Raw genomic sequence first — 46699 nt, 5'->3', positions numbered from 1 at the left:
CGGCGACCCAGGCGGCGATCGTGAGCACGCTGGCCCTGCTGCCCGCCGGGGCGCTCTGGCTGGGCTCCCACAACCGGCCCGAATTGCGGCTCTGGGATTCTCCCCTGCAGGCGATCGTCGGCGGGGTGATCCTGGCCGGCGCGCTGGGCGCCACCGTCACCCGCAACCGATTGGCCGCCGTGCTCATGGTGGGGGTCACCGGTTACGGCAGCGGCGCGTTTTTCGTCTTTCACGGAGCTCCCGATCTGGCACTGACGCAGTTCTTGATCGAGACGGTGATGCTCGTGATCTTCGTGCTGGTGCTGCGGATCTTGCCGGCCGAAGTCGATGCCAGCGACATCAAACGACACCGGTTGCCGCGGGCGCTGCTGGCGGTCCTGGTCGGTATCAGCGTGACCACGCTGGCGGCGTTCGCCATGGCTGCCCGCACTGGTGAGTCGATCTCGGCCCTATTGCCCGCCGCCGCCTACCATCGCGGCCACGGCGCCAACACCGTCAACGTGCTGCTGGTCGACATTAGGGCCTGGGACACCCTCGGTGAGGTCTCGGTGCTGCTGGTCGCGGCGACCGGGGTGGCCTCGCTGGTGTTCCGGCACCGCCGCCACGGGTCGGCGCCCCGGATGCCCGGCACCGGCACCGCCACCGGCACGGCCCTCGAGCCACCCACCGTTGGCGGTCAAACACCCATCAGCCCATACAGCCCCGCCGTCAGTGCCACCACCTGGTTACGGGGCAGTCAACATCGTGATCCACGTGCCCGGTCCCTCGTGATGGAAGTGACGACGCGGAGCATCTTTCCGCTGATCATGGTGGTCTCGCTGTTTTTCTTCTGCACCGGCCACAACGCCCCTGGCGGTGGATTTGCTGGCGGGTTGATGACCGGGCTGGCCTTAGCGTTGCGTTACCTGGCGGGTGGCCGCTATGAACTTGGCGAGGCCCTGCCGCTGGATGTCGGCAAGATCCTCGGGGCTGGCCTGAGCCTGTCGGCCGGTACGGCCGCGGCCTCGTTGTTGTTGGGGGCCCCGGCGCTGTCGTCGGCGGTGCTGGAGTTCGACATCCCGGTGCTGGGCCACGTCACGTTCGTCACGGCGCTGCTATTCGACCTGGGGGTGTATCTGATCGTGGTCGGTTTGGTGCTCGACGTGCTGCGCAGCCTGGGTGCCCGGGTTGACGAGGAAGGGGTGCCATGACCGCCTATCTGGTTCCGCTCATCGCGGTCGGCAGCCTGATCAGCTGCGGGGTGTACCTGCTGCTGGAACGCAGCCTCATCCGCATGTTGCTGGGGCTGTTGTTGATCAGCAACGGGATCAACTTGCTGATCATCGACGCCGGTGGGCCACCAGGCAATCCGCCGGTGCTCGGTCACGGTTCGGACGCCAGGCCGACGACCGCCGATCCGCTGGCCCAGGCCATGGTCTTGACGGCGATCGTCATCACGATGGGTATCGCGGCCTTTGTGTTGGCGCTGGCCTACCGCTCCTATCGGCTGCACACCGCAGAGCAGGTCGGTGACGACCCCGAGGACCTCCGCGTCTCACAACTCTCCGACCCGGAGGCGCGCGCCATCGATGCGGACGGGCCCGAACCGACCAGCGCTGACGACGCCGACCAGCCCGATGAGCTAGATGCACTCCCGCGGAGGCCGCAATGAGCGGGTTCGGGGCCGGCACCGTCCTGGCTCCGCTGCCGGTGCTGGTGCCGATCATCGGCGCCGCGGGGACGCTGATGGCTGGCCGCCGAGCGCGGGCCCAGCGGGTGATCGTCGTGGCGGCGCTGGTGGCGGTGGTTGCCATCTGCGCGGCACTGCTCTACCACGTCGACCGCAACGGCACCATCGCGCTCGCTGTCGGCGGCTGGGGCACGAGCGACGCCGCGATGGGCCCGTTGGGCATCACCTTGGTGGTGGACCGGCTGTCGGCCCTGATGCTGGTGGTGTCGTCGATCGTGCTGCTGGCGGTCGTCGTATACGCCATCGGCCAGGGAATCCGCGACGCCGACGAGCGGCAGCCGGTGTCGATCTTCATGCCCACGTATCTGGCGCTGGCGGCCGGCGTTTGCATGGCATTTCTGGCCGGCGACTTGTTCAACCTGTTCGTCGGATTCGAGGTGCTGCTCAGCGCCAGCTACGTGCTGCTGACCATCGGGGCATCCGCGGAACGAGTCCGCGCCGGCATCGGCTACGTGATGGTCTCGCTGCTGTCGTCGCTGATCTTCCTGTGCGGCATCGCCGTGGTCTACGCCGCCACCGGCACGCTGAACCTGGCCGCGCTGGCCGTACGACTCGAAACCCTCAGCACCGGCACCCGCACCGCGATTTTCGCGGTGCTGCTGGTCGCTTTCGGGATCAAAGCCGCCGTGTTCCCGCTCTCGGCCTGGCTACCGGACGCCTACCCCACCGCCCCGGCACCGGTCACCGCAGTGTTTGCCGGGATCCTGACCAAGGTCGGAATCTACGCGATCATCCGGTCGCACACCCTGCTCTTCCCGGACGCCGGGCTGGATCGGGTGCTGCTGGTGGCCGCGCTGCTGACCATGATCATTGGCATCCTCGGCGCGATCGCCCAGGGCGACACCAGAAGGCTGCTGTCGTTCACCCTGGTCAGCCACATCGGATTTATGGTGTTCGGGGTGGCGTTGTCCAATCTCGCGGGCATGTCCGGCGCCATCTACTACGTCGTCCACCACATCATCGTGCAGACCACGCTGTTTTTGGTGCTAGGACTCATCGAACGCCAGGGCGGCGCGTCCACGCTGCGCCGCCTCGGTGGGCTGGCCGCCAACCCGCTGCTCGCATTCGTGTATCTGGTGCCAGCGCTGAATCTGGGTGGTATTCCCCCGTTTTCCGGCTTCATCGGCAAGGTGGCGCTGCTGCAAGCCGGCGCGGTGGACGGGTCGGTGCTGGCCTGGGTCCTGGTAGCTGGTGGCGTTCTGACCAGTTTGCTGACGCTCTATGTGGTGGCTCGGGTGTGGACCCAGGCGTTTTGGCGGCCGCGCGCCGACGCACCCGAGGGCGAACTGGTTGCCGCCCACCCGCCGGCGCTGCTCGACGGTCCCGAGAATGCTCAGGATGCGGCTTTTGCCCGCCGCGACGACGTGGATCGCATGCCCGCCGGGATGGTAAGCCCGACCCTCGCGCTGGTGGGGGTGGGCATGGCGCTGACGGTGCTGGCCGGGCCGATTTTCGGCTACAGCCAACGGGCGGCGATCGACGTGCTCGATCGCCGCGAGTACATCGCCGCGGTGCTGTCGGGCCTCGACGCGGGTCGAAAGGTCCAGGTCCAGCCATGAGGTCCGGAAGATCCCGGCTGCGGGCGGTGCTGCGGCGCGTCACCGTACTGATCGCGCTGATGGCCGTCTGGCAACTGCTGTGGGGCGATTACTCGGTCGCCACCGCGATCAGCGGGCTGCTGGTCGCCGCGGCGATCACCACCTTGCTGTCGCTGCCAGCGGTGCCAGTGCAGGGCCGACTGCACCCGGTGTCGCTGGTTCGGCTGATCGCCCGGGTGGGCTGGTATCTGCTGGTATCCAGCGTGCAGGTGTCCTGGTTGGCCATCAGACCCAGCCCCCCTCCCCCGGCCGCGGTGTTGCGGGTCCAGCTATCGGTCAAGTCCGATCTGGTGCTGGTGTTGGCCGCCAACATTATGTCGCTGCTGCCGGGATCCATCTCGCTGGAGATCGACCAGGTGCGCCGGGTGATGTTCTGCCACGTGATCGACGCCGGTTCGCCGCGCGCCGTCGCAGCCTTCTATCGACAGGTCACCAACGTCGAGCGGCTGCTGGTGGCCGCTTTCGAGCGCGACGCCGAGTGGCTACCGGCCCCCACCGAGGAGCAACAATGACGACGATATGGGTGTTGACCGCGCTGCTGCTGGGAACCGCCGCGATCCTCACCACCGCCCGGCTGCTGGCGGGACCCAGCACCTTGGACCGACTGGTCGCGCTCGACGCCCTGGTCGCGGTCGTCATGTGCGCGACCTGTGCCTGGGCGGCCGCCAGTCGCGACACCACGGTGGTCTCCAGCCTGGCTGCGCTGGCGTTGATCGGCTTCACCGGCTCGGTCAGCGTCGCCCGGTTTCGGGTCCCCGACACCGACACCGGCACCGGCACCGGCACCGGCACCGGCACCGAGGAGACAAGTCAATGAGTGTGTTTTTGGACGTGGTTTCGGGCGTATTGCTGCTGGCCGGTTCAGCGCTGGCGCTGACCGCAGCGATCGGGGTTATCCGCTTCACCGACACGCTGGCACGAATGCACTCCGCCACCAAGCCCCAGGTCGCTGGGCTGCTGCTGGCCCTGGCCGGCGCGAGCCTCCAGCTCCGCGATAATTCCGACGTCGGAATGCTCATCGTGACGGGCGTGTTCGCCGTGATCACCGCGCCGGTGATCGCGCACCGCGTTGGGCGGTTGGCCTACCGCGAACAGGAGCTGGCGGACCGCCTGGTGACCGACGAGCTCGAAGCAGACGCCGCCGTTACTCAGCGTGGCTTGGGCGCGCGGGACGCTCAGGACAGCTGAAACTCCACCACCGCGGCCAGCGAGTCGACGGCCTCGCGGAGCGCGGCAAGCCGATCGGCCGCCGACGGCGCGGACAGCACCGCATAGCGGTCGGCCGAGCCGATCGGAATGCGAGAAGCCAACGCGTACAGACGCTTTCCGGCATCCAGTGCGGCGGATTGGTAGTCGCCCAGCACCTCCTCGCGGCTGGGCAGCCGCATCTCGTGAGCGGTCGCGATCCGCGCGAACAGGGCCATTACCCGATCGCCGACCTCAGCCAGCTGGGATTCGGTAACCGGCTTGCTCGGATCCCCTGGCTCGTCGGGCCAGATCTGCACGTTGGCTCGCGGATAGGGATCGTCAGTTAACCAATCGCAGACGCGGATCCGCTCGCCGGTTCGGCAGCGCAGCGTGTACAGGCCCGAGCCGTGATCGATGTGCTCGTTGATCCGGGCCAGCGTACCCACGTCACAGCGTGCGTCGCCGCCACCGACCTCGCGGCCCCGCGAGATCAATACCACGCCAAACGGATCGCCGCGGTTGATGCAGTGCCGCACCAGGGCGCCGTATCGGGGTTCGAAGATACGCAGCGGTAGCTCTTGGTTCGGCAGCAGCGCCGATTCCAGCGGAAACATCGGCAGTTCAACAGGTTTGGGAGCTGACATGGAGCCGCCTCAGTACCACCCGCGCGAAACCGCCGCGGCTGCAACCGCCGCCGGTACCATGGGCACCACGCTAGTGACCACTGAGGTAGTCGAGTAACTGCGGGTACCGCTCGGCGACGCCACGCCATTGCTCGACGTTATTGAGCCGATGCAAGTAAGCGGCGGTAGCAGGGTCCGCCGGAAAGAACGACTCCATGGCCAGGCTCTCCACGCAGACATCGAGCGGGCTGCCGAACGTCGCGATGGTGTTAATGAACCGCAATTTGGCGCCATCGACGCCGAGCAACTCAAAGGGCACGTAAAGCTGGTGTGGATGCTGGGCCGTTCCAACCCGCGGTGCCGGGTATTCCGACAACTCTTGATACAGCCGGCTGATGTCGGGTGCCGCGGTGGCCTCGGCGTGACGGCGGACTCGGCGCAGTATGGCGTCATGCACCTCGCCATGGTTGAGCAACCGCGAAGCCAACCCTCGCGGGTGCAGGCATAGCCTCATCACGTTGATCGGCTTGGACAACAGAGCGGCGTCAACTCCCTCAACAAGCACCAAGCAGCCAACGTTGGCGGCAACCAGATTCCAGCAGGCGTCGGTGACGATAGCCGGATACGGCGCGTGCCCGGCCAGCACCGCGTCGACGGCGGCCTTCACGGGTCTCATCTGGTCGGCGTCCAGCGTGTGCTCGCTGAACGCGGGCGCGTAGCCGCCAGCCAATAGCAGGCGGTTGCGGGCGCCTAGGGGAAGGTCGAGCGACTCGCCGATGCCGAGCAGCAGACTCCGGCTGGCGTTTGCGCGGCCGGTCTCCACGAAACTGATATGACGCGGTGACACCCCGACCCGATGAGCCAGCTCCATCTGGCTCAGGCGCCGGCGCGTGCGCCACTCCCGCACCGCTGCACCGACGGACACTTGTGCAATCTATCGTCGCAACGGCCAGGCAAACCATTACCTGTCAGGTAATCGACATGCTTACCGTAGGGCTCAACAATGCGGTCATGACGCCTCGATCCGCTTCTGGCCTTGCGCCCCAGCCAACCGTTCTGCGCCGGGCGTTCACCGCGGCGGCGGTCGGCCGGGTCGTGTTAGGCGGTGCCGCATTTGCTTCACCGCGGTCGCAAACCCGCATCAACGGCGTGCCGGACCACATGCTGTCGACCGAGCTGAAGTACCTGATTCGGGTCTTCGGGGCCCGCGCGATGGCGCTCGGCTTGGGCTATTTGTCCAGCGACGAGCCCAACCGGCGACGCTGGCAACGGATCGGACTCATGGTCGACACGCTGGACAACGTCAACGCGCTGATCGAGCTGAAAAGCCTCAAGCGCGGCGACCCCGGAGTCCGCACGCTCGTGAGCCTGCTGGCGGTCACCGGTCCCTACGCCGCGCTCGGTGTGGCGGGCGTCGTTCAGGCATGGCGGCTTCCGAAAGGCCAGGCAACCAGATCCGCTTAAATATCAAGCTCGGCGACCAATGCGTCAACGACCGCGCGCAGGTCACCATCGTGGTCCTCGGCCACCCGTCGCTGCCGCTGGTAGGAGGCGCCGATACGGGGGATGTCGGCCACGGCGGCCAGCTCATCGGAGCAATTTAGTGACTTGGCCACCGGCTCCAGCCGGGTCAGTACGTCCTCGAGGTGCTCGGTGACCAACTGCTCGTTGCTGTCGTCGTCCAAGATGATCACCGCGTCCAGGCCGTAGCGGGCGGCACGCCACTTGTTTTCCTGCACATGCCAGGGCGGCATGGTCGGCAGCGTCTCGCCGGCGTCGAGCCGGCGGTCCAGGTCGACCACCAGACAATGCATCAACGCGACCAACGCACCGAGCTCGCGCAGATTGGAAACCCCGTCGCACACCCGGATCTCGATGGTGCCGAGGTGCGGCGAAGGCCTTATGTCCCAACGGATTTCGTTCATGTGATCGATGATGCCGGTCTTCTTCTGGTCATAAACGAAGCTTTCGAACTCGGCCCACGTCTGAAACTGGAACGGCAACCCGGCAGTGGGGAGCTGCTGAAACATCATCGCCCGGTTGCTGGCATACCCGGTGTCTTCGCCGCCCCACCATGGCGAGGACGCCGACAGCGCCAACAGGTGCGGGTAGTAGTTCAGCAGTGACGAGATGATCGGCATCACCTTGTTTGTCGACGAGATCCCGACGTGGACGTGCACGCCCCAGATCAGCATCTGCCGGCCCCACCATTGCGTGCGCTTGATCAACTCGGCATAACGCGGCGCGTCGGTGAGCTTCTGGGTGGACCACTTCGCGAACGGATGGGTGCCGGCGCAGAACAGCTCCATGCCACGGTCCCGGACGATCCGCCGGGCAGGCCCAAGGGTATCGCGCAAATCCGCCATTGCCTCAGCGGCGCATTCGCAGATGCCGCTGACCACTTCCACGGTGTTACGCAGCAATTCCTGGTGCACACGCGGGTTTTCGCCGATCTCGGCGATAACTGCGGTGGCTTCGTTGCTCAGATCCCGGGTTTGGGCGTCGACGAGGGCGAACTCCCACTCCACGCCCACCGTCGGCCGCGGCGAACGAGCGAAGTCGATACGGGAATCACCTTTTGTGGGCGCCCTCCCGGCCGGCGAGCTAGCCGGAACCGATGACACCGCACGCCACCCGCTTACCAGCGTCACCGGTGGCCAACGTGGTCTGATCAGGACCCGGTGTCCCGTTGAGCTGGGTGTAGCGGTCCGCTGGGATGTTGGCGAAGTTGTCGGCGCCGGCGTGGATGATGATTGCGGTCTTTTCGCCGATCAACAGGTCTTCCATGGTGAATGCGTCGGTGGTGGTCACCAGCGTCCCGCTGCCGTCGCTGCGCACCTGCAGCGAAGTCAGGTCACCGCTGGATTGTCCGGCCTTGGCGCGCCCGGGCACCTGGAAGTGCCCGCCCGCGGACAGGAAGTCGCCGGGCGCGCCGCCGGCCGGGGCGACCGAATTGGGCTCACACTTTCCCGTCTGGTGGATGTGTACGCCGTGGAAACCCGGTGCCAGCCGGCCGGTACTGGATGTCGCGATCGTGACGGTCGCGTACCCGTTAGCGAACTCGAGCTTGGCGGTGGCAACCTCGGTGCCGTCGGGCGCCCGCAGTTGGGTAGTCAAGCTCTCGGCTGCGGGCTTCCCCTCTCGATGCCCCTCGGCGCCCGCCGGCGCGGGCGATCCGGTCCAGATTGAGGGCGTAGTACCCGGTGTCGTTGACGCATGTTGTGGCGACGAGCAGGCACTTACCACCGCGACGCACGCGGCCGCGGCGATGGCGGACAGGCTGATAACGGCGACATTGCGGTGACCGGCGGGTTGCGACATAGCGAGAGCCTAACCTGGCGACGTGGTACCCACCGAGCGGGTCGCGACGAACAGCGAAGGGGACCAGCTCAACCCATCACTAGGACGATGACGCCGGGCGCCTGCTCGGCAAGTTCGGCGATTCGCCGCTCCACCGGTGCTCCCAGCTTTTGACCCACCGCGTCCGCGGTGGCCCGCTCACCTTCCGCATCGCCGTAATAAACGGTGGTCGCTGAGACATCGGCCACCGAAAGATTAGTGACTTCAGTCACTTTGAAACCGGCCGCCTTGAGTTGATCTGCGACGCGGGCGGCAACGCCTTCTTTGCCGGAAATATTGTAGACGCGCACCTCGGCCTGGTTCACCGCTGGTTTGGCGCTCGTCGAGCTCGGCTCCGAACTCGTGGTCGTCATGCTGGCCACCGGCGCGGAGTCGTCGTCCGAATTCCCGGACGAACCCAAAGCCTGCCAGCCAAGCAGCAAGAAGATGACGCCCAGGAACAACAGCACCATCACCATGGCCCGTAGAGGAAGTCCCGAAGAGTCGGGTACACGCTCGTTCATCGAGCCAACTGTAGCCAGGATTAGGCCCAAACCTGCAACGGCAGGCACCGAGCCGGATGGGGGGTCAGGTCACCTCAAAGCCCAGGCGCCGTGCTGCGCGCGCCTTCTGACGGCTGGCCCGGAGCCGCCGCAAGCGCTTCACCAACATAGGGTCTGCAGCCAGCGCTTCGGGTCGATCAACCAGCGCATTGAGCACTTGGTAGTAGCGTGTCGCCGACATCGAGAACAACTCTTTGATGGCATCTTCCTTGACACCGGCGAACTTCCACCACTGACGTTCGAAAGCCAGGATGTCGTGCTCACGACGAGTCAAACCATGGGCGATTTCAGAGCCGTCCCCCGCTCGATTTGTCCGCGCCATAGCGCCGTCCATATCGCTTACCCTGGACCCTTCCGGCGAATGCTCAAAACTAGCTCGAATGACTTGACCTATAACGGGGCATGTTCCGGCGAATATTGAACCACGCCGGCAACTGTCCGCCGGGAACCCGACCCGCGAGTCGGCCGACTTACGCGGATTGGCTTGCATTTCCTCCGCCGAGCGGCCGACAGTCGAGTCGAGTGTGCGGAGAGCTTCCAGAGTGCGCACCCGGCGGCTATCTTGCCGCGAATCCGCCATAGGCGCACTTTCGAAGCCGCCACGGCACACTCGATCGCCCGCCGCAACACGGCCGGCTCGGAAAGGTTACGAGGCGGGCCCAGCCCAATTGCCCGCCTCCTCAACCCGCCGCAACACGGCGGGCTCGGAAAGGTTACGAGGCGGGCCTAAGCTAGCCGACCATGGCTGTCGTTCCCATTCGCATCGTCGGCGATCCGGTACTGCACACTCCGACGAATCCGATACCGGTCGCCGCCGACGGATCGCTACCGGCCGATCTGCCCACGCTGATCGCTGACATGTACGACACCATGGACGCCGCATACGGTGTGGGCCTGGCCGCCAACCAGATTGGGTACGGACTGCGGGTATTCGTCTATGACTGCGCCGAGGACCGCGGCAATAATCCGCGCCGTCGAGGTGTCGTCATCAACCCAGTACTGGAGACCTCCGCAATTCCGGAAACCATGCCCGACCCCGACCACGACGAGGAAGGTTGCCTGTCGGTGCCCGGCGAATCGTTTCCCACCGGGCGCGCCACGTGGGCACGAGTCACCGGACTCGACGCCGACGGCAAGCCGGTCGACATCGAAGGCACCGGCCTGTTCGCGCGGATGCTGCAACACGAGACCGGGCACCTGGATGGATACCTCTACCTGGACCGTCTCATCGGCCGTCATGCGCGCAGCGCGAAACGAGCTGTCAAGTCACACGGCTGGGGTGTTCCCGGCCTGTCGTGGCTGCCGGGCGAGGGGCCCGACCCGTTCGGTCACTGATGATGATCTCCTGGCCAAACTTTGGAACGCGAGTAACAGTGCGCTACCGCCGGCCGCTCGGATCGGTCCCGCCGCTGACCGACGCGGTGGGCCAGCTGTTGGCAGTCACACCGACGGTGCGGGTGCAGACGAAGACCGGCGCGACGGTCCAGATCGCGCCCAGTGACGTCGTAGCCGTGCGAGTGCTGACCGATGCGCCGGTACGCACCGCCGAGATCCGGGCTATCGAGTACGCCGCTGCCGCAGCCTGGCCCGGCCTGGAACACGCGTGGCTGGACGGCTGGCTGCTGCGGGCCGGCCGCGGAGCCCGCCTCGCAGCCAATTCCGCTGTCCCGCTGGACATCTCAGCCCATACCCGCACCATCCGCGCGATCGTCTCCTGGTACCGGCGACGCGATCTCGTGCCCCGACTGGCCGTCGCTGACCGACTACTGCCACCGGCGTCCGACCTGGTGGTGGAGTACATCGAACACGTGTGGGTGCGCGACACCGATGATGCGTCAACCCAGCAAACCGACCGGACAATCGCCGTGTCGGCCCGCCCGGACGACGCCTGGCTGCGGCTCTATCACCCCCAGGAACCCAACGACGTACTTACCGCAGTTATTGACGGCGAACTGGCATTCGGTACCCAGCCTGGCGTGGCGGTCGCTCGCGCAGCCGTAACGGACGCACCGGACGGCACCCGGTGGGTGGGACTGTCGGCAGTACCCGGCGACAAACAGTTCGGCGGCGCGCGGCTGTGCGCCGCGCTACTGGCTTGGGGCGCAGGTCGCGGCGCGACCCGTGCCTACCTGGCCCTGCCCGACGCCGCGACCGAACCGGCGACGTCGTGGGGCTTCCGGCTGCACCATCGGCGTAGGTACCTTCGCCCACCCGATAGCCTCTAGCCATGCCCGACGGCATCCTGCGCCTGGCCACCTGGAACGTCAATTCGATTCGGACCCGCCTGAACCGCGTCCTTGACTGGCTGGTTCGGGCAAATGTCGACGTGTTGGCAATGCAGGAGACCAAGTGCTCGGACGCCCAATTCCCGACCTTGCCATTATTCGAACTGGGCTACGAGGTCGCACACGTCGGCTTTAACCAGTGGAACGGCGTGGCAATCGCATCTCGCGTCGGCATCGACGACGTCCAGATCGGGTTCGATGGTCAACCCACCTGGAGCAACAAGCCCGAGGTAGCCGCCACCGCGGAAGCCCGCGCCTTAGGGGCGACCTGCGGCGGGGTGCGGGTCTGGAGTCTGTATGTCCCTAACGGCCGCGCACTAGACGATCCACACTACGCCTATAAGTTGGATTGGCTTGCTGCGCTTAAGGATACCGCCCAAGGTTGGCTACGAGCCGATCCTGGCGCACAGATTGCGCTGGTGGGCGACTGGAACATCGCCCCGACCGACGAGGACGTCTGGAGCACCGAGTTCTACACCGGAGCCACGCACGTCTCCGAGCCGGAGCGCAAGGCTTTCAACGCCATTGTCGATGCCCAATTCTCAGACCTAGTAAGGCCTTTCACCCCGGGCCCGGGCATCTACACTTACTGGGATTACACGCAGCTGAGGTTTCCGAAAAGGCAGGGCATGCGCATCGATTTCATCCTCGGGTCGCCGACATTGGCCGGCCGCGTCCTCGACGCGCAGATCGTCCGCGAGGAGCGCAAAGGCAAGGCACCGAGCGATCACGCGCCGCTCTTTGTCGATTTGCGTGACGGCTTAGTCACCCAACCGGTAGAGACTCTGTAGCAAATGTTCATTGTCTGCGCGTTTGTAACGTGGCAGGCTTTTAGGTGAAACACGAGGTGTGAAGTATGCGTCTCAGAGGTATACAAAAGGTTACGAGGCAGGGAGTCATTATGGGAGTCGTCGGCGGAGCGGTCCGCAGCGTTGGTCGAACGGTGAGCCAGGCCGCGACGGCGACTACGGCGGCCGCTGGCGCTGTAGGTGGAGCGGCAGTCAACGGAGTTGTAGGCGGCGTCAAGGGAGCCGCGGAAGGAATTCAGCGGGGGCTTAGCACCGGAAGCAAGTCGACACCAGCGGCCGCGCTGGCAATCGGCGCGTTAGGCGTCACCGGCATCGTCGAATGGCCGATCCTGTTGGCCGTTGGTGGCGGCGTCTTGTTGTTACGGCGGATGAACAAAAGGTTTGAGGATGCCGCGCCGCCGGTGAAGGCGAGACTGACGCCGGTGCCGACAGCCGAGGTTGAGCCGGAAAAAGCCCCGCCGCGCAAGGCAACTAAGACGGCGGCCAAGAAGACATCTGGGCGGCGGGCCGGTACCGGCGATCTGCGCAGCACCAACTGATGGGGGCGTTGAGCACCCGTTGAGCATTGCCACGTCCATAAGACGGTCGCTGCCGCTGCGCGCACTCGCCTCCGGCGTCCAAGTGACCACTGCCCTTACCGCCGCATCAGTTACTACCGCAGCAGTCGTTGCCGAAACGCTGGGCAAGACGGCGGGATCGGTTGCCAAAGCGTGTTTGGATGCCGGCGCCGCCCCGCTGCGCGAAGGGGCCAAGGCGGTTTCCGACGACTTCTCTCCCGAAACATTGCGCCGACACTGTTGCCGCGGCGCAGGCCGCGCGTGGATCGAGGTACGCGGCCTCGAGTACGACAGCGAGATCGGGCGCGTCGTGTTGGATTCGCTGCGGGCCCAACCCGGTGTCACAGCGGCCACCTTGAACTGCCCGCTATCGCGTGTCGTCGTCGACATTGACGAATCGGACACGTCGCTGCGCGACCTCTGCCGCGTCGTCGAAGACGTCGAGAATCGTTATCGCTTAAGGCAACACACTTACCAGCAGGCGCACCGGACCAGCCTGCCGGGCGACGGCGTAGTGCTGGCCACCAGAGCGCTAACCCTAGCCGCCAATGCTGCCGGGCTCGGACTGGCGGTCGGTGGCCGCGCCCTACGCTGGCCACGATTGCCAACCAGCGTGCTCGCCGGCGTGGTGGCAATGGACTACCAGCCGAGATTGCGCGGGCTGCTGGAGGATCGCATCGGCACTCCCGCAACAGACACCGTGCTAACCCTGGCTGTGGCCGCTATGGAAACCCTCACGCAGGCGCCGGCGTCGTTGTCGGTGGGCCTGGTGATGCAGACACTGAAGGCCGCCGAATGCCGGGCGGCGGCGAAAGCATGGCGCTATCACGAACCGCAGCTGGCCCGGCACGCCGACCAACCTCCGGTGAACACTTCGTCTCCGATCCCGCCGCCGGCGCCGGCGCGAGCTGTCGAACGCAATGCCGGTCGTTTCGCGCTCATCCAAGCCGTCAGCGCCGGGTTGATTGGCGTCGGCACCCGCAATGTGGACACGGCCGCCACTGCAGCACTGGTGGCGACCCCGAAGGCCAGTCGAACCACACCCGAGGCCTTCGCCGCTGCGCTTGGCCAGGGCCTAGCCGATCAGTATCAGGTATTGCCACTACGCCCGGAGGGCTTGCGCCGTCTCGCCGAGGTCGACGCGATCGTCATTGACCCTCGAGTGTTGTGCACCAACGACCTACGGGTGGGCCGCATTAGCGGCGCCCACGAGGACGAGCTGTCGGTGGCATGGAACCATGCCCAGCTTCTCCTGGAGCAGAACGGCCTGCGTCCGGGCTGGCATTCGGTGCCCGGAATACCCTCTCGAACAACGGATTCTGCTGTCAAAGCGCTTTTCCTTCCCGCGCATGATCCGTTTGCCTCGGCTGTGGTGGGTGAGGCACATCGCTCCGGAGCCGAGCTGGTGTCGGTCGATGTCGACTCCCTGGGTGAGTTGCGGCCGGCGTTCGACGATGTCCGGCCGCTACCGAACGGATCCGTCGACGACGCGTTGGCCGCCACGGTAGCCGATCTGCATAACAAAGGACGTACCGTTGTCCTGCTGTCATCGGTCGACGGACAGGCGACTTCGCTGGCTGACGTCGCGCTGGGCGTATTAACGCCCGCCGGCACCGACGCTCCGCCCTGGTGCGCCGACGTGTTGCTGCCCGACCTTGCGGCCGCCTGGCGGCTGATGCGTGCAATTCCGGCGGCCCGGTCAGCACGTCGACGTGGTGTCGAAATATCAGGCGGTGCATCGGCTTTGGGTGCTCTGCTGATGCTGCCAGGTGTTCGCGGCCTGGGCCCCGGGCCGGTCACCACCGGCGCGGCCGCCGGCATGCTTTCGGGCTACCTGCTGGCGCGCAAGATCGTCACTGCGCTCCCACCCCGACCGGCGGCTTTCCACGAGTGGCACGCCATGTCGCCCGAGCAAGTCCGCAAACTCCTGCCGTCGCCCCATAGCCAGACGCAGCCGGCAGCGCAGCCGTCGACGCTGGCCATCCGCGCCATTGCGGGTGGCATGCACACGGCACAGCGTGGCGCACAACTCACCGCGGCGCCGGTGCAAGCGATCGGACGGCTAGTGGGTGCGGTACGTGCCGAATTGTCCGATCCCCTGACCCCCATGTTGGCGCTGGGCGCTACCGCCAGCGCGGTGCTGGGTTCGCCGGTTGACGCGGTGATGGTTGGCTCGGTGCTCACCGGCAACTCCATACTTGCCGCGACTCAGCGGCTGCGGGCCGAGAGCAGGCTGAATCACCTTCTAGCACTACAGGTTCCGCCAGCTAGGAAGGTGCTGACCGACCTAGACGGACAACGCGGGTACACCGACGTCATCGCCGAGCGATTGCAGCCTGGCGATGTCATCGAAGTGCGTACCCATGAGGTAGTCCCAGCCGATGCCCGAATACTCGAGGAAGTCGACCTGGAAGTCGACGAATCTGCGCTTACCGGCGAATCGCTTTCGGTGACCAAACAGGTCGATGCGACACCGGGCGCCGATCTGGCTGAGCGTCGCTGCATGCTGTACGCGGGCACCACCGTCGTCGCGGGCACCGCGGTTGCGCTGGTGACCGCCGTCGGCGCCGACACCCAGGAACGGCGCGCCGCCGAACTCGTGTCCGGGGACCTGTCCAACGTCGGGCTGCAGCACCAGCTGAGCCAACTTACCAACCGGGCCTGGCCGATCAGCATGACCGGCGGTGCGATGGTCACCGGTCTCGGCCTGCTGCGCCGCCAAGGCCTGCGCCAGGCGGTTGCCAGTGGCATCGCCGTCACAGTGGCTGCGGTTCCGGAAGGCATGCCGCTGGTGGCGACACTGGCCCAACAAGCTTCGGCACGACGGCTGACGCACTTGGGAGCCCTGGTCCGGATCCCACGTTCGGTGGAGGCGCTCGGTCGCGTCGACATGGTCTGCTTCGACAAGACGGGAACACTCAGCCAAAACCGCTTGCGGGTAGCCAAGGTGCGGCCGGCGCCTGGTCACACCAGCGACGAGGTGCTGCGCTGCGCGATACACGCCGCACCGGCAACCAACGGTGGCCCGCAGGTGCACGCCACCGACGTTGCCATCGTCGAGGCGGCGCCGTCCGCAGCAACCCCTTACGGGGACCCGCCCGACGCTCATCTGCCGTTCCGGTCGGGCAGGTCGTTCTCCGCGTCCGTTTCAGGCACCGAACTAAGTGTGAAAGGAGCACCGGAGGTAGTGCTGGCCGCCTGCGGCGCCGACGCTGCTGCCGCCGCCGAGATGGTCGCCGAGCTGGCCGGCAACGGATTGCGGGTGATTGCGGTAGCACGGCGCCAGCTGGATCCCCAGCAGGCTCGCTCGGTTCTCGACAACCCCGATGGGATTGCCGATTTCTGCCGCGCCGGCTTGTCCTTGATGGGTTTTGTGGGATTGTCAGACACCCCACGTGACACGGCCGCCGGTTTGCTGGCAGATCTGGACAAACATGGGCTCGACGTGCGGCTGATCACCGGGGATCATCCGATCACCGCCACGGCGATCGCGACCGAACTGGGTATGTCGGTCACCGCCGATCAGGTCATCAGTGGCGCCGAGTGGGACGCGTTATCGCGCCGAGACCAGGAAAAGGCGGTGGCCGAGCGGGTCATCTTCGCTCGAATGACACCGGAGAACAAGGTGCAGATCGTGCAGACACTTGAACGCAGCGGTCGGGTGTGCGCAATGGTTGGCGACGGCTCCAACGACGCCGCCGCAATCCGGGCCGCCACCGTGGGTATCGGCGTCGTCTCGCACGGCAGCGACCCAGCTTCGGTCGCTGCAGACATGGTGCTGATCGACGGACGCATCGAATCGCTGCTGCCCTCCATCCTGGAGGGGCGCCAACTGTGGCAGCGGGTACAGGCGGCGGTGTCGGTGCTGCTCGGCGGCAATGCGGGTGAGGTGGCATTCGCCATCATCGGCAGCGCGATCAGTGGAACCTCACCGCTGAACACTCGTCAGCTGTTGCTGGTGAACATGCTGACCGACGCGTTGCCGGCCGCGGCGCTGGCGGTCAGCAAGCCACGCGGCGAAATGAATCCTGACGCCCGCGGCCCGGATCAGCGCGCGCTGTGGCGGGCGGTTGGTGTGCGCGGCACCACCACCGCCGCAGCCGCCACCGCGGCGTGGATGATGGCCGGGTTCAGCGGACTGCCTCGCCGCGCCTCCACGGTTGGGCTGGTCGCGCTGGTCGCCGCGCAGCTGGGGCAGACGCTGTTGGACTCGCATGACTGGCTGGTGGTGATCACCGCGCTGGGTTCACTGGCCGCGATGGGCACCTTGATCAGCATCCCCATCGTCAGCCAACTGCTCGGCTGTACCCCGCTCGACCCGGCCGGGTGGGCACAGGCCCTTGGCTCCGCCGCTGCAGCGACCGCCGCGATGGCCGTTCTGAATCGCATTTTGGACAATAGGGACGGCAAGCCGGAACCCGCAAACCCGGCCCCGACGCCCGACAAAATGCCGGCTCCCGCTCCACAATCTCCACAACCCCCACGCGCCACAACAGCGCGTAAATCTCCCGCAAAGGCACGGTCAGCAACGCAGCAAACGATGAAATTAGCGGATCGGCCACGGCGTCGTTCCTCACCATACGTCCGACGGTGACCGCACGACCCTGCTCGGCGGCAAACCCTTCGTTACTGAAAGGCAAATGATGGTGGAAAAGAAAGCGCGCACAGCCGTATCCCAGCGCGAAGCAGTGGCAAAAGTTCGAGCAGGCCAGACATTTGTCGTGAACCTTCCGCTGGTGGGCAAGGTCGAGGTGCCTCCGCCGGAGCAACTGGCCTATTTCGGTGGTCTGGCCGTGCTGGCTGCCTTGGAACTTATCGAGTGGCCGGTGGCGCTGGTGATCGCCACCGGGCACGTCCTGGCCAATAACCACCACAACCGGATGTTGGAGGAGCTCGGCGAGGCGATGGAAGAGGCCTAGCGCATGGGCAGACCGTGCTCATGGCGGCTCGACACTCGACCCGAATCGCCGCCTGCGCCATCCAAATTCATGCCGACCCGGCTATCCGGCGCCAGGCGGGATACGCTCATGCACCGTCAGCAACACATGGTCAAACTGGCTTTGGGCCGCCGCCGACGTTGCCGGCAAACGTGAGACTTCGGCAACGACTTGTTTTGCCAGTGCCCGCAGCTTGACGTTCGTCTCTTGCGATCGCCACTGCAGGACATGGAAGGCCTGCTCGGGATTGACCCGGTACACGGCCATCAGCACGCCCTTGGCCTGCTCGATCGCGGCGCGGTTCTCGAACAGGTCAGGCAGCGCCTCGTCGAGCACTTCCTGCCGAGTCTCGTCGAACGCGTTGGTCAGGTCGATGTAGTAGCCGGAAGTTCCCACGACCGCGCCCGAATCGTCCAGCAGGCGGTCGGCCACGACAATCGCGTCGTGCACGCTACCCGCGGTGTCGACGAAGCGATGGCGGCTGGAGAAAGACTCCCTTGAGCGCAGGGCATAGTCAAGCAGGTCCTGCACATGAGCGCGGTCGTCGGGATGCTTGTGCGACAACACCAGTTCCGTCGTCGGGACTACCGATCCGGGTTGGTAGCCGTGCATCCTTGCCAGTTCGTCTGACCACTCCCAACGTTGACCGATGAACCAGAAGCGGAAACTGGCTACGTTCAAGTAGTTATTTGCCGCCGCGGATTGAGCGGCGCCGATCGCCGGATCAGGACGGTCGAGCTGGTGCACGTTTCACATCGTTCCACTCCGCGCATCGCCTGGCCACCGTGATCTGACGAGAAACGCGCGCTCCCGATGAAACGGCCGAACCAGGCCACACAACGGCGATACGTCGTTGTTTGGGGAACTGGGGAGGTATCAGATGGCATTTGTGATCACGTCACCGACCATGGTGGCAGCGGCGGCAACCGACTTGTCCAGCATCGCTGCGGCCCTCGACGCCGCCAACACCACGGCGGCAGCGTTCACGACGACAGTCCTGGCTGCCGGTGCCGATGAGGTATCGGCGGCCATTGCAGCGCTATTCCGCTGCCACGCCCAGCAGTATCAGGAACTCAGCGCTCAGGCGGCGGCGTTTCATGACCAGTTTGTGCAGGCGCTGAACTCGAGTGCTGGAGCGTATGCCAGGGCGGAGGCCACCAACGTCGAGCAGATGCTACTTAATACGATCAACGCGCCGAGCCGGACGCTGTTGGGCCGCCCGCTGATCGGCAACGGCACCGATGGGACCACTCCGGGCGGCAACGGCGGACCCGGGGGAATCCTGTACGGCAACGGCGGTAACGGGGCGCCCGGCGCGGCGGGCCGGGCGGGAGGAAACGGCGGGGCGGCCGGACTGATCGGCCATGGCGGAGCCGGCGGGGCAGGCGGGGCCGGCGCGACCGGCGGTCGCGGCGGGGCCGGCGGATTGTTGTTTGGCAACGGCGGTCCGGGCGGCAACGGCGGCAACGGCGGTGCCGGAGTAGCCGGCGGGCTCGGCGGCAACGGCGGGGCCGCCGGACTCTGGGGCCACGGCGGAGCCGGCGGGGCTGGCGGAACAGGCGGGATTGGTTCCGGCGCCGTGGTCGCTGCCGGCGCCGGCGGGAACGGCGGGATCGGCGGGGCCGGAGGGTTGCTGTTCGGCAATGGCGGGAATGGCGGCGACGGCGGTAATGGCGGGTTGTGGAACGGAAGTTCTTCCGTAGGCGGCGCTGCGGGTGGCATAGGCGGGACCGGGGGTGACGCCGGGCTATTTGGCGCCGGCGGAACAGGCGGGGCAGGCGGGGCCGGCGAGTCCGGCGGCAGCGGCGGCGGGGGCGGCGGAGCCGGAGGGTACGGTGGCGCCGGCGGGCTACTGTACGGCGATGGTGGCTCTGGTGGAAACGGCGGCAACGGCGGAAACGTCGACACCAACGGCGGGATTGGCGGAGCAGGCGGTCACAGCGGTAAAGCTCAGCTGTTCGGAAACGGCGGGAGCGGGGGGACCGGCGGGGCTGGCGGCCGAGCTACCAACGCGGCGCCTGCTGGCGGCGCGGGTGGTGCCGCGGGAAACGCTGGCCTGTTCTTCGGCAATGGCGGGGCCGGCGGAGGCGGCGGAAGCGGCGGAAACGTCACGGCCCAGTCTGGTTTCGCCGGGGCCGGTGGCAGCGGCGGCCACGGCGGTATCGCCGGTTTCGTCGGCAATGGCGGCGCCGGTGGTGCGGGCGGCAAGGGCGGCGACGTGCTGGCCGCTGCGCCCGGCGGTCGGGTGGTGCCGGCGGAACTGGCGGTGATGGTGGCCAGGCCAGGCTGATCGGCAACGGCGGCGACGGCGGCGCGGGTGCCACCGGCGGGCGTGGACTAGCCGTTGGCACCGGCGGTGATGGCGGCAACGGTGGTCAGGGGGCAGTGCTGGTGGGCAGTGGTGGCCGCGGCGCAGTCGGCGGCGCCGGCGGTGCCGGCGGTTTCGGGGGTACTGGTGGTGACGGCGGTGACGGCGGCGACGCTGTCGGGTTGATCGGCGATGGAGGCGACGGCGGGTCCGGTGGACCGGGCTCGACTCCCGGTGGGGGCGGTGACGGCGGCAACGGCGGCAGTCCCGGGCGGCTGGCAGGCAGCCCAGGCGCAACCGGCCCGCATGGCTAGCACCAAGTCGCACCTGCACAGCGGCGCCGCGCTGCGCTAGCGTGGGACAGATCAACCAAACCCACGCGGGAGCGCACACCCGGTGCGCTGAGAGGACGGCTCGGGGCCGTCGACCGTACGAACCTGACCGGATAATGCCGGCGTAGGGAGATGATGATGACCGTCACTGTCAAACCATCCGTGACCACCGGACCGATCGCGGGTAGTAGCAAGGTTTACCGCGAAGCAGAGGGGCCGGGCGGGGTCCTTCTCCGGGTGCCGTTTCGGCGGGTGCACCTTTCCACCGGAGAGCACTTCGACCTGTACGACACTTCCGGGCCGTACACCGACTCAGACGCGGTCATCGATCTGACCACCGGCCTGTCTGCACGGCGCGGGGTGGTCCGTGACCGCGGCACCCAGCTGCAGCGCGCCCGCGCCGGCGAGATTACCGCTGAGATGGCGTTTATCGCCGCCCGTGAAGGCATGCCCGCCGAGCTGGTGCGTGGCGAGGTTGCCTACGGCCGGGCGGTGATCCCGGCCAACCACAACCACCCCGAGAGCGAGCCGATGATCATCGGCAAGGCGTTCGCGGTCAAGGTCAACGCGAATATCGGGAACTCCGCGGTGACGTCCTCCATCGCCGAGGAGGTCGACAAGATGGTGTGGGCCACCCGCTGGGGTGCCGACACCATCATGGACCTGTCCACCGGCAAGAACATCCACGAAACCCGCGAATGGATCCTGCGCAATTCGCCGGTTCCGGTCGGCACCGTGCCGATCTACCAGGCACTGGAGAAGGTGAAAGGCGACCCGACCGAACTGACCTGGGAAATCTACCGCGACACCGTGATCGAGCAGTGCGAGCAGGGTGTGGACTATATGACCGTGCACGCCGGAGTGTTGCTGCGGTATGTGCCGTTGACCGCTAAGCGGGTCACCGGGATCGTCAGCCGCGGTGGGTCGATCATGGCCGCCTGGTGCCTGGCGCATCATCGGGAATCGTTCCTGTACAAGCATTTTGACGAACTCGCCGATATTTTCGCGCACTACGACGTCACCTTCTCGCTGGGCGACGGGCTGCGGCCCGGTTCCATCGCCGACGCCAACGATGCCGCTCAGTTCGCCGAGCTGCGTACCCTGGGCGAGTTGACCAAGATCGCCAAAGCCCATGGCGCACAAGTAATGATCGAGGGCCCCGGACACGTCCCGATGCACAAGATCGTCGAGAATGTGCGGCTGGAAGAAGAGCTGTGCGAGGAGGCCCCGTTTTACACACTGGGTCCGCTGGCCACCGACATCGCCCCGGCCTATGACCACATCACCTCGGCGATCGGCGCGGCGATCATCGCCCAGGCCGGCACGGCCATGCTGTGCTATGTCACCCCGAAAGAACACCTGGGGTTGCCGGACCGCAAGGACGTCAAGGACGGGGTGATCGCCTACAAGATCGCCGCCCACGCCGCCGATCTGGCCAAGGGGCATCCGCGCGCACAGGAAAGAGATGACGCGCTGTCCACTGCTCGATTTGAATTCCGCTGGAACGATCAGTTCGCGTTGTCGTTAGACCCTGACACCGCACGGGAATTTCACGACGAGACGCTGCCCGCCGAACCGGCCAAGACCGCGCACTTCTGCTCGATGTGTGGGCCGAAGTTCTGCTCCATGCGCATCACGCAGGATGTCCGCGACTACGCCGCCGAGCACGGCCTGGAGACCGAAGAGGATGTCGAGGCCATGCTGGCCAGCGGCATGGCGGAAAAGTCACGCGAGTTCGCCGAGCACGGCAACCGGGTGTACTTGCCGATCACCCCGTGAACTCGTTGCCGCCCGTTCTGCCTGTGCCGCCGCCGGGGGCGACGCCGCAGCGGGTGCTGACGGTAGCCGGTTCAGACTCCGGTGGCGGTGCCGGTATCGAAGCCGATATGCGGACCATGGCGCTGCTGGGCGTGCACGCCTGCGTCGCGGTCACCGCGGTAACCGTGCAGAACACGTTGGGAGTAAAGAGTTTTCACGAGGTTCCGGACGATGTCGTGGCCGCACAGATCGAGGCGGTGGTCGCCGATATCGGCGTTCACGCAGCCAAAACCGGGATGCTGGCGTCGTCGCGCATCATCGCCACGCTGGCAGCGACCTGGCGCCGGCTCGATCTGGGGGTTCCGCTTGTCGTCGACCCGGTCTGCGCGTCCATGCACGGCGACCCACTACTGGCGGTGTCGGATTTAAACGCGCTGCGCGAGCAGCTTTTTCCGTTGGCCACCCTGGTGACACCGAACCTCGACGAGGTGCGCCTGCTGGTTGATATCGACGTGGTCGACGCGGGATCGCAGCGGGCGGCCGCAAAGGCCTTACATGCGTTGGGTCCTGGGTGGGTCCTGGTCAAGGGCGGCCACCTGCGCTCCTCGGACACCAGCTGTGACCTGCTCTATGACGGCGCCGATTGCTACGAATTCACCGCACCACGGGTGCCCACCGGCAACGACCACGGCGGCGGCGACACGCTTGCATCCGCGATCGCCTGCGCGCTGGCACACGGGTTCAGCGTGCCGGACGCGGTGACGTTCGGAAAGCAATGGGTCACCGAATGCCTGCGCGCCGCCTATCCGTTGGGCCACGGCCACGGCCCGGTCTCCGCACTCTTTCGGCTGTCATGAACCTCGATCAGATCGCTGGGGTCGCACACCGACCTGACGGCTCCCCGCACGGCGTCGTGGTGCTGACCCACGGCGCCGGTGGCAGCCGGGAGTCGGTGCTGCTGCAACATGTTTGCGACGAGTGGGCGCGGCATGGCTGGGTGGCGGTCCGGTATAACCTGCCCTACCGCCGCCGCCGCCCCAAAGGTCCGCCGTCCGGCTCGGCAGAATCCGACCGGGCCGGCATTGTCGAAGCGATCGAATTGTGCCGAGGCCTTGCCGGCGGCCCGCTGATAGCGGGCGGGCATTCCTACGGCGGCCGGCAAACGTCCATGGTGGTGGCATCAGGGCAAGCGCCGGTCGACGTGTTGACCCTGTTCTCTTATCCGGTGCACCCGCCCGGCAAGCCGGAGCGCGTCCGCACCGAGCATCTACCGAACATCACGACACCCACGGTTTTCACCCACGGCAGCTCCGATCCGTTCGGCACGCTCGCGGAAGTGCGCCACGCTGCTGCGCTCATCGCCGCGCCGACCGAGGTCGTGGAGATCACCGGTGCGCGCCACGACCTGGCTTCGAAGACCGTCGACGTCGCCGGGCTGGCCGTCGAGGCGTCATTGCGCCTGTTGCCAGGCCAAACAGGCTAGCTAGAAAGGTGGCGGCTCGTCGTCTGCGGCGGCTGGTACTTCCTCAGGTCGCTGCTGGGCAGCGACACTTTCGCGGGCCTGCTGGTTTTGCCGCCGTTCGGCGGCAACGTAGGCGGCGCGGTTCTGCGCCCGGGTGGTGGCGCGGATCGGCATCATCGCGGTGCGGTCCCCACAGCGGTCGGCACCGCCTTCCGGCTCGCGGCTGGGTACCTGGCCGGTTGGTGCGCACAAGCTGGGAAATAGCAGCGCGCTACCCGGAGCGGTGACGTAGGTATGGCCCGACGGCGAGGTCCAAATCACCGTGCCGTCGGGTAGTTGTTTATCGCGCCAACCCCAAAAGGTCTTGATCAAATGATGGCTTCTACAAAGGCATTTCAAGTTAGAGGCGTGGGTGGCACCGCCATCGCCATACGGGATCGTGTGGTCGATGTCGGTGTGCAGTGCGGGCCGATCGCACCCGGGAAACCGACAGGTTAAATCGCGGCAGCGGACGAAATCAGCCAACGCACGCGACGGCGTATAACCAGGCTCGGAGGCTGCGTCGGCCGGATGCACGAGCGGGCGCAGCCGTGCCGAGTCGGCCAATTCGGCAATCAACTCGGCGGGTATGAGTCCCTCGCGGTCGACCATCGCGGCAGGGTTCGGTGAACTGCCGTTGAGGCTCGCCTGATCGGCGACCACATGGATTACCACGGGCCGCGGCACCGGCGTGGTAGCTGCGGCGCAGCCCGGCTGCCCACAGCGGCACTCCAGCCGTTCGGCCCCTCCCGTCAAGGCGCCCATGGCGTCGGCGCGACGCTGGTTGCGAGTGCGCGGGTCACCGTCGCACACCGTGGCAGCCAACGCATCCAGGCGCGCATCCAACGCATACGCGTCGGTGCTGACCAGCCTGCCAAAGACTTCGGTGAGGCCGCTGCCGTCGTCCCAGATCGACAGTTCGCGTTCCGCCTGCTGCTCCCGGCGGCGGCGCACCGCATCACGATCGGCGCGGGCCACCACCCGGTCGACGTAGGCGGATAGTCGTGATCGTGTCATCGACGGCCATCGGCTCACTTTCACGGCAAGTTCGGCGTCGACGAGGGCCATCACGTCGTTGTCGTCGATTAAGTCGGTGCGATACACCATCGTCTGAAACGTCGCATAGCTGATGTCACCGGCCAGCAACATGGCGCCAACCTTAGGCAGCCGGTTGCGCAGTGCCCGCGAATAGTGCAGATAGCTCGACGCCAACCCCTGACTGATCCGCAACGCCGCGGCGACCTCAGCGCTCACCGCCTCCCAGGTATCAGTCCCCCACGACTCACGCTCGCCAGACGCCTGCAACCGCAACACATCAAGCTCGCCGATCGCGGCCAACCGCTCCCCTGTCGCCCGATTTTCCGCCCGCGTGGCCGCGCAGATCCGATCCACCAAAGCCGCCGACTCCGCCGTCGTTGCGGGATAACGCCGCTCGAACCACTCCTCATTCTGGGCGACTATGCGTTCGAACATACTTTCGATTATGCCACACAGGTCCAACACCCGCTGCTACCAAAACGGGACGGATTGATGGATGCGCAATCCGCCGCCCGCAGTGACCCGGGGTTTGGGTCTGATGAGCCGAAATGGCACCGGATAGCTTCCGAATCCGTTGCCGGAGGACCATCCTCCGCTTATCGGAATCGCCCGCCAGTCAGATCGAACAGTTGAACGGGGAGCAGATGTCGTTGGTGATTGCCGCGCCGGGCGTAGTGGCGATGGCAGCAGAAAGTCTCGCTGGGATTGACTTGTCGACCGCCGCCAATGCGGCGGCCGCGGTCCCGACCAGAGCGCTGGTGGCCGCCGCTGGTGATGAGGTGTCGGTGGCCGTTGCGGCGTTGTTTTCCCATCACGCCGAGCAGTATCAGGCGCGAAGCGTTCAGGCGGGCGGCGTTTCAGCGCCCGGTTCGCGCCGGCGCTGGCCGCAGCTGGGGCGGGTATGCGGCCGCCGAGGCGGCTAGTGCCGCGCCGTTGCAGACCCGGGAGCAAGGCCTGCTGGCTGTGGTCAATGCGCCCGCCGCGGCGGTGTTGGGCCGCCCGCTGATCGGCAATGGCACCAACGGGGACCGGGGAGGCCGGTGAGCCGGGAGGGGTACTTGCCGAGCGACGGCGGCACCGGTGGCTCCGGCGCCCCAGCCAGCCCGGGGGTGCCGGTGGAGCCACCGGATTGATCGGCAACGGCGGTGCCGGCGGCGGCGCCCTCGGGTTCATCGGGTCGGGCGGGAACAGCGGCGACAGCGGCAACGCCGGGCTAGTGATCAACGGCACCTTCACCGCGTCGACATACGGCGACGGCGGCAACGGCGGCAACACCGGCCTAAACCGCGTAGCGCGAGTAGCACCCGTCCATATCGGCGCCAACGACCCCGGCCCGGAATGCGGCGATCCGGGTAAACCCGGCGGGCACGCTGATGCCGTCGGCGTCACTGGCAACCATATGGTTGGTCAGCAGCCCGGCAACAGCTTCGTCGAGGTCACCGGCGGTCAGGATGAGTTGCTGCCCGGACGGCAGGTCAATGGGTTCGGCCATCTTGCGGTGCGCAACGCCGGTCAGGCAAGCCGTCCGCAGCGCAGTCCAGGGGCTCTGCATGGCCAGCCCACGTTCATGCTGGCCTGCCAGCGCGTATCGCGACATCACGATCGACAAAGCGGTGTCATCGCCCTGCGGCAAAGACTGTTCCGCTGCGCCGGCGACCTTTCCCATTGCCGCCAACGCCGGCAAGTCCACCACGATCGTGTTGGTGGCCGGGCAGTAGGACGCCGGCGGGCTCGCCTTCGCATCGGGGCAGCTGGCCGCGGCATACGACAAGGTAGGCGGATTCTTGGGCGAGAAGATCTTGCCCATCAGCTCCATCAATGTCTGCAACGTGTCCTCGTTGATCGGGACTTCACCGGTCTCGGTGGTGCCGCTGCTGTCGACGCGTAGGCCGGTCGGCAGGTCACCGCGGCGCTGCTCGATCTCGGACTGGTTGATTGCCGCACACGCCTTGGCGCCGCTGAGGAAGCCCATTTGAAAGGCACTCACCCGGTCCAAAGCCGACCCGTGCTCGTCGTCGTTTTCCGAATCCGCGTCCATCACCGGGTCGCGCGTGGTGATAATCCCAGCTAGCACGTGATCCAGCCCGTCGGCGGTGCTCAGGGTAAAGCGCGGCGACTTGCCTTCAGCGACCTCGTACAGGTAGACGCCGGCAAAGCAATCCGCTTGCTGTTCGCGGACGATGGTGGGGTCTTTGCGGGTGACCAACTTCGCCATCACTTGCAGCGCGTGCCCGAACTCGTGTGCCAACACGCCATTGACGGACATATCGCCGAAATACTTCTGCGCGACGGGCATGAATACGCCGCGGTCCCAAGCGATCATGTTGCAGCGAGAAGTAAAGAACGCGTTGACGAGCTCGTAGGTCTCGTTGTTGCAGACTACGGGGCTGTTGGGGTCATTGGAGTTGTAGGACACCAGCTTGTCGACCGGCTTGAAGGTGCCCTGCAGGGACTCGCTATAGGCAGCCTTCCAGTATTCCTGAATGTCGTTGACCGACAACAACGACAACTTGTCGATGGGTCCGTTGTTCGTGTTGAGCACCGTGCCGGTGGGCGCGGGTCCATTCGGACGGGGGCCGCTGGGACCGTTGGTCGCGGGCAGACCGCCCACCCGGAAGGGGTCGTTGAGGATCGACAACGGCCGCCCCTCAACCATGGTTGTACACCCGCCCACCACCAGCATCGCCCCTAGGCAGGCTGTCGCCGCCCGTAGCGCCGCGATCTGCCGCCGCGCGCGCACCTTAGGTAATTGCAGCCTTTTCCGCCCACGGTTATCCATGTAGTTGACCCCGTCCCGACCGGCCTGAACCAAGGAATCTCAGTCTAGATGGGTTGGTTAGCGTCAGTGCCCAAACGAAGCCGCGATGAAGCCCAGCTGTCCCGGCGATTCGCAAAATCCAGCCCGCGACGCCGATGAAGTCCACCGGCCCAGCCCGCGCCGGAGATCGGCAGCCCAGCCACCGTGGCTATGACATCCGCACGCGATGGCGCTTGTCACGGGGAGTGACGCCGTTGACACCCCCGATGGACTGCGCATAGCTGCCCACCGCGAACGCCACACCAGAACCCATGACCGCCAGCGCTTCCCTGTCGATGTTGTCGACGGTGTCTCGGGGACTCTGGTAGTTGGGATCGAACGCGACACCGGGCTGACCACCCCAGAGCCGGGCCTGCACATTCGTTTTCGTTTGCGACGCACCGGTGGTCATCCCCCCGATCGGCACACCCGCGACCAAAAACGGGCGGTAGCCGGCGTTGATGGTCAACGGCATGTCGGCCGGCCGCTTACCGGCCAGGTTCAAGTAGCCGCCCAGGGTGCGCTCGATACCGGCCGAACCCTCCGGCACATCACCCGAAGCCACACCGGGCCCCAACGGACCAGACTGGTCGCCATCGTCGGTGAAAAAGCCCGCGTTTGGCGAGCCCAGCATGTCGAAGTTCAGGTACATCGCGATGTTGTTGAGCTGTTCGTTATCCAGCCCGAAGACGTATTCCATGGCGCCGTTAGGCCGTTCCTGCTCAGCACCCCAGAAGGCAAACCGTACCGCGTTGCTCACCGCCGGCAACGGACCCAGCTGCAGCGCCGTTTCCAGCACGGCGGCAACTCCGGAGCCGGCCATATTGATGCCCGGGCTCCCGGGCGGGCTATCGAGTCGCGCGCCGACCAAGATCACCTCACCCGGCGCCCCGGTCTTGGTCTGCGCCAGCACGTTTCGTGATGTGATCTTGACGTTCTCGGCGTCCAGCACCAGACGTACGGCAGTGGTGGCGCGTCCTAGCGCGGCAGCGGCCTCGGCTCCGATCACCGCCACCGGCACGGTCAGCTGGTTGTAGTAGCCGGGGGTGAAAAGAGTGGGCGGGCTGCCCTGGCCCTTCGGCTCGCTCACCACGATCAGTGCGCTGGCGCCCTTGGCCACCGCGCTGTTCTGTTTGTCGCCGACCGAGCAGCGGGTGTCGTCGACGACGGCAATGGCACCCTTTGGCAGCAGGGGTGGGTAGTCGGCAGCGGCGCAGCCGGCCGGTTGAGAGGGGCGCACCGGCTGGCCAGTCAGCCCTGCCGGTGCTGTCCGGACCAGCAACGAAGCCTGGTCGACGGGATAACTGCGACCAGCGACCGTCAGCGCCGGCTTGCCTTGCGAGACATTGGACAATCGCTCAAACTGCTGGGTTGAGACCTCAAAGCCCTTGTCGCGCAATGCTTTCATGATGTAGTCAACGCTGGCGTCATAGCCCGGAGTCCCAGCTGCCCGGTTGCCGTTATGGGAGTTCGCAATTGCCTGCAGCGCCCGCAGATGGATAAACATCGCGTCGGCGGTGATCTTGGCGGCCAACGCACGGCCCAGATCGGCTGCCGCGGCCGGTGGCGCCGGGTTGGGCGCCGAGCACCCTGCCGGCACGCAGATCAGCAGCAGGGTGGCGCCCAGCCGAAAGACGAGGCCGCGCATCATGGCTTGACGAGCAAGTGACGGGTGCGGTCCCCGATCACCGGAACACCGTTTCGGCCGGTCACGTCCTGCGCGTACAGGCCGACGGCATAGGCCACACCGCTGCCCTGGATGCCCAGCGACGTGCGGTCGATGTGCTCAAGGGTGTCACCCTTTTGGTGATAGTTGGGGTCGAAGGGCTCGTTTGCGGTACCGCCCCATAGCTTTGCCTGCTCCTCGGTTTTCTTGACCTCGGCACCGGCGAACAAACCGCCAGAGGGAATCCCAGCCAGACTGAATCCGTCATAGTCGGAGCGGCCGTCAAACGAGGTGTCCTGCGCCGTCTTGCCAGCCAGCTTCAGGTAGGCAACCAACGTGCGCTCGATTCCGGCCGAACCCTCGGGCACCACCGGCTCGCCTCGGGCGTCCAGCGGCAGGGATTGGTCTCCGTCATAAGTGAAGTAACCAGGATTGGGGGACGCCAGCATGTCGAAGTTCAGATACAGCGCGATGCTCTTGAGCGCGTCGAGGTCTAACGACTCGACGTAGTTGCGCGACCCGATCAGTCCGAGCTCCTCGGCGCCCCAGAACCCGAACCGCACCGCGTTGTGCACCTGTGGCGAATTTCCCAGTTGCACCGCGGTTTCCAGCACCGCGGCTACCCCGGAGCCGTTGTCGTTGATGCCCGGCCCCTCCGGCACGCTGTCCAAGTGCGCGCCGGCCATCACCACGTCGGTGGCAGATCCGGTTTTGGTCTGCGCGATGACGTTACGCGCCTTGAAACTTTGTGTGCTGGCGGCGAGCTTGATGGTTGTCGGTCCGGATTTTCCGCGCAGCTGCATGCCCACCGATTTCGTGACACTGACCACCGGGATCTTGACGTCGGTGTTGACCCCTAAAGTGCCGCCCATCGACTGCTCGTCGACGTTGTCGACGATGATGAGCGCAACGGCGCCCTGCTGCGCTGCGACGTCTTCTTTGTTGGCGAACTCGCAGCTGCCCCGATCCACCACCGCCACCGCACCCTGCACCGGCAGTCTGTCGTAATCCGAAGCGGTACAGCCGGGGCTGTCGTCTGCGGGCACGACTACCAGCGGCCCGGTAACCCCTGCTGGGTCGGTGCCGAGACTGTACTCGAGCGCGCGCGCCTCCACGGTCAGGCCTCCGACCGTCACCGACCCTTTTTCGGCGCGAAACACGCGGGCCGAAAACTCGGGCGTTTGCACGTCAAAACCGTTGTTGCGCAGAGTGTTGACGACATAGTCGACGCTGGCTTCATAGCCTGGGGTACCGACCGCCCTGGTGCCGTTGTTGGCGTTGGCGATGTCCTGCAGCTTCGCCAGGTGGGCCATCATCGCGTCGGTGCTCACCCGGCCGCGCAACATGTTGGCGAACTCGGCCGCAGCGGGATTGCCGGTAGCGGGCTGCGTTCGCGTCGTCGAACGGACGCAACCCACTACGAGCAAAGCAACAAGGGCACCCGCGACAAGCACCACCGGCATGGTCTTTGACTTGTTCACCATCGCGCCCAGATTAGACCGCGGCGCTCGGGTCTCGCCGCGTAACCACCGACCTGTGACGAAACCGATGCTGCTCTTGCGAATCAGACGAATAATGCGTTGAAGGGCGCAATCGGGAGATTGCGCACCACGAACCAAACCAGCACCAGCGACAGCGTCACTGCGGCCGCCCAGCGATTACGTTGCCATCCGCGAGTTCGCCGGCCCACCAGGCGACCATAGGTCCACACCGCGTAAGCCCACACCAAGAGCACCACCGCGACCAGGCCAAGAGCGTTAAACCTGGCAGCCGCCAACACATTGCCGTGCATCAGGCTGTACAGCATCCGCAAGCTGCCGCAGCCCGGGCAATCGATGCCCAGTAGTGCCTTGGTGGGGCATACCGGTAACGGACCGCCCGGAGTCGTCGGATCACCCACCCAGATGGCGGCGCACGCCAACGTGGCGGACGCCGCCACCAGCAGCGGCGCACCCAGACTCAACCGTGCCGACCCAGCGCGGGTCACCATGAACGCAACCCGGCTTAGCGCATCCCCGTTAGCATGGCCGCGCTCGACACGTCGGTGTTGAGCGCACCGACCGCCAACAAGATGCCGTAGATGACGAACACGATCACGCCGGCGATCGCCGACCACATGACGAACTTCTTGGCAGAGTCAGAGGCTGCCTGAGCTTCCGCGTAGCGCCCTTGCGCCCACAACCCACTGACCTGGGTGGACTTGATGATCGCCACAATCCCAAGGGGAAGGCAGCAGAACAACGTCACCAGAATCGACCAGACCAGGTAGTTGTCCGGCTGTTGACCGGCTGGCGGCTGCTGCGGCGGGTAACCAGGTGGTGGCGGTGGTGGTTGTGTCATGGATTCTCCAGATCAAGAGAAGTTAGCTGGCGTAAAGCGGTGCTTACCATACCGGAGAGCCGCCGTGAGAGCACCAATAAACCGGAAAATCTGGCACCTCCACCAACATCCAGGTAGCGGTGCCTTCGTGCGATCCTGCCCCGTTGTCAAGCGACTCGACGTCGATCGTCTCACGAAACAGCAATGCCGCCTTGATATTCCACGATGCGGCGACGCGAAGACATCCAGGGCAAGGCGACACCGATGCTGCCCCAGACAATTTCTAGCGGAATATGTTGCATTGTCAGCGCATAGCCGCTCGGCGCCGGCCGACGCCGATTGGCAAGAGGGCCCTGTTTTCCGGTCGACCACACCAATAAACTCCTGGATGTCGGCGCAGCCGCATCGGCGGTAACAGCAAGGAGTCAAGGATGTCTCACCTCACCACCGCGTTGCGAGCAGCTACAGCTGCAGCACTCACGGGTAGCGTCGCCTGGCTGGGTACTGCCACCGCCAGCGCAGACCCCACGGGCACCGCCTCCGATGTCAATACCCTGGCCGGTTCCTTGTCGAAGGGCTACGGCCTGAACAACTGCACCGCCCAGACCATCACCGGTGGCGAACTGGCCGCGCTCTCGTGCGGGCAGAGCCCCGACTCCGCCGGCCCGGTTCAAGCAAAGTACATCCTTTTCACCAACGCCGACGATATGAACGGCTCGTTCAAGGCCAGCATCAAGGACGAAACCCTCACCGCGTGCGGGGACAGCGGCAATTCACCCACCACCTGGCGCCAGGGCAGCACCGGCGCGACGGCCGGGCAGGTCGCTTGCGGCACCTATCAGGGTGCCGCCGAGATCATCTGGACCACGGACGCCAAGAACATTCTGAGCTACGTCCGTGCTGCCAACGCTGACGTTCCCGCGCTCTACCAGTGGTGGCGGACCAACGGCTAACCCTGCTACCCGGGCGACATCGCTCGCAGGACCAGCTCGGCCACCGCGCGCATACCATCACCATTGGGATGCAGCGGCGCGGGCCGACCCGGTAACGGCACGCCGAATCGTGTCGGCTTGACCGTCCAGGGCTCCGTGGACCACGCGTGATGGTCGCGGCTGGCCGCCGCGGCGCGTACTATCTCACACCCGGTGGACTCAGCGGCGGCGGCGGTAAGCCGCTCCAGCGTTGTGGCGACGTGGCGGCCAAGTTGGACGTCGTCTTCGGACAGCGGCCAAGCGGCCATCCCCGGCGGCGGTAATAGCGTGAGGTAGTCGACGAAGAAAATACGGGCTTGCGGCGCGCGCCGCCGCAGCGAACTGCCGACCGCGCACAACGAATCAAACACGTGGGCCAGGGCCTGATCTCGGGCATCGCGGTCCAGCAATTCGGCTGTGCGCGCGCCGACTAGTGGCAGCTGCCGCACGGGTTTCGGCACCGACGCGGCCATCAGCAGCGGGACGTATCCAACGTCGTTGCCTCCGATGGTGACTGTCACCAGGCCCTCCGAGCCGTCCAACGCGGCGAGCTGAGGTGGTGCGCCATGCTGGTGTTCGGAAAGTACATTCGCAGTGGTAGCGCCGGAGTAGGTGACGTCGACCAATTCCAGGTGGTGCTGTTCGGCGACCAGATGCGGATAGTTGCGGGCCGACCGGCCGGACCACCACGGCGCGCCCGCCGCGCGCGGTCGGATGCCCGGCCCCGCTGCCATTGAACTGCCCAGCGCGACATACCGTTTCATCGTCGCCGGGCTGGAATTCAATTGCCCTCCTCCTCATCGGGCCGCAACACGGCCCGCATCGTCGCCGGGCTGGACGCCTGGGCCCAGAAGCGTCTCGGTATCCGTCCGGCACGGCGTGCCAGACAGCCGGCGGTAACGGCCGCAGCCATCGCGGCGGCCATCGCCGGCGGATCTGCGGCCCGAGTCACCGCGCTGGCCAACAGCACAGCGTCACAACCCAACTCCATTGCTAGCGCGGCGTCGCTGGCGGTGCCGATACCCGCGTCGAGGATGACAGGAACGCCTGCCCCGGCGACGATCATCTCGATGTTGTGCGGATTGGTGATGCCAAGTCCGGTGCCGATCGGCGAACCCAACGGCATCACGGCCGCACAACCGGTGTCCTGCAGTCTGCGGGCCAACACCGGGTCGTCGTTGGTGTAGGGCAATACCACAAACCCGTCATCCACCAATTGTTCTGCAGCCTTGACTAATTCGATTGCATCGGGCAGCAGAGTGCGCTCGTCGGCAATGACCTCGAGCTTCACCCAGTTGGTGTCCAGCGCCTCGCGGGCCAGCTGCGCGGTCAACACCGCCTCCGCGGCACCCCGACACCCGGCGGTGTTGGGCAACGGTGCGATACCCAGCCGGTTGAGCAGGTCGAGCAATCCGGTGCCGCCCTCGGCGTCGACTCGGCGGATCGCAACGGTGGTCAGCTCGGTACCCGAAGCGACCAAAGCCTCTTCCAGCACCGCCAGATTGGTCGCTCCCCCGGTTCCCATGATGAGCCGCGAAGCGAAACTGCGATCGCCGATCGTCAGTTTGTCCGCACCCATATCAGCCACCCTGCACCGCCGTCACCACCTCGAGTCGGGCACCTTCCGCGAGCGTGGTCGCCCAGTCGGATCGCGGCAACACAGCCCAATTCAAGGCCACCGCTATGCCCCGGCCGGGGAAACCCAACGACCGCAGCAAAGCGGCAACCGTGGTTTGCTCGTCGATCTCCACCGGCTGCTCGTTGACAACAACGATCATGTGTTGGCTCCGACCGTAATGAGTTGGGAAACAATCTGTTCGGCCGTCCAAGGCGCCAACAAAATTCCGGATCGGCCGTGGCCCGCAGCAACCAGCGTGCGCGCGTCCAGACGTTGCACGATAGGGAAATTATCCGGCGTCATCGGCCGCAGGCCGGCAGCGCATTCAGCCAGTTCATATTCACCCAGCGCCGGCATTACCGCACACGCATCGTCTAACAGGTCACGCACGCCCGATACCACCGCCGCGGTGTCGCGCCCGTGCTCGTATTGGGTAGCACCCACCACCACCCCGTCCGTACGCGGCACCAGGTACACCTGGCGGCCGTGCACCCGAGCCCGAACGACCCTGTGCGGCACAGGCATACAGCCCTTTCGCCACCGCAGCCGCAACACCTCGCCCTTCACCGGGCGCACCGGCAGGCCGGGCCACACGGCCGGGGCGTCAATGCCGTTGGCGATGACCACCGTGTCGCCTTCGGCATCGGACAACCTGGTGACTGGAGCAGCCCACTGGACACCGAGCCGCTCACAGTCCGCGCTCAGTGCGTCGAGCAACGCCCGGTTGTCCACGGCCAGCTCGGTGGGCGCCCGAAAGCCGTGCCGGATGCCTTGGGCCAGCAGTGGTTCGATGTCGCGAGCCGCCGATTCCCACGTCACCGGATGCCCCTGCTCGGACAACCAGTCCGCGACCCTACGCAAGTCCGCTACGTCGGCCCGGTCGACGGCCACCACCAGCGACTCGCGCGCGGTGATTACCTGCGCCGGCAGACCGTCCAGGAAGCCGCCCTCATGCCACAGCCGCAGCGACTCCAGGCCCAGCCGCAACAACCGTTCCTCGCCGGGCCAGCCTTCGCTGTGCGGGGCGATCATGCCGCCGGCAACCCAGGACGCGCCATGCTGCCCGCTGCGATGCACCCGCACCCACCAGCCAGCCTGTGCCGCTCGCCGCGCTACCGACAACCCGATGACGCCGCCGCCGATGACAGCTAATGACCCCGTGACCGCGGGTGACAACATCCTTGCTCCCTTCGCCGGCATGACCCGGATCAGGTGTGACGGTCAGGACAGTCCAACCTGTATTGGCAGTGTCCACTCTCAGTCCCGCTGGTTACCCGGGACTCCCGTGCCTACATCCTTCTTCTGGGTTCCAAACTAGCGCGCTAGCGTCGCAGTGTGCAGTCCCGTCGCGCGCGTCTGGCCACCGCAAGGCTCTATTTGTGTACCGATGCCCGTCGTGAGCGTCGCGACCTGGCCGAGTTCGTCAACGCCGCCCTGGCCGGCGGCGTAGACATCATCCAGCTGCGGGACAAGGGCTCCGCCGGGGAGCAGCGGTACGGACCGCTGGAAGCGCTCGACGAGCTGGCCGCCTGCGAGATCCTGGGGGACGCGGCCCGCCGGCACGGCGCCCTGTTCGCGGTCAACGACCGCGCCGACATTGCCCGAGCTGCCGGCGCCGACGTGCTGCACCTGGGCCAGCGTGACCTGCCGTCGAGCGTGGCGCGAGAGATCGTCGGGCCGGACCTGCTGATCGGCCGGTCCACCCACGACCCGGATCAGGTTGGCGCGGCAGCCATTGGCGATGCCGACTACTTCTGTGCCGGACCCTGTTGGCCTACCCCGACCAAGCCGGGCCGCTCGGCGCCGGGACTGGAGCTGGTGCGGGCCGCCGCCGCGCTCAGCACCGCCAAGCCCTGGTTCGCGATCGGCGGAATCGACGCGCAGCGCTTACCCGAGGTACTAGCTGCCGGCGCCCGCCGGATCGTGGTGGTTCGCGCCATCACCGCCGCCAACGACCCGAAGGCAGCCGCCGGGCAGCTTAAGTCAGCGCTGCTAGCAGTGAGCTGATGCGCGGGCTCAGCTGCAACGGCGCCTGATCGGCGTCGCCAGGCATACACCAGACGAATACGCCCGCCTCGATTTCCATCGTGCGCGGCAGCCGCCGCCGCCGTTGGTCCCCGGGGCGCAGCGGCACGGTGAGCGGAGCGCTACGCAGCTGCTGCCAGCTGGCGGCAAATCCGGGATGCAGTGGCAGCTCGGTCACTTCCTGCTCTGCAACCCAGCGCAGCTCGGCGGTTTCCCGGTTGGGCACCGTCGGCAGCAATGCGGCGCTATCGGCAATGACGGTCGTGTAAGTCCACGCGGTGCCCCTGGGCCTGGCAGTTACCAGCACTGCCCGCACTGCCACGTGCTCGGCGTCAAGGCCGGCCTCTTCGTGCGCTTCACGGACGGCCGTCTGTTCAGCAGTTTCATGGCTGTCTCGGGCCCCGCCGGGCAAGCCCCAGGTGTCGCCCTGGTGGCTCCACACCGCCCGGTGCTGCAGCAGCACTGCCGGGGTGCCATCGGCTCGCGGGGCCCGAAGCAACAGGCCCGCCGAGCCAAACCGGCCCCAGTAGTGGGTTCCGTTGTCGGAAATCACCCACCCGTCGCCGTCGCCCTGCACGGATTCAGGATATGCAGACCGCACTCGCGCGCATTCACGGGCAATCGAGGGGCAATTGGGTCCGCCTCCCCACATCTGTCGGAACATTCTCTTAGAATTTGCTTATTCAGGTTAGGTGACATGACCGAAAGATGAGGTCTGAGCAGACGTGACGGTTGAGCTGGCGCACCCGTCGACCGAACCGCTGGGGTCGCGGTCGCCCGCCGAACCGGCCCATCCCCGCTGGTGGTTCATTTCGACCACGCCCGGACGCATCCTCACCATCGGCATCGTGCTAGCGGCCCTGGGGGTGTCCAGCGCCTTCGCTACCTCAACGACAATCAACCACCGCCAGCAAGTGCTGACCACTGTGCTCGACCACACCGAGCCCCTGTCCTTTGCGGCCGGGCGGCTCTACACCACCCTGTCGGTGGCCGACGCCGCGGCAGCCACCGCCTTTATCGCACAGGCTGAGCCACGAGCCGTGCGGCTGCGCTACGAGCAGGCCATTACCGACGCCGCCGTCGCGGTGACCCGGGCGGCAAGTGGACTCACCGACGAACCGTTGGTGCAACTGCTGGGCCGGATCAACGCCGAACTGGCGGTGTACACCGGGCTGGTTGAGATCGCCCGCACCAACAACCGGGCGGGTAACCCCGTCGGGTCGTCGTACTTGTCAGAGGCATCAGGGCTAATGCAATCGACAATCCTGCCCGACGCACAACAGCTGTACCAGGCCACGTCGGCGCGGGTGGACAGCGAAACCACCGCGTCCACGCAAATTCCAGCACCAGTGATCCTCGTTGTCGGCACCACCGTGGCGTTCGGCGCGTTTTCACATCGCTGGCTGGCGCGGCGCACAAGAAGACGGGTAAACCCCGGTCTTGTCGTCGGTGCGCTGGGTATTCTCGTCATGGTGGTCTGGGTAGGAACCGCGCTGACAATCTCTACGGCCGCCAGCCGTAGCGCCAAAGACACCGCGGCGGAGTCGCTCAGGACCGTCACCAATCTCGCGATCACCGCCCAGCAGGCACGCGCCGATGAGACGTTGTCGCTCATCCGGCGCGGTGATGAAGAGGTCCGCAAGCAGTCGTTTTATCAACGCATCGAGGCCATGCATCAGCAGCTCGACGAGTACATGGCCCGCCGCGACGCCGTCGACAGACGCGACTTGCAAGGCGCCGACCAATTATTGGTTCGATGGCAGCAGGCCAACGACCGGATCAACTCCTATATTGCGGTGGGCAACTATCGGGCCGCCACCCAAGTGGCGCTGGGCAAAGGCGAGGACGACGCCACACCGGCATTCGACAAGCTCGACGAAGCGCTGACCAAGGCGATCGAGCAAAGTCGTAGCCACTTGCGTAACGACGTTCTCAATGCGCGCCGGGGACTGGCCGGCGCCCAGGTGGGCGGTGTGGTGCTGAGCGTGGGCGCCGCTATTGCGGTCGCCCTGGGCCTGTGGCCCAGGTTGAAAGAATATCGGTGATGATGCGCCTGCCCAGAGTTCGACGGGCCGCCATCCTGGCCGCTTCGGCGGTCATGCTCGCCGGCTGCGGCCACTCGGAGCCGCTGAAAATGGAGGCGACGCCGACGCTGCCGCTGCCCACTCCGGTAGGCATGGAAGTGATGCCTGCTGCGCCTCCGCTGCCGCCGGACAATACGAGTCAGGACTGCGACCCGACCGCCAGCCTGCGCCCCTTCCCCACCAAAGCCGCGGCGGACGCCGCAGTGGCCGATATTCGCTCGCGGGGCCGGCTGATCGTCGGGCTCGACATCGGCAGCAACTTGTTCAGTTTCCGCGACCCGATCACCGGGGAGATCACCGGCTTTGATGTCGACATCGCCGGGGAGGTGGCGCGCGACATCTTCGGCAGTCCGTCGCATGTTGAGTATCGGATCCTGTCGGCCGCAGAACGCATTACCGCGCTGCAGACCGCGCAGGTCGATGTTGTGGTCAAGACCATGACCATCACCTGCGAGCGGCGCAAGCTGGTTAACTTTTCCACGGTGTACCTGGACGCCAACCAGCGCATCCTGACCCCCCGTGACGCGACGATTTCGACGGTTTCCGACCTGTCCGGCAAGCGAGTCTGTGTGGCTCGGGGCACTACGTCGTTGCGCCGCATTCGCGAGATCACGCCGCCGCCGGTCGTCGTGTCGGTGGTGAACTGGGCTGACTGTCTGGTGGCGCTGCAGCAGCGGCAGATCGACGCGGTCAGCACCGACGATTCAATCCTTGCCGGATTGGTAGAAGAAGACCCATACCTGCACATCGTCGGCCCCAACATGGCTAACCAGCCCTATGGCATCGGGATCAACCTGGACAACACTGGGCTGGTTCGGTTCGTCAACGGCACCCTGGAACGCATCCGCTCTGATGGCACCTGGAATACGTTGTACCGCAAGTGGTTATCGGTCCTTGGTCCCGCTCCGGTGCCACCGCAGCCGAGGTACGTGGACTGATGTCGCCCAAGCCGGCGCACAACGCGACCGAAGACCAGGAAGACCGCGAGGATCTAGCTCCCGGCACCCAGCCAGCGGACATGCAGACCGGCGCGGCCGCGGGGACCCGGCCGCCGGCGACTCAGGCGCTTTTCCGTCCCGATTTTGACGACGACGATGACGATGACTTACTCATCGCGCTGGGTACCTTCGACACCCAGCCACAGGACCGGATGTCGGCTGCGACGCGGGCACTTCCACAAATCAGGCAGCTCGGCGGCGGCCTGGTCGAGATTCCGCGAGTGCCCGATATCGATCCGCTCAAAGCTCTGATGACCGACCCGGTGGTCCCAGAGTCCAAGCGGTTCTGCTGGAACTGCGGGCGGCCGGTCGGTCGAAGCAGCCCAGCAGGCGAAGGCGCTCAAGGGGCAGCAGGATCCAAGGAAGGCTGGTGCCCGTATTGCGGCAGCCCGTATTCGTTCCTGCCGCAACTGAACCCCGGGGACCTCGTCGCCGGCCAGTACGAGGTCAAGGGCTGCATCGCACACGGTGGTCTCGGGTGGGTGTACCTAGCCGTCGACCATAACGTCAACGACCGTCCGGTGGTCCTCAAAGGCCTGGTGCACTCCGGTGACGCCGAGGCACAGGCGATCGCGATGGCCGAACGGCAGTTCCTGGCCGAGGTGGTGCACCCCCAGATCGTGCAGATCTTCAACTTCGTCGAGCACACCGACAAGCACGGAGATCCCGTCGGCTACATCGTCATGGAGTACATCGGCGGACAATCGCTCAAGCGGGGTCGAAAAAACGGGAAAGCCGATAAACTGCCGGTCGTCGAGGCGATTGCCTACATCTTGGAGATCTTGCCCGCGCTGAGTTATCTCCATTCGATCGGCTTGGTCTACAACGACCTCAAGCCCGAGAACATCATGCTCACCGAAGAGCAGCTCAAGCTGATCGACCTCGGAGCGGTGTCGCGGATCAATTCGTTCGGATACCTCTACGGGACACCGGGTTTCCAGGCGCCCGAGATCGTGCGGACCGGCCCTACGGTGGCCACCGACATCTACACCGTGGGGCGCACGTTGGCAGCACTGACGTTGAACCTGCCTACCCGCAACGGCCGGTACGTCGACGGGCTGCCCGAAGACGATCCGGTGCTGAAGAAGTACGACTCCTTCGGACGGTTGCTGCAGCGCGCCATCGATCCCGATCCACGACGGCGGTTCGCCAGCTCCGAAGAGATCTCCGCCCAGCTGATGGGCGTGCTGCGGGAGGCGGTCGCTGCCGACACCGGGGTGCCGCGACCCGGACTCTCGACGATCTTTAGCCCCAGCCGCTCCACATTCGGCGTGGACCTGTTGGTCGCCCACACCGACGTGTATCTGGACGGCCGGGTGCATGCGGAGAAGCTGACCGCCAAAGAGATCGTGACCGCACTGCAGGTCCCGCTGGTCGATCCGACCGACGTCGCAGCACCGGTCCTACAGGCACAGGTGCTCTCCCAGCCGGTGCAGACCCTCGATTCGCTGCGGGCCGCCCGTCACGGAGCCTTGGCCGCCGACGGGGTCGACCTTTCCGAGTCGGTCGAACTGCCGCTGATGGAAGTCCGGGCGCTGCTGGACCTCGGCGACGTCGCCAAGGCCACCCGCAAGCTCGACGACCTTGCTGAACGAGTCGGCTGGCGCTGGCGGCTGGTCTGGTACAAGGCCGTCGCCGAATTGCTGACCGGCGACTACGACTCTGCTATCAAGCATTTCACCGAGGTGCTCGATACCTTCCCCGGCGAACTCGCGCCCAAACTGGCGCTGGCCGCGACCGCTGAGCTGGCCGGCTACACCGACGAGCACAACTTCTACCAGACGGTGTGGCAAACGAATGACGGCGTGATCTCGGCGGCCTTCGGATTGGCCAGAGCCCTTTCGGCCAAGGGCGACCGAACCTGCGCGGTGCGCACGCTCGATGAAGTGCCGCCCACCTCAAGACATTTCACGACCGCGCGGCTAACCAGCGCGGTGACCCTGCTATCAGGACGGTCGCAGAGCGAGATCACCGAAGAACAGATTCGCGATGCCGCGCGACGGGTCGAGTCGCTGCCCCCGACCGAACCACGGGTCCTGCAGATTCGCGCCCTGGTGCTCGGCGGCGCGATGGACTGGTTGCAGGACAACCAGAATGGCAAGGGGGCCAGCACCAATCACATCCTGGGCTTTCCTTTCACCGACCACGGGCTGCGGCTCGGCGTCGAGTCGGCGTTGCGTAGCCTGGCCCGAGTGGCCCCTACCCAGCGACACCGTTACACCTTGGTGGACATGGCCAACCAAGTACGGCCCACCAGCACGTTCTAAGTCTTTGGCTTGTCGCCGCGTCGAGTGCGCGTCCGGGGCGGAAAAACCGCTTAGATCCCGCCCACAGCGCACACCGAAAGCCCTGAGCGCACACACGATGTCGCGATCGCAGCCCGCACCCGGCGCACAATATTCGCAGGGTGATCCTCGGCCACCACCCGCACGATGATCCACCCCATGCGCTCCAGCATCTCCAACCGGCGAATATCTTTGGTGTATTGCCGCCGATCCAGCTGGTGGTGGTCCCCGTCGTATTCGACGGCAACCAGGCAGTCCTCCCAACCCAGGTCGAGGTAGGCGACCGGAATGCCGTCAGCACCCAAGACCGGTATCTGGGTTTGGGGTCGAGGCAATCCCGCATCGATGAGAAGAAGCCGAAGGTAGCTCTCCCTGGGCGATTGCGCGCCAGCGTCCACCAACTCCAGTGCGGGCTCCAGTCGGCGCACTCCGGGCGTGCCCGGATGACACCGTCCCACCCGCAGCACGTCGTCAAGCTTGAAACCCGTCGCCCGCGCGAGCGCGTCGAGGCGGGCAACCGCGGAGCGCACGGCACCGCGACGGCCGATGTCAAAGGCGGTGCGCTCGGGTGTGGTGACCGCGAGCCCGGCTACGGTCTGGATCTCGGTGTCGAGCAATCGGTCGCGTCGGGTCAGCACACCCCGAGGCGCCCGGGAGTTGGCATGCACCAGTTCCACCGGGACGGTGTCGGGAATCCATTTCGCACCATGTAGTGCGGCGGCAGCCGCTCCGACGATGGTGCCTGTCCGGTGCGACCACAGCCAAGCGGCCGTCGTGCGCTGCGCCAGCGACGGTTCGACGTTCTTGGGCAGGTAGACGTTGGGCAATACTGCCCGGTACCGAGTGCGCAATTGGTGCCGGTTCAACACTCCACCCGCCAATGCTTCACTGCCGATGAACGGCTCGCCCGAGTTCATGCCGCGCAGTTTCGCATGCCTGAGGCGTAGCATGCCCCCGTCTTTGCACAGCCTCTAATCTCCGAATCGAGTGTGCGGCCTGGGCGTCGAGTGAGCGCCTAGGGCGGGGATTTCCGCGGCGGATTACGCCTTCAGCGCACACTGAAATCACCAGCTACAGCAGGCTCACGCAGTCGCGGGCGATGGCCAGCTCTTCGTTGGTGGGCACCACCAGAACGGTGATCCGTGAGCCGTCCGTGGAGATCCGTCGTGCCCGATTCGACGGGGCAGTGTTGCGCTGCTCATCGAGTTCGAGGCCCAGCTCGGTCATCCCGGCCAGCGCATCGCGGCGCACTGTCGCGTCGTGCTCGCCGATTCCGGCCGTAAAACTCACCGCATCGGTGTGCCCCAACACGGCTAGGTAGGCGCCGATGTACTTGCGCAGTCGGTGGATGAACACGTCGTACGCCAATTGTGCTGAGCTGTCTCCGGCTTCGATCATCGCGTGCAGCCGGCGGAAGTCTCGCTCACCGGCCAGCCCGAGGACACCGGACCGATGGTTGAGCATCCGTTCGATCTCGTCCACGCTCAGCTTCGCAGTGCGCCAAAGGTAACCGATGACGCCCGGGTCCACGTCACCGCTGCGGGTACCCATCACCAATCCCTCCAGCGGTGTCAAGCCCATCGACGTCTCTACCGGCCGCCCGCCGGCGATCGCCGACGCAGAAGCGCCGTTGCCGAGGTGCAGCACAATCTGATTCAGGCCGACCAGCGGTTTGTGTAAGAACGCCGCGGCCTGACCGCTGACGTATAGGTGGGATATGCCATGAAAACCGTAGCGACGGATCCCCCAGGTATCGGCCAGCTGGCGATCGATGGCGTAAGTCGCTGCCGCAGGCGGCAGATCGCGGAAGAACGCGGTGTCGAAAACTGCGACGTGCGCAACATCGGGCAGCAATGCGCGCGCGACTTTGATGCACCGCACCGCGGGCGGGTTATGTAACGGCGCCAGCGCCGACAACCGCTCCAGTTCACCGATTACCGCCTCGTCGAGCAGAGTCGGTAGGTGAAAGTCATTGCCGCCATGGACTATCCGATGCCCCACCGCCACCAGACCGCAGTTGTACAGATCTATTCCGTCGTCGGTCAGCATTTCGAAAGCACGGCGCAGCGCTGAGTCATGGTTGGCCACCGACGACGCTGCTTCCCCGATCCGCTCCACGTTGCCGATCGCCAGTGACACGCCGGAGTCGGGCTCGACGAGCTGGAACTTCAACGATGAGGAGCCGGAGTTGAGGACGAGTACGGCCCGCTTGCTAGTCACGAGCGCTCTGTGCCTGAATCGCGGTAATGGCAACGGTATTGACGATATCTTCGACCAGCGCGCCGCGGGACAAGTCGTTAACCGGCTTGCGTAGGCCCTGCAGCACCGGGCCAATCGCAATTGCCCCGGCGGAACGCTGCACCGCCTTATACGTGTTGTTGCCGGTGTTCAAGTCAGGGAAGATCAGCACCGTCGCGCGGCCGGCAACGGGCGAATCGCCCATTTTGGTGGCCGCGACCGCTGGGTCCACCGCGGCGTCGTACTGGATGGGCCCTTCGACCAGCAGCTGCGGCTCCCGGAATCGAACCAATTCTGTTGCCGCTCTCACCTTCTCCACATCAGCGCCGACGCCGGAATCACCGGTGGAGTAGGACAGCATGGCCACCCGTGGTTCGATGCCGAATTGCGAAGCGGTACGCGCCGAACAGATGGCGATGTCGGCGAGCTGTTCGATTGTCGGGTTCGGGATGATGGCGCAGTCCCCGTAGGCCAGTACCCGGTCCGGCATGCACATCAGGAAGACACTGGAGACGGTGGATACCCCTGGACTGGTTCTGATGATCTGCAGGGCGGGACGAACCGTGTGGGCGGTGGTGTGGATTGCACCCGACACCATGCCATCGACCATGCCAGTGTGCACCAGCATGGTGGCGAAATACGTAGCATCAGTGATGATTTCGTGCGCTTGATCAGAGGTGACGCCCTTGGCTTTACGGAGTTCCGCATATTGGCTGGCGAACTGTTCACGCAGTTCGCTGGCGCGGGGGTCGATTATGGTTGCGCCGTCCAAACTGACACCAAGTTCTGCTGCGCGCGAGCGTACTTCAGCCTCATCACCCAGGATGGTCAGGTCGGCAACGGAGCGTTGCAGTAACCGCCCGGCGGACTTCAGGATGCGGTCGTCGCCACCCTCGGGCAGCACGATATGTTTGCGGTCTGCACGAGCCTGTTCCTGCAGCCAGTGGGTGAACATCTGCGGGGTGACCACAGTCGGGATGGGAATCGCCAGCTGCGCCAACAAGTCCGTCGCGTCGACGTGGCGGCCCATCAGTTGCAGCGCGGTGTCGATCTTGCGTTGCGACGCAGCCGTGACCCGGCCGCGCGCCGCCGCTGCCGCGCTGGCTGTGTCGTAGGTGCCCAGTTCGGTCACCACGATAGGTAGCCGCAGCCGCAAGCCCGACACCAGGGCCGCGATGGACGGATGCAGGTCGAACCCGCCGTTGAGAATGAGGCATGACAGCGACGGGAAACCTTCGGCCGCATGGGCACTGGTGACAGCTAACACCACGTCCGAGCGATCGCCGGGGGTGATCACCGCCACGCCGTCGAGCAGCCTTTCCAGCACATGGTCGGCGGTCATCCCGGCGACCATGACGCCCAGCACCTCGCGTTCGAACAGCACCGCGTCACCGTGGATAGCCGTTCCGCGCACGGCCTTCTGCAGTTCGGCGACCGTCGGCGCGGCCAGCAGCGGTTCTTCGGGCAGCACGTAGCTGCGCGGGCCGAAGACACGCAAGGCCGCTGCAACAGCGTCCAGCTCGGCCGGTTCGCAACGGTTGGCGACCACGGCCGCGACGTGAGCTCGCTGGGCAGACAGCTCGTCCAGACATACCGCAACGGCGCTAGTAACCTCGTCGGGCGTGCGGCCCTTGCCGCGCACCGTGAGCAACACCGGCGCGCCGAGGTTCACCGCGATCCGGGCGTTGACCGAAAGTTCGGCGGGGCTAGCGACGTTGGTGTAATCGCTGCCGACGATCACCACTGCGTCGCACTCTTGCGCCATCGCGTGATAGGACTCGACGATAGCGGCGATCGCGGCGTCCTGGTCGTCGTACAGTTGCTGATAAGTCACGCCGACACATCGCTCATAGGGCAGGCCCGCGGTGGAGTGGTCGAGTAGCAGTTCCAGGATGTAATCGCGGTTCTCACCGAAGCGACGCGGCCCGCCCTGCCCGGCTTCGCTACGTTCGCCTTCGCCGTCGAGGCGCGTAATTGGCCGGTAGACGCCGACTTTCGCGACGGTTGCGGCCAATCGGTGCATCAGCCCCAGCGCGATCGTTGACTTACCCGTCTCCGACTCGGGTGCCGCGATGTAGATGCTTGACGCGTGCTGTTCAACCAAGTCGCCGCAACCTGGGTGCCAGGTCCTTTTCGAACAGCTCCAGGAACCGGCGTTGGTCGTGGCCAGGCGCATGGAACACCAGGTGATTGAGGCCCCAGGTCACATACTGCCCGACCTTTTCCACCGCTTCGTCGGGGTCGGACGCCACGATCCAGCGCCTGGCGACCTGCTCGATCGGCAGCGCGTCGGCGGCCTGCTCCATCTCGATCGGGTCGTCGATGCTGTGCTTCTGCTCGGCCGTCAACGAGAGCGGCGCCCAGAACCGGGTGTTGTTGAGGGCTAGCTCGGGGTCGGGGTCGTAGGAGATCTTGATTTCAATCATCTTGTCGATGTCGTCGACATTGCGGTCGGCGGCCGCGGCGCCCGCTCGGACTCCGGGGATCAGTTTCTCGGTGTACAGCTCTGCTCCCTTGCCGGAGGTGCAGATGAAGCCGTCGCCGGCGCGGCCGGCGTATTTGGCCACCGCCGGTCCGCCCGCCGCGATGTAAATCGGCATACCCCCGTCGGGCACGTCGTAGATGGAGGCACCCTTGAGCCGGTAATACTCGCCGTCGAAGTCGACGCGGTCGCCGCGCCACAATTCGCGCATCAACCGGACCGATTCGCGCAGCCGGGCAAACCGCTCCTTGAACTCCGGCCAGGCCCCCTGGTATCCGGTGGCGATCTCGTTCAAGGCCTCACCGGTGCCTACGCCGAGGAAAACGCGGCCCGGGTACAGGCAACCCATGGTGGCGAAGGCTTGTGCGATGACCGCTGGGTTGTAGCGGAAGGTCGGCGTGAGCACCGAGGTGCCCAGCAACAGCCGTTTCGTGCGTTCGCCTACGGCGGTCATCCACGACAGCGAAAACGGAGCATGCCCGCCCGTGTGCCGCCACGGCTGGAAATGATCACTGACGGTAGCGGTGTCCATGCCGTGCGCTTCGGCGGCGACAGCAAGCTCGACGAGCTCGCGGGGTCCGAATTGTTCAGCAGATGCTTTGTACCCAAGTTTCAGTTCAGCCACCAGTTCTTTCTACTCCCATCTTGATG

The 46699-nt window shown here is 65.9% G+C and carries 46 protein-coding genes, 1 pseudogene and 1 riboswitch; of the genes and pseudogenes, 23 read left to right on the top strand and 24 right to left on the bottom strand.

The genetic code is table 11. The features are described from left to right. From mbhE to mnhG, 6 genes are all read left to right on the top strand, one after another. Positions 1-1190, top strand: a 1190-nt coding sequence (mbhE, locus tag F0Q45_RS05685; RefSeq protein ID WP_149653012.1) for a hydrogen gas-evolving membrane-bound hydrogenase subunit E, incomplete at its 5' end; no start/stop codon positions are given. Further along, positions 1187-1651, top strand: a complete 465-nt coding sequence (locus tag F0Q45_RS05680) for a Na(+)/H(+) antiporter subunit C (protein ID WP_149653011.1) — start codon at positions 1187-1189, stop codon at positions 1649-1651. The genes mbhE and F0Q45_RS05680, both read left to right, overlap by 4 nt. Beyond that, positions 1648-3288: a Na+/H+ antiporter subunit D gene (locus F0Q45_RS05675; protein ID WP_149653010.1), complete on the top strand. Its 1641-nt coding sequence runs from the start codon at positions 1648-1650 to the stop codon at positions 3286-3288. The genes F0Q45_RS05680 and F0Q45_RS05675 overlap by 4 nt, the downstream gene beginning before the upstream one ends. Beyond that, positions 3285-3839, top strand: coding sequence for a Na+/H+ antiporter subunit E (locus tag F0Q45_RS05670; RefSeq protein WP_188112804.1), 555 nt, complete (start codon positions 3285-3287; stop codon positions 3837-3839). Before F0Q45_RS05675 ends, F0Q45_RS05670 begins: the two co-directional genes overlap by 4 nt. After that, positions 3836-4144: a monovalent cation/H+ antiporter complex subunit F gene (locus tag F0Q45_RS05665; protein WP_149653009.1), complete on the top strand. Its 309-nt coding sequence runs from the start codon at positions 3836-3838 to the stop codon at positions 4142-4144. Before F0Q45_RS05670 ends, F0Q45_RS05665 begins: the two co-directional genes overlap by 4 nt. Then, positions 4141-4515: a monovalent cation/H(+) antiporter subunit G gene (gene mnhG, locus F0Q45_RS05660; protein ID WP_149653008.1), complete on the top strand. Its 375-nt coding sequence runs from the start codon at positions 4141-4143 to the stop codon at positions 4513-4515. Before F0Q45_RS05665 ends, mnhG begins: the two co-directional genes overlap by 4 nt. Here the strand turns inward: mnhG and F0Q45_RS05655 are convergent. Further along, positions 4503-5159, bottom strand: coding sequence for an LON peptidase substrate-binding domain-containing protein (locus F0Q45_RS05655; RefSeq protein WP_149653007.1), 657 nt, complete (start codon positions 5157-5159; stop codon positions 4503-4505). The two genes, mnhG and F0Q45_RS05655, sit on opposite strands and share 13 nt — an antisense overlap. A gap of 70 nt (positions 5160-5229) precedes the next feature. Next, on the bottom strand, positions 5230-6063 hold the full coding sequence (locus tag F0Q45_RS05650; protein ID WP_149653006.1) for a helix-turn-helix domain-containing protein: 834 nt from the start codon (positions 6061-6063) through the stop codon (positions 5230-5232). An 86-nt stretch (positions 6064-6149) separates the two neighbouring features. On the opposite strand from F0Q45_RS05650, the gene F0Q45_RS05645 reads away from it, so the two are divergent. Then, complete coding sequence (locus F0Q45_RS05645) at positions 6150-6602, top strand: hypothetical protein (protein WP_149653005.1); 453 nt, start codon at positions 6150-6152, stop codon at positions 6600-6602. On the opposite strand, the gene F0Q45_RS05640 is transcribed toward F0Q45_RS05645, so the two are convergent. From F0Q45_RS05640 to F0Q45_RS05625, 4 genes are all read right to left on the bottom strand, one after another. After that, a complete protein-coding gene (locus F0Q45_RS05640; protein WP_149653004.1) occupies positions 6599-7762 on the bottom strand; it encodes a glutamate--cysteine ligase in 1164 nt (387 codons plus the stop codon). The genes F0Q45_RS05645 and F0Q45_RS05640 overlap by 4 nt on opposite strands. Further along, positions 7743-8459 carry a superoxide dismutase[Cu-Zn] gene (gene sodC / locus F0Q45_RS05635; RefSeq protein WP_149653003.1) on the bottom strand — a complete coding sequence of 239 codons (717 nt, stop codon included), beginning with the start codon at positions 8457-8459 and terminating at the stop codon, positions 7743-7745. Before sodC ends, F0Q45_RS05640 begins: the two co-directional genes overlap by 20 nt. A gap of 68 nt (positions 8460-8527) precedes the next feature. After that, a complete protein-coding gene (locus tag F0Q45_RS05630) occupies positions 8528-9001 on the bottom strand; it encodes a LytR C-terminal domain-containing protein (protein WP_188112803.1) in 474 nt (157 codons plus the stop codon). 64 nt (positions 9002-9065) lie between these two features. Further along, a complete protein-coding gene (locus F0Q45_RS05625) occupies positions 9066-9374 on the bottom strand; it encodes a DUF3263 domain-containing protein (RefSeq protein ID WP_149653002.1) in 309 nt (102 codons plus the stop codon). A gap of 407 nt (positions 9375-9781) precedes the next feature. On the opposite strand from F0Q45_RS05625, the gene F0Q45_RS05620 reads away from it, so the two are divergent. The 5 genes and pseudogenes from F0Q45_RS05620 to F0Q45_RS29885 form a co-directional block, all read left to right on the top strand. Next, the gene (locus F0Q45_RS05620) at positions 9782-10375 is read left to right on the top strand and encodes a peptide deformylase (protein ID WP_149653001.1); all 594 of its coding nucleotides are present in this window, start codon (positions 9782-9784) and stop codon (positions 10373-10375) included. A 2-nt stretch (positions 10376-10377) separates the two neighbouring features. Then, positions 10378-11265, top strand: coding sequence for an N-acetylglutamate synthase, CG3035 family (locus F0Q45_RS05615; RefSeq protein WP_149653000.1), 888 nt, complete (start codon positions 10378-10380; stop codon positions 11263-11265). 17 nt (positions 11266-11282) lie between these two features. Next, on the top strand, positions 11283-12116 hold the full coding sequence (locus F0Q45_RS05610) for an exodeoxyribonuclease III (protein ID WP_188112806.1): 834 nt from the start codon (positions 11283-11285) through the stop codon (positions 12114-12116). 110 nt (positions 12117-12226) lie between these two features. Further along, complete coding sequence (locus tag F0Q45_RS05605) at positions 12227-12673, top strand: hypothetical protein (RefSeq protein WP_149652998.1); 447 nt, start codon at positions 12227-12229, stop codon at positions 12671-12673. A gap of 652 nt (positions 12674-13325) precedes the next feature. After that, positions 13326-17015 (top strand): annotated as a pseudogene (locus F0Q45_RS29885) (HAD-IC family P-type ATPase); the annotation flags it as partial. Here F0Q45_RS29885 and F0Q45_RS29045 read toward each other — a convergent pair. Beyond that, positions 16978-17271 carry an Rv1535 domain-containing protein gene (locus F0Q45_RS29045; RefSeq protein ID WP_262490883.1) on the bottom strand — a complete coding sequence of 98 codons (294 nt, stop codon included), beginning with the start codon at positions 17269-17271 and terminating at the stop codon, positions 16978-16980. The pseudogene F0Q45_RS29885 and the gene F0Q45_RS29045 sit on opposite strands and share 38 nt — an antisense overlap. 60 nt (positions 17272-17331) lie before the next feature. Between F0Q45_RS29045 and F0Q45_RS05595 the strand changes: the two genes are divergently transcribed. Further along, a complete protein-coding gene (locus F0Q45_RS05595; protein ID WP_149652996.1) occupies positions 17332-17610 on the top strand; it encodes a hypothetical protein in 279 nt (92 codons plus the stop codon). An 81-nt stretch (positions 17611-17691) separates the two neighbouring features. Here the strand turns inward: F0Q45_RS05595 and F0Q45_RS05590 are convergent, their stop codons facing one another. Beyond that, positions 17692-18345: a PAS and ANTAR domain-containing protein gene (locus tag F0Q45_RS05590; protein ID WP_149653015.1), complete on the bottom strand. Its 654-nt coding sequence runs from the start codon at positions 18343-18345 to the stop codon at positions 17692-17694. Between the two features lie 163 nt (positions 18346-18508). Between F0Q45_RS05590 and F0Q45_RS05585 the strand changes: the two genes are divergently transcribed. Continuing rightward, entirely contained in the window at positions 18509-19918 is a 1410-nt protein-coding gene (locus tag F0Q45_RS05585; RefSeq protein ID WP_149652995.1) for a PE family protein, read from the top strand. A gap of 47 nt (positions 19919-19965) precedes the next feature. On the opposite strand, the gene F0Q45_RS30450 is transcribed toward F0Q45_RS05585, so the two are convergent. Beyond that, positions 19966-20244 carry a hypothetical protein gene (locus F0Q45_RS30450; protein WP_188112802.1) on the bottom strand — a complete coding sequence of 93 codons (279 nt, stop codon included), beginning with the start codon at positions 20242-20244 and terminating at the stop codon, positions 19966-19968. Between the two features lie 61 nt (positions 20245-20305). Further along, positions 20306-20416, top strand: a riboswitch (TPP riboswitch). Here F0Q45_RS30450 and thiC point away from each other — a divergent pair. From thiC to F0Q45_RS05565, 3 genes are all read left to right on the top strand, one after another. Next, the gene (gene thiC / locus F0Q45_RS05575; RefSeq protein WP_149652994.1) at positions 20407-22047 is read left to right on the top strand and encodes a phosphomethylpyrimidine synthase ThiC; all 1641 of its coding nucleotides are present in this window, start codon (positions 20407-20409) and stop codon (positions 22045-22047) included. (Overlaps the previous riboswitch by 10 nt.) Before the next feature lie 5 nt (positions 22048-22052). Next, positions 22053-22883 carry a bifunctional hydroxymethylpyrimidine kinase/phosphomethylpyrimidine kinase gene (thiD, locus tag F0Q45_RS05570; protein ID WP_373424924.1) on the top strand — a complete coding sequence of 277 codons (831 nt, stop codon included), beginning with the start codon at positions 22053-22055 and terminating at the stop codon, positions 22881-22883. After that, a complete protein-coding gene (locus F0Q45_RS05565; RefSeq protein ID WP_149652992.1) occupies positions 22880-23509 on the top strand; it encodes an alpha/beta hydrolase family protein in 630 nt (209 codons plus the stop codon). Before thiD ends, F0Q45_RS05565 begins: the two co-directional genes overlap by 4 nt. Here the strand turns inward: F0Q45_RS05565 and F0Q45_RS05560 are convergent, their stop codons facing one another. Further along, positions 23510-25000, bottom strand: coding sequence for an HNH endonuclease signature motif containing protein (locus tag F0Q45_RS05560; protein ID WP_149652991.1), 1491 nt, complete (start codon positions 24998-25000; stop codon positions 23510-23512). A 209-nt stretch (positions 25001-25209) separates the two neighbouring features. Between F0Q45_RS05560 and F0Q45_RS29040 the strand changes: the two genes are divergently transcribed. Continuing rightward, complete coding sequence (locus F0Q45_RS29040) at positions 25210-25488, top strand: PE family protein (RefSeq protein WP_262490881.1); 279 nt, start codon at positions 25210-25212, stop codon at positions 25486-25488. Positions 25489-25844: 356 nt separating this feature from the next. Here the strand turns inward: F0Q45_RS29040 and F0Q45_RS29035 are convergent, their stop codons facing one another. From F0Q45_RS29035 to F0Q45_RS05535, 5 genes are all read right to left on the bottom strand, one after another. Next, positions 25845-27344 (bottom strand): peptidase, encoded by a 1500-nt coding sequence (locus F0Q45_RS29035; protein ID WP_262490882.1) that lies wholly within the window; start codon positions 27342-27344, stop codon positions 25845-25847. 187 nt (positions 27345-27531) lie between these two features. After that, on the bottom strand, positions 27532-29013 hold the full coding sequence (locus tag F0Q45_RS05550) for a M28 family peptidase (RefSeq protein WP_149652990.1): 1482 nt from the start codon (positions 29011-29013) through the stop codon (positions 27532-27534). Further along, positions 29010-30512, bottom strand: coding sequence for a M28 family metallopeptidase (locus tag F0Q45_RS05545; protein WP_149652989.1), 1503 nt, complete (start codon positions 30510-30512; stop codon positions 29010-29012). The genes F0Q45_RS05550 and F0Q45_RS05545 overlap by 4 nt, the downstream gene beginning before the upstream one ends. Positions 30513-30592: 80 nt before the next feature. After that, positions 30593-31018: a DUF2752 domain-containing protein gene (locus F0Q45_RS05540; protein ID WP_149652988.1), complete on the bottom strand. Its 426-nt coding sequence runs from the start codon at positions 31016-31018 to the stop codon at positions 30593-30595. A 14-nt stretch (positions 31019-31032) separates the two neighbouring features. After that, positions 31033-31368 (bottom strand): CD225/dispanin family protein, encoded by a 336-nt coding sequence (locus F0Q45_RS05535; RefSeq protein ID WP_149652987.1) that lies wholly within the window; start codon positions 31366-31368, stop codon positions 31033-31035. 410 nt (positions 31369-31778) lie between these two features. Between F0Q45_RS05535 and F0Q45_RS05530 the strand changes: the two genes are divergently transcribed. Next, entirely contained in the window at positions 31779-32300 is a 522-nt protein-coding gene (locus tag F0Q45_RS05530; RefSeq protein ID WP_149652986.1) for a serine/threonine protein kinase, read from the top strand. Between the two features lie 5 nt (positions 32301-32305). Here F0Q45_RS05530 and F0Q45_RS05525 read toward each other — a convergent pair whose 3' ends face one another. Genes F0Q45_RS05525 through thiO form a run of 4 tightly spaced genes read right to left on the bottom strand, consistent with a single transcriptional unit; the run spans position 32306 to position 35115 of the window. Next, positions 32306-33082, bottom strand: a complete 777-nt coding sequence (locus F0Q45_RS05525; protein WP_149653014.1) for an SGNH/GDSL hydrolase family protein — start codon at positions 33080-33082, stop codon at positions 32306-32308. Between the two features lie 17 nt (positions 33083-33099). Beyond that, positions 33100-33897: a thiazole synthase gene (locus F0Q45_RS05520; RefSeq protein ID WP_149652985.1), complete on the bottom strand. Its 798-nt coding sequence runs from the start codon at positions 33895-33897 to the stop codon at positions 33100-33102. Position 33898: 1 nt separating this feature from the next. Then, the gene (gene thiS, locus F0Q45_RS05515; RefSeq protein ID WP_149652984.1) at positions 33899-34096 is read right to left on the bottom strand and encodes a sulfur carrier protein ThiS; all 198 of its coding nucleotides are present in this window, start codon (positions 34094-34096) and stop codon (positions 33899-33901) included. Beyond that, positions 34093-35115 (bottom strand): glycine oxidase ThiO, encoded by a 1023-nt coding sequence (thiO, locus tag F0Q45_RS05510; protein WP_149652983.1) that lies wholly within the window; start codon positions 35113-35115, stop codon positions 34093-34095. The genes thiS and thiO overlap by 4 nt, the downstream gene beginning before the upstream one ends. A gap of 156 nt (positions 35116-35271) precedes the next feature. Between thiO and thiE the strand changes: the two genes are divergently transcribed. Continuing rightward, positions 35272-35943 carry a thiamine phosphate synthase gene (thiE, locus tag F0Q45_RS05505; protein WP_149652982.1) on the top strand — a complete coding sequence of 224 codons (672 nt, stop codon included), beginning with the start codon at positions 35272-35274 and terminating at the stop codon, positions 35941-35943. Here thiE and F0Q45_RS05500 read toward each other — a convergent pair. Beyond that, positions 35915-36538 (bottom strand): NUDIX hydrolase, encoded by a 624-nt coding sequence (locus F0Q45_RS05500; RefSeq protein WP_188112801.1) that lies wholly within the window; start codon positions 36536-36538, stop codon positions 35915-35917. The genes thiE and F0Q45_RS05500 overlap by 29 nt on opposite strands. 148 nt (positions 36539-36686) lie before the next feature. On the opposite strand from F0Q45_RS05500, the gene glnX reads away from it, so the two are divergent. The 3 genes from glnX to F0Q45_RS05485 are packed head-to-tail and all read left to right on the top strand — an operon-like array spanning position 36687 to position 41310. Then, positions 36687-38006, top strand: a complete 1320-nt coding sequence (gene glnX / locus F0Q45_RS05495; protein ID WP_149652981.1) for a protein kinase G-activating protein GlnX — start codon at positions 36687-36689, stop codon at positions 38004-38006. Beyond that, positions 38006-38983: a glutamate ABC transporter substrate-binding protein gene (locus F0Q45_RS05490; protein WP_149652980.1), complete on the top strand. Its 978-nt coding sequence runs from the start codon at positions 38006-38008 to the stop codon at positions 38981-38983. Before glnX ends, F0Q45_RS05490 begins: the two co-directional genes overlap by 1 nt. Beyond that, positions 38983-41310 (top strand): serine/threonine-protein kinase PknG, encoded by a 2328-nt coding sequence (locus F0Q45_RS05485; RefSeq protein ID WP_149652979.1) that lies wholly within the window; start codon positions 38983-38985, stop codon positions 41308-41310. Before F0Q45_RS05490 ends, F0Q45_RS05485 begins: the two co-directional genes overlap by 1 nt. Positions 41311-41360: 50 nt before the next feature. On the opposite strand, the gene F0Q45_RS05480 is transcribed toward F0Q45_RS05485, so the two are convergent. From F0Q45_RS05480 to fgd, 4 genes are all read right to left on the bottom strand, one after another. After that, positions 41361-42245, bottom strand: a complete 885-nt coding sequence (locus F0Q45_RS05480) for an endonuclease domain-containing protein (protein ID WP_149652978.1) — start codon at positions 42243-42245, stop codon at positions 41361-41363. Positions 42246-42399: 154 nt separating this feature from the next. Further along, a complete protein-coding gene (locus F0Q45_RS05475) occupies positions 42400-43548 on the bottom strand; it encodes an acetate kinase (protein WP_149652977.1) in 1149 nt (382 codons plus the stop codon). Further along, on the bottom strand, positions 43541-45670 hold the full coding sequence (gene pta, locus F0Q45_RS05470) for a phosphate acetyltransferase (protein WP_262490880.1): 2130 nt from the start codon (positions 45668-45670) through the stop codon (positions 43541-43543). The genes F0Q45_RS05475 and pta overlap by 8 nt, the downstream gene beginning before the upstream one ends. Further along, on the bottom strand, positions 45663-46673 hold the full coding sequence (gene fgd / locus F0Q45_RS05465) for a glucose-6-phosphate dehydrogenase (coenzyme-F420) (RefSeq protein ID WP_149652975.1): 1011 nt from the start codon (positions 46671-46673) through the stop codon (positions 45663-45665). Before fgd ends, pta begins: the two co-directional genes overlap by 8 nt. Positions 46674-46699 lie beyond the last annotated feature (26 nt).

Source organism: Mycobacterium simiae, assembly GCF_008370645.1.
Taxonomy (GTDB): Bacteria; Actinomycetota; Actinomycetes; order Mycobacteriales; family Mycobacteriaceae; genus Mycobacterium; species Mycobacterium simiae_A.
Note: the sequence above shows the minus strand (reverse complement) of the source record. Positions and strands in the feature narration are given on the sequence as shown.

Excerpts from the sequence above, each read along its gene's own strand:
- F0Q45_RS05680 (WP_149653011.1), top strand. The coding sequence starts at position 1,187 with ATGACCGCCTATCTGGTTCCGCTCATCGCGGTCGGCAGCCTGATCAGC.
- F0Q45_RS05675 (WP_149653010.1), top strand. The coding sequence starts at position 1,648 with ATGAGCGGGTTCGGGGCCGGCACCGTCCTGGCTCCGCTGCCGGTGCTG.
- F0Q45_RS05670 (WP_188112804.1), top strand. The coding sequence starts at position 3,285 with ATGAGGTCCGGAAGATCCCGGCTGCGGGCGGTGCTGCGGCGCGTCACC.
- F0Q45_RS05665 (WP_149653009.1), top strand. The coding sequence starts at position 3,836 with ATGACGACGATATGGGTGTTGACCGCGCTGCTGCTGGGAACCGCCGCG.
- mnhG (WP_149653008.1), top strand. The coding sequence starts at position 4,141 with ATGAGTGTGTTTTTGGACGTGGTTTCGGGCGTATTGCTGCTGGCCGGT.
- F0Q45_RS05655 (WP_149653007.1), bottom strand. The coding sequence starts at position 5,159 with ATGTCAGCTCCCAAACCTGTTGAACTGCCGATGTTTCCGCTGGAATCG.
- F0Q45_RS05645 (WP_149653005.1), top strand. The coding sequence starts at position 6,150 with ATGACGCCTCGATCCGCTTCTGGCCTTGCGCCCCAGCCAACCGTTCTG.
- sodC (WP_149653003.1), bottom strand. The coding sequence starts at position 8,459 with ATGTCGCAACCCGCCGGTCACCGCAATGTCGCCGTTATCAGCCTGTCC.
- F0Q45_RS05630 (WP_188112803.1), bottom strand. The coding sequence starts at position 9,001 with ATGAACGAGCGTGTACCCGACTCTTCGGGACTTCCTCTACGGGCCATG.
- F0Q45_RS05625 (WP_149653002.1), bottom strand. The coding sequence starts at position 9,374 with ATGGACGGCGCTATGGCGCGGACAAATCGAGCGGGGGACGGCTCTGAA.
- F0Q45_RS05620 (WP_149653001.1), top strand. The coding sequence starts at position 9,782 with ATGGCTGTCGTTCCCATTCGCATCGTCGGCGATCCGGTACTGCACACT.
- F0Q45_RS05615 (WP_149653000.1), top strand. The coding sequence starts at position 10,378 with ATGATCTCCTGGCCAAACTTTGGAACGCGAGTAACAGTGCGCTACCGC.
- F0Q45_RS05605 (WP_149652998.1), top strand. The coding sequence starts at position 12,227 with ATGGGAGTCGTCGGCGGAGCGGTCCGCAGCGTTGGTCGAACGGTGAGC.
- F0Q45_RS29045 (WP_262490883.1), bottom strand. The coding sequence starts at position 17,271 with ATGGTGAGGAACGACGCCGTGGCCGATCCGCTAATTTCATCGTTTGCT.
- F0Q45_RS05595 (WP_149652996.1), top strand. The coding sequence starts at position 17,332 with ATGATGGTGGAAAAGAAAGCGCGCACAGCCGTATCCCAGCGCGAAGCA.
- F0Q45_RS05585 (WP_149652995.1), top strand. The coding sequence starts at position 18,509 with ATGGCATTTGTGATCACGTCACCGACCATGGTGGCAGCGGCGGCAACC.
- F0Q45_RS30450 (WP_188112802.1), bottom strand. The coding sequence starts at position 20,244 with ATGCGGGCCGGTTGCGCCTGGGCTGCCTGCCAGCCGCCCGGGACTGCC.
- thiC (WP_149652994.1), top strand. The coding sequence starts at position 20,407 with ATGACCGTCACTGTCAAACCATCCGTGACCACCGGACCGATCGCGGGT.
- F0Q45_RS05565 (WP_149652992.1), top strand. The coding sequence starts at position 22,880 with ATGAACCTCGATCAGATCGCTGGGGTCGCACACCGACCTGACGGCTCC.
- F0Q45_RS05560 (WP_149652991.1), bottom strand. The coding sequence starts at position 25,000 with ATGTTCGAACGCATAGTCGCCCAGAATGAGGAGTGGTTCGAGCGGCGT.
- F0Q45_RS29040 (WP_262490881.1), top strand. The coding sequence starts at position 25,210 with ATGTCGTTGGTGATTGCCGCGCCGGGCGTAGTGGCGATGGCAGCAGAA.
- F0Q45_RS29035 (WP_262490882.1), bottom strand. The coding sequence starts at position 27,344 with ATGGATAACCGTGGGCGGAAAAGGCTGCAATTACCTAAGGTGCGCGCG.
- F0Q45_RS05550 (WP_149652990.1), bottom strand. The coding sequence starts at position 29,013 with ATGATGCGCGGCCTCGTCTTTCGGCTGGGCGCCACCCTGCTGCTGATC.
- F0Q45_RS05545 (WP_149652989.1), bottom strand. The coding sequence starts at position 30,512 with ATGGTGAACAAGTCAAAGACCATGCCGGTGGTGCTTGTCGCGGGTGCC.
- F0Q45_RS05540 (WP_149652988.1), bottom strand. The coding sequence starts at position 31,018 with ATGGTGACCCGCGCTGGGTCGGCACGGTTGAGTCTGGGTGCGCCGCTG.
- F0Q45_RS05535 (WP_149652987.1), bottom strand. The coding sequence starts at position 31,368 with ATGACACAACCACCACCGCCACCACCTGGTTACCCGCCGCAGCAGCCG.
- F0Q45_RS05530 (WP_149652986.1), top strand. The coding sequence starts at position 31,779 with ATGTCTCACCTCACCACCGCGTTGCGAGCAGCTACAGCTGCAGCACTC.
- F0Q45_RS05525 (WP_149653014.1), bottom strand. The coding sequence starts at position 33,082 with ATGAAACGGTATGTCGCGCTGGGCAGTTCAATGGCAGCGGGGCCGGGC.
- F0Q45_RS05520 (WP_149652985.1), bottom strand. The coding sequence starts at position 33,897 with ATGGGTGCGGACAAACTGACGATCGGCGATCGCAGTTTCGCTTCGCGG.
- thiS (WP_149652984.1), bottom strand. The coding sequence starts at position 34,096 with ATGATCGTTGTTGTCAACGAGCAGCCGGTGGAGATCGACGAGCAAACC.
- thiO (WP_149652983.1), bottom strand. The coding sequence starts at position 35,115 with ATGTTGTCACCCGCGGTCACGGGGTCATTAGCTGTCATCGGCGGCGGC.
- F0Q45_RS05490 (WP_149652980.1), top strand. The coding sequence starts at position 38,006 with ATGATGCGCCTGCCCAGAGTTCGACGGGCCGCCATCCTGGCCGCTTCG.
- F0Q45_RS05485 (WP_149652979.1), top strand. The coding sequence starts at position 38,983 with ATGTCGCCCAAGCCGGCGCACAACGCGACCGAAGACCAGGAAGACCGC.
- F0Q45_RS05480 (WP_149652978.1), bottom strand. The coding sequence starts at position 42,245 with ATGAACTCGGGCGAGCCGTTCATCGGCAGTGAAGCATTGGCGGGTGGA.